Genomic DNA, 57,148 nt, shown 5'->3' with positions numbered 1-57,148 from the left:
CCAGCGCGGGCAGGATGGACAGCGAGCTGATGCCGCCCAGGTCCAGGTCCAGCACGATCACATCGGGTTGCAACGCCTTTGCCTGCTCCAGCGCCTCGGTGCCGTCGGAGGCCGTGGCGACCACGCGCATGCCCGAGTGCTCACCGCCGATCAGCCGCTCCAGGCCCCACAGCATGGTCTTGTGATCGTCCACCAGCATGACGCTGATGACATGGCTGGCCGGTGGCATGTGGCGTAAGTCATTCATATGGGGATCTCGATCTGCACGGAGGTGTTGCCCAGCATGCTATGCGTGACGCGGGCCGTGCCGCCGAGGGCGGCGGCGCGCTCGGCCAGCGAGTCGGGCAGGAAATCGGGGACGTGCGCGGCGGCGCATTCGTTGTCGATGCTGATGTGCAGGGCGCCCTGCACGCAGGTCAGCTTGACGGCGCCGTGGCGCGCCGACGTATGCTTGCGGATATTGCTCATGCCCTCGTTGACGATCTGGAACACCTCGGCCGCCAGGCGGTCGTTGATGTGCAGGTCGCCTTCGATCTGCAGGGCGATGTCGATGCCATAGAATTCGCGGATCTGCGTGGCTTGGCGGCGCAGCGCCACCAGCAGTTCCGGCTCGCTTTGCACTTGCCCGTTCTTGAACGTGCGCGCGTAGCTGCGCAGGTCGGCGATCACCTGGCCCGACATGATGATCAGTTTTTCCAGTTCCGGCAGCAGCGGATTGCCCGGCGTGGCTTCGTTGCGCAAGGCGGCCAGGCCGTGGCGCAAGCCGATATACGGCTGCACGGCCGTGTCATGCAGGTCGCGCGCGATCTTTTCGCGTTCGCGCGAGGCCGCCTGCGACGCCAGCCGGTCGAGCAGGTTGATGTTTTCGATGACGGGAAACGCCTGCGCGCCGATATGGCTGAGAAACAGGGCGTCCGTCTTGCTCATGCTGGTGGCGGAGACGATAAAGATGCGGCCTTTGCCATTGCGCAGGGGCAGTGGCGCGCTGATGAAGGCATGCGCTTCGAGCAGCTCGGCCAGGCGGGCGCCCGCCGCGTCGTCATGCCGCAGCCAGCGTCCGCTGTCGGGCTCGAGCATGCGCGCGCCGCCTATCCACGGCAGCCAGGGGCCGGCGGGCTGGTTGTACAGCGCGATTTTATCGTGCGGGAAAGCGAGCAGGGGACTGGCCGCGTCGTCGCTGAGGAGCGAGTTGGTGTGCACGACGCCCGTTGCCGTTTGCAGCACGCTGCGCAGCGACCAGACCCGCGTGCCCTTGTCCTGCATGATCAGCAGACAGCTGCGGCCGTTGAAATAACTGCGGGTTTTTTCCAGCACCGAGGTAATGGTCTGGTCGACGCCGAAGCGCGGATTGGACAGCTGGCTGACATCGCGCAGCAGCGCCAGGTGGCTGCGCTGCGTGATGGCCGAACCGCCCCAGTAGGCGATCATGTAGCCGAGCGCCAGCAGGAAGGTGGTGCGCAGCAGCAGGCGCGACAGTTCCGCATCCGTTTCGCCGAACAGGGCAGTCGCGGCGAACAGGCCGGCCGAAGCGAGGGTGACGCGCGCGCCTTCCTCGAAGCCACGCTGGAACGACGAGGTCAGGATGGCAAAGAAAAAAAACAGGAAGAATAAAGTGTTGTGGCTGCTGGTGGAAAACACGATCAGCGCATACCAGGCCACGTCGAGCCAGTACAGCAAGATATCCTGGGGCAGGCTGAGGCCCAGCACGGCCAGCACGTAGAGCAGCAGGCTGTGCATGGTGTAGGCGGAAAAGATCAGCCAGGTAATCTTGCTCAGCTTGCCGGCGCTTTCGGGATCGATGAACAGGGTCAGCAAGGTGGCGCTCGACAGCAGCAGGCGCATGCCGTTCACCATGGTCGTATCCATGCCAGCACCCGGCAAGCCGGATTTGAGGGGAGGATCGAGTTTCACAAGCGCTCCTGGCCGTGTCCCGCATGGTGAGCCATGCGCAGGGATAGATACCACAGATAAATTCTTGTTGTTGTTGCTGCAATCACTGACGAGTCTACGCACACGCCGTAAAGATGTCTACTGGAATCCTTTGTCCGGCGTTGCTTTTTTTATAGCGGCTGCACCATCACGCGGTTGCGCCCGGCGCCCTTGGCCAGGTACAGGGCGCGGTCGGCGGCGCCGATCAGGGCGGCGATGGTCGGCTGCTGCTGCGGGTGCTGGGTGGCGATGCCGATGCTGACCGTAATGTGCTTGACCTCATTGCCCGTCTTGGCATGCGGAATGCGCAGCCCGGCCGCCCGTTCGCGGATCGCCTCGGCCATGCGCAGCGCCTGCGCCGCGTCCGTGTCGGGCAGGATGGCGGCAAATTCCTCGCCACCATAGCGCGCCAGCAAGTCGGTGGGGCGCTGCAGCATGGCGGCCAGTTCGGCCGCCACTCGTATCAGGCAATCATCACCTTGCTGGTGACCGTAATGGTCGTTGTAATCCTTGAAATGGTCGATGTCGATCATCAGCAGCGACAGGGGGCTGCCCGTGCGCATGGCGCGCCGCATTTCCTTTTCGATCGCCACGTCGAAGTGGCGGCGGTTGGCGATGCCCGTCAAGCCGTCGGCAAAGGTTTGTGAACGCAACACCATGGTTTGTTCGCGCAGCAGCTTTTCGCGGCCCACGGCGATGGTCACATCATTGATCTGGATCAGGCAGTGGCGCGGCGAACCGGGCAAATTGATCGGCGTGACGGCAATCGCCTGCTGCATGCGCTCCCGGCCTTCGGCCGCGCCATGCGTGTACAGGGGGAATGGCGCCTTGTGCAGGGTTTGCGACAGCAGCGACTGGAAATTGTCGCGCAGGGCCTGGGTGATGGCCGAGGCTATGCGCTTGTGGCGCAGTTCAGGATAGACGGCAAAGAAATCCTGGCCCAGCACGGCGTCGGCCTGGCACGCCGAGTGGCGCGCCATCCAGTGGTTCCACAGCACGATGCGGTGCTGTTCGTCGAGCACGATGGCGCCCAGGTTGACGGCGCCGAGTATGCTCTCGAGCAGGGCGAGTCGGTGCAAGGCCTCCGGCATGATCGTCACGCCTGTCCCAGGACCTTGGCCAGATAGCGGCTGACCTGCTGCTTCAGGTCGTGCAAGGCGGACAGGTCGAGCACGAATGCCACATAACCGTGGATCTGGTGCTTGGACAGCACGAAGTCGATATGCAGCATCAGCACGACGGCGTCGTCATCGTCGCCGCCGAACGAGGACAGGATTTCCGCGCTGGTGCCCACGTGGTACAGGGGCAGCGAGCCATGCAGTTCACTGTCGAACAGGTTGGCCAAAGTTCCCACGCAGGAATTGAGGATGATGTTGCCGATTTCGCTCATCGCCTCCTGTTCCATTTCCGTCAGTTCCTGCAGCGGCATGGCGTCGCCCACCATCAGGCGCACGATTTCCAGGCTCTTGTCTTCGGGGAACATCAATATGGCTTCGGTGGCGAAGGCGCCATCGTAATGCTGGCTGACGCCGCAGATGCGTTCGCCATCCTTCTTGCTGCCCAGCAAGGCAGCCGCGTCGGCACGGTTCAGGAAGGTGATCGACGGCACCGACATGGTGACTTCTTCATTGACGATTTCGCTCATCGCGGCGGCCGCATGGCCCACCCCGATGTTGAATATCTCTACGAGGGCATCGTTCTCGAGTTCGGAGAGATTGACCATGCTCACAGTCCCAGTGACGCGATCAGCTGGTGGATGCGCGTTTCCGTGATCGGTTTTTCCATGAAGCCGACGCCGAGCTCAGTGGCGCGGTTGCGGATGGCATTTTGCACGTTGGCCGTGACGAGAATGATGTGCGTTTGCGGGCACAGCGCGCGCAATTGTTCCGCCGCCGCCACGCCGCCCATGCCGGGCATGTTGACATCCAGTAATATCAGCACAGGGCTGATGGTCTTGACTTTTTCCAGGGCTTCTTCACCGGTCGCCGCCTCAATCACTTGCCAGTCGGCATGTTTGCTGAGGATGAACTGATGCGACATCAAACGTGAAACCCGGCTGTCATCGACAACAAGTACCTGTTTACTGTGATTCATGTGCTATTCCTGGAACGTCATATCGGGCAATCGTGCCATTTTCGCATATTTTAGAGTGCATAGAGAGGAATTGGCTGGGAATTGCCCTGGGGCAAAGGTTTCCCGCTTGGCTGTTGTATTCCATCGCATGGCCCGTCATCATGGCCGGCTGGCCGGGCTGGCAATCCGTTAAAATAGCGGCATTCCCCACTTTAGCCTTTTTTTGCCATGACCCAAGACGAATTGAAGCAAGCCGTAGCCCGCGCCGCCATTAACTATGTGGTGGACGGTGAAATCATCGGTGTCGGCACCGGTTCCACCGCCAACTTTTTCATCGATGAACTGGCCAAGATCAAGGACCGTATCAAGGGGACGGTCGCGTCGTCCGAAGCGACGGCCGCGCGCCTGGCAGGCCATGGCATTCCCGTCTTCGACTTGAACGACGTCGAATCGATCGCCGTCTACATCGACGGCGCCGATGAAATCACGGCCAGCGGCGCCATGATCAAGGGCGGCGGCGCGGCATTGACGCGTGAAAAGATCGTCGCGTCCGTCGCGAAACAGTTCGTCTGCATCGCCGACGGCTCCAAGCTGGTGGAAACCCTGGGCGCCTTCCCGCTGCCGGTGGAAGTGGTGCCGATGGCGCGCGCCGCCGTCTCGCGTCAGCTGGCCGCGCTGGGCGGCACGCCCCGCTTGCGCCTGAAGGCTGGCAGCGATCAAGCGTTCATTACGGATAACGGCGGCGAGATCATCGACGTGCTGGGCTTGAAAATTGCCGACCCGGTGGCGCTGGAACAGCAGATCAACCAGATCGTCGGCGTCATCGCCGTCGGCCTGTTCGCCGTGCGCGGCGCGAATGTCTGCCTGCTGGGCATGCCGGAAGGCGTGCGTACTTTGGCCTACTGATACGCAGCAGAAATCCGGGGTCAGTCACTGCGTGATCGGAATGCGCCTCACTGGGGCGCATTCCCCCGCCGGGTCTGACCCCAGCCTTCACTTTGCACAGCCCGGTACACGGCCATGGTGCGCAGCAAGCCGCCGAGGAAGAGGCCGCTGAAGCAGCCATAGCCGAGGCAGACTGGTGCGATGAAGCCGGTCGCGTGGGCATAGGCTGGCGCGATGGCCAGGGTCACGGCCACCGCATATTTCATGCAGAAGATACTCATCATCAAGATCAACGGCACCCAGCTGCCGGGACGCCGCACGCTGCTCCGTTCGGGAATGGCGACGATCTTGCGCGCATCGGTCAGCGTCCACGCCAGCGCCGCACCGGCCAGGGCGCCGATTGCCCAGGCGAACGGCGCCACGCCATCGAAGCCGAAACTGCCATGCACGCCGCTCAGCGACAGCGCCAGCATCACCATGGGAATGATGCACAGCTTGCGCAAGGTCACTTCGCGCGCGCGGCTGGCCAGCACGCCCCGGTAGACGAGAAAGCCCAGGATGGCCCAGACGTAGAGGGGAGTGTGGCTGAAGATTTGCTGCAACATGGTGTCCGCCTTGGAATGAGGTTGTCGATGGACGTACTGTGCCAGCCGGCGGCATGGGCGGCGAGCGGTGTGCGACGAAACGGGGAGGCGGTGCCGTGAAACGGCGGAGGCGGGCGTGAAACGTAGGCGAAACTGCCCGTGACGTGGTCACGGGCAAGCGATAAAACTTATTCCGTTGGCGGCACGTAGCCCATGGCGGCATCGGCGCCATCGCCGAAGAAATGCTTTTCCATCTGCGTGGCCAGGTATTTGCGGGCGCGCGCGTCGGCCAGGTTCAGCCGGTTTTCATTGACCAGCATGGTCTGGTGCTTGAGCCAGGCAGCCCATGCTTCCTTCGACACGGATTCGTAAATCTTCTTGCCCAGTTCGCCCGGGTACGGCGGGAAATCCAATCCTTCGGCTTCCTTGTTGAGTTTGATGCAGTGGATCGTGCGGGCCATCTGTGCTCCTGAATCAGTGTAGAGATAAAGCGTGATTATAAGGCACTTTGCGCCTGCCCTCGCGGGGCCGTCGCGGCCTGGCGACACGCCGTTTGCCGCGCCCTTGCGCTGGATCAAATTTGATCTGCGCCGCCCCAGCTAGTAAGATGCCTTATCGCGCCAGCCGCTGGCTGCGCCTCTTCCAAGCAAGTAGTAACAATTAACCAATATGGAATCCCTATGACCTCAGTGAAAGTCCATGGCATCGACGTCAGCAATACCGGCAGCTTCGCGCTGTTTGGCGGCATCAACGTGCTCGAATCGCGCGATCTTGCCATGCGCGCCTGCGAAGAATATGTGCGCGTGACGCAAAAACTGGGCATTCCCTATGTGTTCAAGGCCAGCTTCGACAAGGCCAACCGTTCATCGATCCATTCCTACCGCGGCCCGGGCCTGGAAGAAGGCATGCGCATCTTCCAGGACGTCAAGGCGGCGTTCGGCGTGCCCGTGATTACCGACGTGCATGAACCATGGCAGGCGCAGCAGGTGGCCGAAGTGGTCGACGTGCTGCAACTGCCCGCTTTCCTCGCGCGCCAGACGGACCTCGTCGTGGCCCTGGCGAAAACAGGCAAAGTCATCAACATCAAGAAGCCGCAATTTTTGAGCCCTGGCCAGATGGCCAATATCGTCGAGAAATTCAAGGAAGCGGGCAACGATCAGCTGATCCTGTGCGACCGCGGCACCTGCCTCGGCTACGACAACCTGGTGGTCGACATGCTGGGCTTTGGCGTCATGAAGAAGACGTGCGACGACTTGCCCATCATCTTCGACGTCACGCACGCGCTGCAGCAGCGCGACCCCGGTGGCGCCGCTTCGGGCGGCCGCCGCCAGCAAGTGGCGGATCTGGCCCGCGCCGGCCTGGCCGTCGGCATCGCCGGCCTGTTCCTGGAAGCTCATCCTGACCCGGACAATGCCCGCTGCGACGGCCCCAGCGCCTTGCCGCTGGACCAGCTGGAACCATTCCTGGCGCAATTGAAGGCGCTCGACGACCTGGTCAAATCGTTTGCGCCGCTGAATATCAAGTAATGATCTCAATGTGAAAAAGCCCGGCATGCCGGGCTTTTTCTTTTTACAAGGTTTTGATGAGAACCTGCGATTTGCGCTGCCAGTTATACATGTGCTGGCGGTCCTTCGGCAAGTCGTCGACGGTGGCCGGCACGAAACCGCGCTTCTTGAACCAGTGCGAGGTGCGCGTGGTCAGCACGAACAGTTTGTTCAGGCCGGCGGCGCGCGCGCGGTTTTCCATGTGTTTCAGGATGCGTTCGCCGTCGCCCTGGGCTTGCACTTCCGGGTTGACCGTCAAGCATGCCATTTCCGCCATCTTTTGCGCGGGGAACGGGTACAGGGCGGCGCAGCCGAAGATCACGCCATCATGCTCGATGACGGAGAAATAATCGATTTCGCGTTCGATCAGCTCGCGGCCCCGTTTGACGAGGGTGCCGTCCGCTTCCAGCGGTTCGATCAGTTTGATGATGCCGCCCACGTCTTCGATGGTGGCCTGGCGCAGGCTTTCCAGGTTTTCATGGCTGATCATGGTGCCCACGCCATCATGGGTAAACAATTCCAGCAGGGCCGAGCCATCCATCGAGAACGGCACGATGTGCGAGCGCTCGACGCCGTTGTGGCAGGCCTTGACGCAATGTTTCAAATAAAACGCCGTGGCGTCGGGCAGGAAGCCGGCCATCAGCACGGCTTCGGCCTGGTGCGACGACAGTTCGCGGATTTCCACGCCCGTCGCGTCTTCCATCATTGGCGTTTCGGTAATGAAAATCAGTTTATCCGCGTGCAGGGCGATGGCGGCGCTGCAAGCCACGTCTTCCATCGTCAGGTTGAACGCCTCGCCCGTGGGCGAGAAGCCCAGCGGCGAGAGCAGCACCAGGCCGTCCGAACCGAGGATGGAATGGATGGTTTCGGCGTCGACCTTGCGCGTGATGCCCGTCAGTTCCAGGTCCACGCCATCGATCACGCCCAGCGGGCGCGCCGTGATGAAGTTGCCTGAAATGATACGGATGGCCGCATGCGACATGGGCGTGTTCGGCAAGCCCTGGCTGAACGCGGCCTCGATATCGAGGCGCAGCTCGCCGGCGGCTTCCTTCGCGCATTCCAGCGCGGCGATGTCCGTGATGCGCACGCCATTGTGGAAGCGGCCTTCGACGTTACGCAAGGCCAGCTGTTCCGCCACCTGCGGCCGCGAGCCGTAGACGACGGTGACATTGATGTCCAGCGCATGCAGCAGGGACAAATCATGGGCCAGCACCTGCAGCGCCCCGGCGCTGACGAGTTCACCGGGGAAGGCGACCACGAAGGTCTTGCCGCGAAAGGCGTGGATGTAGGGCGCGACGGAGCGCAGCCATTGGACGAATTGGGTAGGGTTTTCCATTAAGCGCATTATAATTCGCTGCGCGATGTGCGCGCTTAAAATACCTGTAAAAAACAATGTCTTCAGCCAGCAATAAGTCTTCCCCTCCTTCCAACGTTGCAAATGTGCCCGCCGGCGGGGATGTTTCCGCGCCTGCCGCCACGCCTGCGCAGGGCCGCCAGCGCCCGCCCGTGAGCCAGCAAAGGCAGCAGCCGCCGCGCGCGGAACAACAGAAACAGCAACAGCAGCAGCGTGCGCCGCGCCCGCCGCGTGAGGGGCAGCCGCCGCGCAATGACCAGGCTAGCCGCGAAGAGCGCGAAAGCCGTGACGCAGCCCGCGCCGCGCGCGAAGCGGAAAAGGCTTTCCGCAATCCGCTGCCACCGATCACGTATCCGGAAGACTTGCCCGTCTCGGGCCGGCGCGCGGAAATCGCCAAGGCCTTGCTGGAAAACCAGGTGATCATCGTCTCGGGCGAGACGGGTTCCGGCAAGACGACCCAATTGCCGAAGATTTGCCTGGAATTGGGACGCGGACAGAAGGGCATGATCGGCCACACGCAGCCGCGGCGTATCGCCGCCTCGTCGACGGCCAAGCGCATTGCGCAGGAGCTGGGCACGCCGCTGGGCGAAACCGTGGGCTTCAAGGTGCGCTTTACCGATACCCTGAGCCGTGGCGCGTCCGTCAAGCTGATGACGGACGGTATCTTGCTGGCCGAGACGCAGACCGACCCGTTGTTGAAAAATTACGACACCATCATCATCGACGAAGCGCACGAACGCAGCCTGAACATCGACTTCCTGCTCGGCTACCTGAAACAGCTGCTGCCGCGCCGGCCCGACCTGAAAATCATCATCACGTCGGCCACCATCGATGCGGAACGCTTCTCGCGCCATTTCGGCACGCCGGAAAAACCGGCCCCCGTGATCGAAGTGTCGGGCCGCCTGTACCAGGTGGAAGTGCGCTACCGTCCCGTCGAACGCGAACAGGTGGCCATGCCCGGCGCCGCCAACCCTGACAAACCTGGCCAGCGCACGGCTGCTGCGCGGGAAAAGCGCGACTTGATGGATGCCGTCGTCGATGGCGTGGAAGAGCTGTGCCGCATCGGTTCGGGCGACGTGCTGGTGTTCTTGCCGGGCGAGCGCGAAATCCGCGACTGTGCCGAAGCGTTGCGCAAGCACCATCCGCCGCATGTGGAAATTTTGCCCCTGTTCGCCCGCCTGTCGGCCGAGGAGCAGGAGCGCGTGTTTAAAACCAGCAATGCGCGCCGCATCGTGCTGGCCACCAACGTGGCGGAAACCTCGCTGACCGTGCCCGGTATCCGCTACGTGGTCGACGCGGGCCTGGCGCGGGTGAAACGCTATAGCTACCGCAACAAGGTCGAGCAGCTGCAGGTCGAGCCGATCGCCCAGTCGGCCGCCAACCAGCGTGCGGGCCGTTGCGGCCGCGTGGCCGACGGCGTCTGCATCCGCCTGTACGAAGAGCAGGATTATTTGCTGCGCCCGAAATTCACGGAACCGGAAATCCTGCGTTCCTCGCTGGCCGCCGTCATCCTGCGCATGAAGTCCTTGCACCTGACGGATGTGGAAACCTTCCCCTTCATCGAGCCGCCGCTGGCGCGCGCGATCGCCGACGGCTACCAGTTGCTGCAGGAACTGGGCGCCGTCGATGAAGTCAATAAACTTACGCCGCTGGGCAACAAGCTCGCCAAGCTGCCGCTCGACCCGCGCGTGGGCCGCATGATACTCGCCGCGCTCGATAACGCGTGCTTGAGCGAAGTGCTGATCGTCGCTTCCGCCCTGTCCGTGCAAGACCCGCGCGACCGCCCGATGGAACACCAGCAGGCGGCCGACGAAGCGCACAAGAAGTTCGCCGATGAAAAATCGGAATTCTTGAGCTACCTGAAGATCTGGCGCTGGTTCGAGTCCGCCATCGAGCACAAGAAAACCAACCGCCAGCTGCAAGACAATTGCCGCACGAATTTCCTGTCGCAGATGCGCCTGCGCGAATGGCGCGACGTGCATTCGCAGCTGCTGACCATCGTCAAGGAGCAGGGCTGGCGATTGAACGAAGCGCCGGCCACCTACGACAACCTGCACATGGCCTTGCTGACCGGCTTGCTGGGCAACATCGGCTTCAAGGGCGAGGACGAGCCGGGCGCCGGGTATCTGGGCGCGCGCGGCATCAAGTTCCATATCTGGCCCGGTTCCTCGCTGCTGAAAAAGCCGGGCAAATGGATCATGGCGGCCGAACTGGTCGACACGACGCGCCTGTACGCGCGCTGCGTGGCGCAGATCCAGCCCGAGTGGCTGGAAAAAGTGGGTGAGCACCTGCTGAAGAAATCGTGGGGCGAGCCGCGCTGGGAAAAACGCTCGGCGCAGGTGACGGCGTCCGAACGGGCGACCTTATATGGCCTGGTGGTGTACAGCCAGCGCCGCATCAACTACGGCAATTTCAATTTGCCGGAAGCGCGCGAAATCTTCATCCGCGACGCCTTGGTCGGCGGCGACTTCGATACGCGCGCACCGTTCTTTGCGCACAACCACAAGCTGATCAAGGACATCGAAAATCTCGAGCACAAGTCGCGCCGCCTGGACGTGCTGGTCGACGATGAACTGATCGCCGCTTTCTACGACAAGCTGCTGCCGGCGGACGTGTGCAATGGCGCCGGTTTCGAGAAGTGGCACAAGGAAGCCACGCGCGACAATCCGAAGCTGCTGTACCTGAACCGCGAAGAGCTGATGCGCCACGAGGCGGCCGGCGTGACGACGGACCTGTTCCCGAAAACCATGTCCGTGACGGGCCTGGAAATGGGCCTGACGTACCACTTCGAGCCGGGCAGCGTGCGCGATGGCGTGACCTTGAGCGTGCCCCTATATGCCTTGAACCAGTTGCCGCGCGAGCGCTGCGAATGGCTGGTGCCGGGCATGCTGAAGGAGAAAGTGCATCTGCTGCTCAAATCCTTGCCGCAAAAATTGCGCCGCCACTGCGTGCCGCTGCCCGACTATGCGGCGAAATTCTGCGAGCGTGTGCATGAAGCGGGCGTGTTTGGCCGTGGCGACCTGATCGACGCCATCATCGCAGATATCCGCACGCAGATCACGATCAATGTGCTGACGACGGACTTCAAGCCGGAAACCCTGCCTGCCCATCACTTCATGAATTTCAAAGTGATCGACGAGCATGGCCGCCAGCTGGACATGGGCCGCAACCTGGCCACCTTGCAGGCGGAATTTGGCGGCCAGGCGCGCCAGAGTTTCCAGAAGCTGGCCGAAGTGTCGGGCGTGTCCGGTACGGGTACGCCCGGTGCCAAGGTGGCGGGCGCGCAAGTGGCGTCGCGGCTGCAGGCGCAAGCGCAGGGCGCCGCCGCCAACGCGGCAGCAGGCAAGGGCGGTGCGCCAGCCAAAGGCGCAGCCGCTGCTGCCGCGCCAGCGTCCGGCAATGCCACCGTCTCGCAGCACATGGGCTTGACGGGCTGGACCTTTGGCGAATTGCCGGAGTTGCTGGAAATCGTGCAGGGCAAGCTGACCCTGATCGGCTTCCCCGCCCTGGTCGACAAGGGCACGCATTGCGATCTGGAAGTATTTGACGACCCGACCGTGGCCGCTCGTACGCACAAGATCGGTTTGCGCCGCCTGTTCGCGCTGCAAATGAAGGAGCAGATCAAATACGTCGAGAAAAGCATCCCCGGTTTGCAGCAGATGGGCATGCAATTCATGGCCCTGGGGTCGCAGGAAGAGCTGCGCGAGCAAATCATCAACAAGGCGCTCGACATCGCCTGCCTGCAAGATCCGCTGCCGCTGGACGCCGCCTCGTTCGCCAAGCGCCAGGCGGAGGGCAAGTCACGTTTGGTCTTGCTGGTCAATGAAATCGCCCGTTTGCTGTCGCAAGTGCTGACGGAATTTCACGGCTTGCCGAAGCGCCTGCAGAATATTCCCGCAGCGGCCGCTACCGATATCCAGTCGCAGCTGCAGGGCCTCGTGCATAAACGCTTCCTGACGGAAAACGAATACACGCAGCTCGCGCATTTCCCCCGCTATCTGAAGGCGATCAACGTGCGTCTGGAAAAGCTGCGCGCCGACCCCGCGCGCGACACCAAGTTGATGGCCGAATGGCAATCGGCCGCCGCGCCGTACTTGCGCCAGGCCAAGGACCGCCAGGCCGGCAAGAACACGGACCCGAAACTGGTCGACTTCCGCTGGATGCTGGAAGAGCTGCGCGTGTCGCTGTTTGCGCAGGAGTTGCGCACGCCAATGCCGGTGTCTGCCAAACGCCTGCAGAAGGTATGGGAGTCGATGCAGCGGTGATGGCGCCTCTATAAACCTACTGCGCAGCTCACTATCGCGTCGGCGTTGCTCACCGTACTAGAGTACGGTTGCGCTACTCAACGCGATATTGAACTTGCTCGCTACGGTTTCTAGAGGCGCCTTGACGCTAACGATGGGCAGCAACATGCTCCTCTAATCCATCCTACCCGACCTACCCGGCTCAAGTGCGCTTGTTGAGATCATCATCATCGCTGAGCGAGGAGCGCGAGCCCAGATCGCCGAGGTCGCCCTGGCCGCTGCCCGTGCCGGCGCGGCTGCCGCTCATGGAGCTGCCGGTCAGGCTGCCTTCGCTGCCCGATTGCAGGCTGGCGCCGCTGCGCAGGTCGCTGCCGGATGGCATATGGCCTGCCATGCTGCCGTAGCGCGTGCCGCTGCCATAGAATGCTTCCATCTGCTGGTTCCAGGCTTCGCTGCCCATGTCGGGCCAGTTGTCCTTGTCGAAGCCGGGAGCGTTTTTCAGCAAGTCTTTGTCGACGTTCAGCAGGAAGCGCTTGTTGACGGTGTCCAGGGTCAGACGTTCCCAAGGCACGGCAAACAGCTTGTCGCCCATGCCCAGGACGCCGCCGAAGGACAGCACGGCGTAGGCGATCTGGCCGGTGCGCATGTCGAGCATGATTTCCTTGATGTCGCCCAGCTCCTCGTCTTCGTGATTGTAGACATCGTCCCCGATCAGGGTATCGGCCCCCATCAGGGCCGGCCCCGGGCCGTCGTGGTTACGGTACATGCCCAGGATGTCGCGGTCCAGATAGCTCATGGTGTTCTCTCCTCGTGTGAAGTGCTGTTCGAACATCCAGATTAAGCATACGCACTATGTGGCGTTTGATCTGCCTCAATGGTGCTAAGTAACCCCCAATAAATTATTATGATTTCTGACTTCCATAACCGGCGCTCTGCGGCGTTGCCCGCTGCTAGCAGTGCTCGCACTGCGTCGCAGTGGGCGCCTTGCATAGCATCCGGTTCTGTTCGTCATAAATTCACAATAATTTCCTGAGGATTACTTAGCGGCACTTTATCGGTGTGCAAACGTACGGTGCTGTCAGCCAATTGCGGTACTCTATGCGTTCCAAGGAGGAGGCCGCACATGCTGATGACGCAACGATGCAATGGGATGAACTTGCGGTACGCTCCACAACGACACGCACGCCGCGTGCCATGGTAAAGCCCGCCACCAAATGGCTGCGCGGGCTATTGCGCGCCGGTAAGGCGCAGCAGCGCACGGCGACCAAGCTGGCCAAGGTGCTGTTCGGGCCCGTGCCAGCCAAGCCCAAGGCCAAACCCCGCAGCAAGCCCGTGGTCAAGACCATGGTCAAGGCCAAGGCGACGCCGCGCGCCAGGCCCGCCAGCGACGCCGTACCCTCGCTGGCGCCCTTTGCCACGCCCCTGTCGCCACCGCGCGTGCGCAAGCGAACGGCGCCCCCGCCGGGCAAGTGGCTGGCCGCCCACTATGCGCCGCTGCCGGAACTGGGGCAGATGCCGGGCCGGCGCCTGCCGTATTTCCTCTACCTTCCCGAGAAGGCGCCGAGCGTCGCCATGCGCAGCCGGGGCCGGCCGTTGCTGGTGATGCTGCACGGCTGCGAGCAGAGCGCCACGCAGTTTGCCGATGGCACGCGCATGAACCGCCTGGCCGAGCGCAAGGGCTACGCCGTGCTGTATCCGCAGCAATCGCTGCGCTCGCATGCGCGCCGCTGCTGGAAGTGGTACGACAAGCTGACGCAGGAGGGCGGCGGCGACGTGCGCCTGATCGTGGGCGCCATCGAGCAGGTGGCGGCCCGCTATGCGATCGACCGCGCGCGCATCTATATCTGCGGCATTTCCGCCGGCGCCGGCATGGCGCATATCGTGGCCCTGAACCATCCCCATCTGTTCGCGGCGCTGGGCCTGCATTCCGGACCCGTCTTTGGCGCCGGGCATAATCTGATCGGCGCGCTGGGCGTGATGCAGCATGGCGCTGCCGCCCGCGCCGACGTGGCCATCGATGAAGTACTGGCGCGTCAGCCCGCGTTTCCTCGCCTGCCCACCATCCTGCTGCAAGGGCTGGCCGACAAGGTGGTGCGGCCCATTAACCAGACGCAGCTGGTGCGCCAGAGCGTGCGCGTCAACCGCTTGCCGTTCGATACCGTGGTGACGGCGCAGCGCCTGCCTGGCGGCGCGGCGGGCGGGCGCAATCCAGCCCATGCGTATGCGCTGCACGATTATCAGGTGGGCAAGGATGTGCTGCTGCGCGTGGCGCAGGTCGAGCACCTCGAGCATGCGTGGAGCGGCGGCGACGCCAGCCTGCCGTTCAACGACAAGGCCAAGCCCGACGCCAGCAAGATGCTGCTCGATTTCTTCGCCAGCCACCGCCGCCGCTAAACCAGCGTGCCGCGCGCCGCAACGGTGCGCTGGCACTGGTACGCATCGTTCTCCCTTTCCCCGCAGGGCCGCGGCCAGCGCGCCGGCACGCTGGCCGTGCCCTTTTCAGCCTGAATTCTAAATACCGCAGTACCATGTATTTCACTCAAGTGGTATTGCTGCGGTATTTAAAAATCACAAAAACAGGCGTTAAAAATACTAACTGGTATACAATTGGTACACGTTTTCAGTGTGAAGCCGTGTCCGCCGTCCCATGCCCCGACGGCTGATACGCACTGACGGCAGCCACCCACGTTACGGAACGCGCCATGTCCATCAAGTCGAAGCAGTTGCTGTGGTTTTTTGCGTTTTTTCTCGTCTTTGAGCTCAACATCTATCTGTCGAACGACATGATCATGCCGGCGATGCTGGGCATCGTCGAGGAGTTCCAGGCGGGAAAAAAGTTCGTCCCCCTGTCCCTGAGCCTGTATCTGCTGGGCGGCAGCTCGCTGCAGATTTTCCTGGGGCCCCTGGCTGACTGCATCGGCAAGCGCAAGCTGGTGTTGGCCGGCAATACCTTGTTCTTGCTGGCCACCTTGGCCGTGCCATTGACCGCCTCGATCGAGCAATTTCTCGCCGTGCGTTTCATCCAGGGCATGGGCTGCTGCTTCATCTTCGTCGGCTATGCCATGATCCATGAACTGTTCGATGACATGGCGGCCGTCAAGCTGAGTAGCATTTTGTCGAGCACCACCATCCTCGCACCCCTGGCCGGCCCCATCCTCGGCAGCGCCATCATCAGCCGGCTGGACTGGCGCTACGTCTTTTTCCTGTCGGCTCTGCTGGCGCTGCTGTCCTTGCTGGGCCTGTTCAAGACCATGCCGCGCGCGGTCCCCAAGACCACGCGCCCGGACCTGGCCGCCATCATGCGCAGCTACGCGGCCATTTTCAGCAATGGCCGCTTCATGTTCGGCATGTTCACGGCCGGGCTGGCCACCGTGCCTCTGACGGCCTGGATCGGCTTTTCGCCCATCTTCGTGCTGCAGGAAATGGGCGCGTCCTACGCCACGTATATCGCCCTGCAATGCGTAATCTTGTCGGGCTTTGTCCTCAGCAGCATCGCCATCCAGCGCCTGCGCCAGGATTTCCCCCTCGTCTCCCTGCTGCGCCTGGGCGGGCTGATCGCGGCCGCCGGCATGCTGGGTGCCGGCGCGGGCCGCCATCACGTCGACGTGTTTGCCGCCTGCATGTTTGTCTATTCCATCGGTTTCGGCCTGTTCAACGGCGCGCTGATACGCAGCGCGATCACGGCCAGCAAGGAGGCGATGACCTTGACGACGGCCGCCATGAGCTTGCTGTACTGCATTTATCTGTCCGCCTGGCTGCAGCTGTACAACGTGCTGTGCCAGCGCTTCGGCTATGCGCTGGAAACGTATGCGCTGCTCAATATTCCCGTCATCGTGGCCATCACGGCCTGCCTGCTGCTGTTTACGCGGGGCATGGCGGGGCGCCGGGAAAGCGGGGTGCGGCTGGCCCGGCACTGATGGCGCAACGATGCGCTTGTTCTCGACCTTGCTTTACCTCCTGCGAAGTTTATTGACACTCTCCTGCGGAAAATGGTGCGCCCATGAAAATAGATGACCTGGCCTCGAAACACGATCAAGCAAAGATTTTCAACCTCGAATACGAGTTCCGCATCAACCGGCTGAAACTCGATTACATCACCCTGGCCGATGTCCGGCCGGCCGGCAGCGACCTGGAGCAACTGGCCGTCGAGCACCAGGCGGGCATCGCGGCCCTGCGCAGCTTCGTCGCCCTGAACTTCAACCATTTCAACGCGGCAAGCTGCTCTTCGCTCAGCTGCATCCCCACGCGCGCGCTTGGCGACGACGAGCGCTACCTGCACCGCATCTGGATGGGCGGACCGCTGCCGGCCATTGCGGCCGAAGCGATCGGGCAGTGGGGCGCGGCGCTGGAAGAGGTGCGGCGCAACGGCGGCGCGCCATATGTCTCCATCCTGTGGGTATGGGATGCGCAGCAGCTGTGCAATGACGAGCGCTTCAGCCCCACGGGCGGCGCCGGGCGCTACACGATAGGCCGCTACGCGATCGGCGGCACGACCCTGCACATCAACTCGCTGCGCGCGCTGGCGCTCGATTTCGCGCCCGCCCGCTTCGACACCCTCGATACCTTGCATACGCAGCGCTACTTCGCCACCTTGTCCGATTATTTCCGCATCCTCATCATGTGCGAATACGGGGGCCTGTATATGGATGTCGATACGATCCCGCATAATCCGGCGACGATTTTCCTGATGAAGCCGGAAGTGCCCGATTATTTCCAGCGCAAGGAGGATGGCAGCGAAGAGCGCCGGCATGTCAGCTGGATGAATCTGTTTCTCGATGAAACGGGCATGCTGATCGCCAAGAAGAACGATGCCGCGCTGCGCGTGATCCAGCGCAATGTGAACCTCGCCTATGCGGGCATCGACGCGCAGATTCCCCGTTCCTGCCCGCAATTCGAGGCGCGGCTGTTTGGCCAGTTCTATGCGGAATGGAAGAAGAACCTGGGCGTGACCGTGCTCAGCCATGCCGAGTTCTATCAGCGCTATTGCGTGCTGTATGACGGCGCGCGGGAAGCAGTGGCGGGCGGCATCCGCGGCATGCGCCTGCTGGACGATATCATTACCGACATGCACATTCCCTTGAGCGACGAGGAACGGCGCGCGTATGCGCGTTGCGTGGCGCGGCTCGACGAGATCGGCTGGCAGCTTGACGATCCTTTGATCCTGCCCGACATCGTCGATGTGTTCGATATCGAGGAAGTGCCGCGTATGGCCTATGCGGCTCAGCTGCGGGCCGACATCGACCATTTTCACTATTACTCGGTGCTGTCGGACGACCCGCAGCTCGACCGCGTGAATACCGTCTTTTGCCGCTACCTGCTGGCCCACCGTTCGCAGCATATTGCCGCCGGTGCTTTCTGGCGCCCGACCGTCGGCCGCCACGGCAGCCGCATGCCGGCCGCCAGCGATGCCGCCCCGCCAGGTGACGAGGCGCAGGCGGACCTGCTGTCGCATGCGCCGCTCACGCTGGTGCCGGGCGAACTGCTGGATGACGAGACGAAGAACCGCATGGCGAAGCTGCTGTTTGCCACCAGCTATCTCGAATACTGCTCGTTCGGTAATAAATTGAATCTGCAATTCGTCGAATTGCAGCGGCGGCAAAACATCGACCCGTATCTGGCGCACATCCACGGCCTGCATGACGAGGACGGGCGTTTCATCGGCTTTTTCACGGCCGCGACGATGGACGAGTTCCAGGCCTGCGGCGCCGTCTCCTATTACCGCGACGACATGAAGGCGCTCGACGATGCGTATGACGCCTTCGTGCTCGCGCATGCGCGTGCCGACGACTGTTTCGTCAGCAGCCTGGCCATCGACGAGAAATACCGGGGCCAGGGTTTATTCAGGCAGATGTTCCATGAAATCCGCGACCTGGCCAGCCGCAAGGGCTGCGCGCGCATCACCTTGACGGTGTGGGAAAAGAGCGAAGCGCTGCAAGTGTATCTGCACAAGGGTTTTCGCAGCGTGGGCACGTTCGACTATGCCTACAGCCTGTTCTATGACCGGCTGCATTTCCTCGTGTATGAGGGTAACTGAGGCGGGAAACTGAGGGAAGCGGGGGCGGCCGGCAGCCGCCCCGTGAGTAGCGTTACAAAGCGAGGAAGGCCAAGGCCGCCACGGCCGTCGGCAGCAGGGCGCCGGCCAGCAGGCCGACGGCGCCGATCGATTCATCCTTGAAGCCGCGGCGCAGCAGGGCCACGCCGGCCGGGTTCGGCGCATTGGCGATGACGGTCAGGCCTCCACCGGCCACGGCGCCGGCCATCAGCATGTATTTCGCTTCATCCGTCATGCCGACGATCAGCGAACCGAGGTAAGTGAGGGCCGCATTGTCGGTAATGGCCGTCAAGCCCAGGGCGCCGAAGAACAGGGCCAGCGGCTTCAGGCTTGAAACGATGGGTTGCAGCCACCATTGCTGCATGCCGCCCAGTACCACCAGGCCGCCCAGGAAGAAGCCGACCAGCAAGCCTTCCTTGAGGATCAGCGGGCTTTGATAGCGTTCGTACGCCTGCACGAAGCCGAGGAAGAACAGGAACAGGCCGATGAACAGCACGGGATGGTGCGCCAGGGTCACCACGCCGGCCAGCACGATCATGTGCACGAGGCTGACGGCCAGCGGCACTTTTGGCGCTTCCACCTCGCCGGCCTTCGGCTTGATGTCGGAAGTGTTGCTGTGCAGGTATTTGCGCAGCAGAATGCTCACGCCCGTGGCGTTGACGAGCACGGCGATGGCGGCCTTCCAGCCGAAATGGCTGGCCATGTAGGCGCTATCCCAGTTCCACGTGGTGGCCACCATCAGCACGGGCGGCGCCGCGTACGAGGTCAGGGTACCACCGATGGAAACGTTGACGAAGAGCACGCCCAGCGCGCCGTATTTCAGCCATTCAGGGATGCCCGGGCGGAAGATTTGCGGCGCCAGCATCAGCGCGGCCAGGGTCATGGCGGCCGGTTCCGTGATCAATGAGCCCGTCAGGGGCACGAGCGCGAGGCCCAGCCAGACGAGGCCCAGTTCCGTGCGCAGCGGCATCACGCGCGCCACGCTTTTCAACAGGCGCTGCACGGCGTCGAGCACAGGGCGCGAGGCGGCCACGACCATGACGACAAAGACGAACAGGGGCTCCGTGTAATGGCGCGACTCGGCATACTCGATGGCCGCATCGCTGCCCGAGACAAAGGCCATGATGAGGATCAGGATAAAGGCCCAGAAGCCGAACACGACTTCCACTTCGCCCAGCAAGTGCAGCAAGCCCGCATGGCGGGGATGGCGCCGCGACAAGGTTTCAAACGACTTGGCGGCAAAGGTGTGGATGAGCGCAAGGCCGAAGACGATGGCGCTGATGATTTGGATGGTGGTCAAATGCGTTTCCTTATGGACGGAGGAAGCCGGCTGGTACGTTGCCAACCGGTAAGGAGAGTGCTTATGGTACAGCAATCGATGCCGAAAACGGGGTTTTTCGGACATGGCGGAGCGGCCCCGGCGGTAGCGGCAGTCAGATAAACCTTGCCAAAAGTGGAGCTGGATAGTACTGTATATGCATACAGTATTCATCTATCTATCCAATGATGCAACATTCTCAATTGATGGCCTCGCCGGAAGCCTTGCACCCGTCCTTGTGGCGTGCATCGCAGCTGGGGCAGGGCGCCACGCGCTGCCTGGACACGGGCTTTGCCGCCCTGTCCGCGCAGCTGCCCGGCGGCGGCTGGCCCAGCGGCAGCCTGATCGATCTGCTGGTGCAGCAGCCGGGCAGCGGCGAATTGCGGCTGCTGGCCCCCGCGCTGGCGCAACTGCCGGGCTTGCCCATCGTGCTGTTGCAGCCGCCCCATCCGCCGCAGGCACTGGCCCTGGCCGCGCAGGGACTGGCGCCGTCGCAACTGCTGTGGCTCAAAAGCGCCGGCAGCAAGGATGCCTTGTGGGCGGCGGAAAACATCTTGCGCAGCGGTACCTGCGGCGCCTTGCTGTTCTGGCAGCCGCACGTGCGCGCCGACAGCCTGCGCCGCCTGCACCTGGCCGCGCAAAGCGGCAACACCCTGTTCTGCATGCTGCGCCCGCTGCACGGCGCGCAGGATGCGTCGCCGGCGCCGCTGCGCCTGTCCGTGCGCCCGGCTGCCGGCGGCATCGAGATCGGCTTCATCAAGCGCCGGGGACCGCAGCGCGACGCGCCCCTGTTCCTGCCCCTGCAACCTCCTTCATTATTGCGACGCCATGCGACTCTGGATCGGCCTGTGCCTGCCCCGGCTCCCGCTCGAAGTGTTTTGCCCGCGCTGGTCGGCTGACAGCCTGGGCGTAGTGCTGGAGCAGGAGCAAGTGATGGCCGTGTCGCCGCTGGCGCGGGCGGCCGGCATCAAGCCGGGCATGCGCCGCGCCGGTGCGCTGATGCTGGCGCCGCAGGTGCGCCTGCACGAGCGCTCGCCTGAACTGGAAGCGCAAGCCCTGCAAGCGGTGGCGCTGGCGCTGCTGCAATATTCGCCGCTGGTGGCGCAAGGCGAGGAAGCGACCCTGCTCGTCGATGCGGGCGCCAGCCTGCGCCTGTTCGGCGGCGTGCGTGCCCTGTGCCGGCACATCGAGGCCAGCTTGCGCGCGCTCGGCTACACGGCCCAGTTGTCGTGCGCACCCACGGCGCGCGGCGCCTGGCTGCTGGCGCGCGCCGCTATGCGCCGGCGCCGCGTGCTGGGCATGGAGAGCCTCACCCGCCGCCTCGACGGCCTGCCGTGCGCCTTGCTGCCGCCCGCGCGCCCCTACCTCGAGTGGTTCGAGGGCATCGGCTGCCGCACTCTGGGGCAACTGCGCCACTTGCCCCGGCCCGGCTTGCAGCGCCGTTGCGGCGCAGCCTTGCTGGATATGCTCGACGATGCGCATGGCCACAGCACGGAATTGTTCGTGTGGCTCGAAGCGCCGCCCACGTTCCGCGCCAGCCTGGAATTGTTCGACCGCGTGGAGCACGCGGACGCGCTGCTGTTTGGCGCGCGCCGCCTGCTGCAGCAAATGACGGGCTGGCTGTGCGCGCGGCAATTTGCCGTCGAGCGCATTCAATTGCTGCTGGCGCACGAACGGGGCAGGGTGGCGCGCCCGCCCACCGTCATCGACCTGGCGCTGGGCGAGGCCGTGTGGCGCGACGAGCACCTGGTGCGCCTGCTCAAGGAGCGCCTGGCGCAGCTGGCGCTGGACGCGCCCGTGATCGGCCTCACCCTGGAAGCGCTGCAGGTGCAGCCGATGGCGCCGCCCAGCGACAGCCTGTTTCCCGAGCCGGGCGGCACGCCGCAGGAACGCCAGCGCCTGCTGGAATTGCTGGTGGCGCGCCTGGGCACGGACAATGTCTTGCAGGCCGCGCCGCGCGCCGATTACCGCCCCGAAGCGGCCAACCAGTGGCTGCCGCTGCCGGCCAAGGCCGGCGCAAAAAACGCGCAGCCTGACTTGCCGCCAGGCTTGCCCGGCATGCCCCGCCCCGGCTGGCTGCTGGCCCAGCCCATCGCCCTGCTGATGCGCGAGCACCGGCCGTTTTATGGCTCGCCCTTGAAAATGGTGTCCGTTGCCGAACGCATCGAAGCGGGCTGGTGGGGCCAGTCGCAGGCGCGCGATTATTTCATTGCCGAAGGCCTCGACCACGCCCATTACTGGGTCTACCGCGAACGCATCGCCGGCTGCGGAGAAGACGCCGCGCCGCGCTGGTTTTTGCATGGCTTGTTTGGCTGAATGGGCTATCCTGCTGAAACTGCCATGCTTGGCTATACTGGCTCTCCGGCGCCGCATCTTTCATTGAAACAAAGGATATCCATGACACAGCTTTCCGACTTCCCCATCACCCAAAAATGGCCCGCCCGCCATCCCGAGCGCCTGCAGCTGTATTCGCTGCCGACGCCGAACGGCATCAAGGTTTCGATCCTGCTGGAAGAGCTGGGCCTGGCGTACGAGCCGCACCTGGTCAGCTTCGAGACAAACGACCAGACATCGCCCGCCTTCCTGTCCCTCAATCCCAACAACAAGATTCCCGCCATCCTCGATCCGAACGGTCCCGATGGCAAGCCGCTGGCGCTGTTCGAGTCGGGCGCCATCCTGCTGTACCTGGCCGAAAAGACGGGCAAGTTCATCCCCCAGGACGCGGGCCTGCGCTATGAAACGATACAGTGGCTGATGTTCCAGATGGGCGGTATCGGCCCCATGTTCGGCCAGGTGGGCTTCTTCCACAAATTCGCCGGCAAGGATTACGAGGACAAGCGTCCGCTCGAACGCTACCTCGGCGAAGCCAAGCGTTTGCTGGGCGTGCTCGAGCAGCGCCTGCAGGGCCGCGACTGGATCATGGGCAGCCAATACACGATTGCCGACATCGCCATCTTCCCGTGGGTGCGCTGCCTGGTGGGTTTTTACGGTGCGGGCGATCTCGTCGGTTTTAACAACTTCCCGAACGTGCAGCGCGTGCTGGATGCTTTCCTGGCCCGGCCTGCCGTCATCAAGGGGCTCGACATACCATCGCGTGGCTAAAACAGCCGTGGCCGGACGGCGCTACAATGCGCCATCGGCCGCGCTGCGCGGCAGCTTTGATCTGAGACAATGAAATCCACCCGGCAAGATTTTCCCGGCGCGCACGGCCATGTGCTGGCGGCGCGCCTCGATGCGCCCGACGGCGCCATCCGCGCCTACGCACTGTTCGCCCACTGCTTTACCTGCGGCAAGGACGTGCTGGCCGCGCGGCGCATCGCGCAAGGCTTGACGGAACACGGCATCGCCGTGTTGCGCTTCGACTTCACGGGACTGGGTGCCAGCGAAGGCGAGTTCGCCGCCACGAATTTCTCGTCGAACGTGGACGACCTGGTCGCCGCCGCCGACTTTTTGCGGGCCAGACACGCCGCGCCGCAATTGCTGATCGGCCATAGCCTGGGCGGCGCCGCCGTGCTGGCCGCCGCGTCGCAAGTGCCGGAAGCGACCGCCATCGCCACCCTGGCCGCGCCGAGCACGCCCGCCTACGTGACGCGCATGTTCAGCGACCACCTGGAAAAAATCGCCGCCGAAGGCGAAGCGCTGGTGCAGCTGGAAGGGCGGCCCTTCCGCATCCGCCAGCAATTCGTCGACGACGCTGGCAGCCACAGCTTAAAAGAGCACATCGCCGGCCTGCGCCGCGCCCTGCTGGTGATGCACGCGCCGAACGACACGACGGTCAGCCTGTCGAATGCGATGGATATCTTTACGGCGGCCAAGCACCCCAAAAGCTTCGTTTCGCTCGACGACGCCGACCATCTGTTGACGGGGCGCGATGACGCTGCCTACGTCGCCAACGTGATTGCCGCGTGGAGTGCGCGCTATATCAGCTAAGTAACTAAGCGGCCGCCCATGAAAAACGCCGCGGCAGCAGAAGCTGGCGCGGCGCAGATGGGGGAGAAAACGGATCAGTCTTCGTCAAACTCGGCCGAAAGATCCTTCCAGCCCTTGCTCACGGCAAAGGCCGAGAATTCCTCGGGCGCTTCCAGAACAATCAGTTTCTTGTCTTGCAGGCCCAGGTCGCCATGGCCGAAGTCGGGGCCCACGTAGCCGAGGCTGCGCAGGCGGGCCAGGATGTGGCCGACCAGGGTCTTGTCCTTGTAGGCGCCCGCTTCGAGCGGGGCGGCGAAATCGACGTAGACGTCGATGATGCCGTAGCCTTCGTCGAAGATGCGGATGGCCTTGATGTCGTGGGCACGGCCGGAGCCGTCGGTGGCCTTGAAGGGGCCGCTGAGCTGGATGTCGGTGTCATTGTTCATGCCGTCAGCATACACCAAAAGCCGGCCCCGCATGGGGGGCGCCATGCAAAATCCCCGGGATGGGTCATGTAAAATTTTCTTACAAATTTCGCGGCGTCTGGGGCGCTTTTTGCCAATTTCAAGGCCTTGAAAGGGACTGGAGAGGCCGTATATCGGTAACAAGCGGATGCTCATCGTGAGGTCCGCCCCTCTTATCGCTTCATTTGAAAAGGATATTTATCATGCGTACTTTTGACCTTGCTCCCCTCTACCGTTCCGCCATTGGCTTTGACCGCCTGGCACAGCTGCTCAACGAACAACGCGCCGATGCGCAACCGAGCTATCCACCGTACAACATCGAACTGGTGTCGGAAGACAAGTACCGCATCGTGATGGCATTGGCTGGCTTCTCGCGCGAAGAGATCGACATCATCACCGAACGCGACTCCCTGCACGTCACGGGCCGCAAGCAGAAAGATGGCGTCGAGCGCACGTTCTTGCACCGCGGCATCGCTGCCCGCGATTTCGAACAGCGTTTCCAGCTGGCCAACCATGTGAAGGTCACGGGCGCCACGTTTGAAAACGGCATGCTGACCATCGACCTGGTGCGTGAAGTGCCGGAAGCCCTGAAACCGCGCAAGATCGAGATCGGCGCCGGCAGCGGCACCGCCGCTAACGTCAATGCGCTGGAACAGCGTCAAGCGGCCTGATCTGATCGTGGCGCCCCTTCGGGCGCCCTGGCAGCCGGGAGGGTTCCCTTCCTCCCCATGCAGTAAAATACTGGCCGGTTGATCCGGCCAGTGTCACGTCTGGAGCCTGTTCGGGCCCTTCATTGAGCGCCATGCAAGGTGCATGCTGCAGGCCAGATTAAGCCATGCTTAAAGGCGCAAATACCTGTTTCCAAATAGAAAAATGTTAAGCACCGCCTAAGACTCGTGGCCCACTATTGCAGACATCAAAATCTCATTAAATGAGGAGCAATTCATGGAACAGCAAACGAATACCGCATCCCTGAAAATCAAACGCACCGTAGCCGCGCTGGCCGCGATCGGTGTGCTGGGCGCCGGTGGCGCCATGGTGGTGCATCAGAACAATGCCGGCGCGAATGCCGCTGCCGCTGCCCCAGGCGCCCCCGTGGCCGCCGCCGTGGCGCCCACCGCCAGCGCGCCGCTGGTGGCCTTGCCCGACTTTAGCCAGATCGCCGCGCGCAACAGCCCGGCCGTCGTCAATATCAGCGTGACGGGCAGCACCAAGGTGGCTTACGACCCCTCGGCCCAGGCCGGCAATGACGACTTCGGCAACGATCCGTTTTTCGAATTCTTCCGCCGCTTCCAGGGGCCGCAAGGCGGGCAGCGCGGTGGCCGCGACGTGCCCACGCACGGCCTCGGTTCCGGTTTCATCGTCAGCCCCGACGGCATCATCATGACGAACGCCCACGTGGTGCGCGATGCGCGCGAAGTGACCGTCAAGCTCAACGACCGCCGCGAATTCCGCGCCAAGGTGCTCGGTACGGATCCGAAGACCGATATCGCCGTGCTGAAAATCGACGCCAACAACCTGCCCGTCGTGCCGCTCGGTCATTCGAGCGACCTGAAAGTGGGCGAGTGGGTGCTGGCCATCGGTTCTCCTTATGGCTTCGACAGCACGGTGACGGCCGGCGTCGTCAGCGCCAAGGGCCGCTCCCTGCCCGACGACAGCAATGTGCCGTTCATCCAGACGGACGTGGCCGTCAACCCCGGAAACTCGGGCGGCCCGCTGTTCAACACGCGCGGCGAAGTGGTCGGCATCAATTCGCAGATCTACAGCCAGACGGGCGGCTTCCAGGGCCTGTCGTTCGCCATCCCGATCGACTTGGCCGGCCGCATCAAGGACCAGATCGTCGCCACGGGCAAGGCCAGCCACGCCAAGCTGGGCGTGACGGTGCAGGAAGTGAACCAGGGCTTTGCCGACTCGTTCAAGCTGGCCACGCCGGAAGGCGCCTTGGTCGCCAACGTGGAGCGGGGCAGCCCGGCCGACAAGGCGGGCCTGAAATCGGGCGACGTGGTGCGCAAGGTGAATGGCCAGCGCATCATCGGCTCGGCCGACTTGCCGGCGCTGGTGGGCACGTCCTTGCCAGGCGACAAGATCACGATGGATGTCTGGCGTGACGGCAAGATCGTGAGCCTGACGGCAACCCTGGGCAATGCGGCCGACAAGGTGGCCGACGTGGCGAAGAGCGACAGCGCCGCTGGCAAGGTAAAGCTGGGCCTGGCCCTGCGTCCGTTACAATCGGATGAAAAACGCGAGGCGGGCATCAGCGCCGGCCTCTTGGTGGAAGACGCGGGCGGTGCTGCGGCCAACGCCGGAGTGCAGCCGGGCGACGTGCTATTGTCGGTCAATGGCCGTCCCGTCAACACGGTCGAGCAGGTGCGCGACGTGGTGGAAAAATCCGCCAAGTCGGTCGCCTTGCTGATACAGCGCGGACCCGACAAGATTTTTATTCCCGTGCGTTTAGGCTGAAAACAAGAGTAACGAGATAGAGAGGCAAGCCATGCGCTTATTGCTGGTAGAAGACGATACGATGATCGGCGAGGTGGTGCTCGATTTGCTGCGCGCCGAGCATTACGCGGTGGACTGGGTCAAGGATGGCGACATGGCCGATACGGCCCTGCAGACGCAGACCTATGACCTGGTATTGCTGGACCTGGGCTTGCCGCGCAAGGATGGCCTCGACGTGCTGCGCTCGATGCGCTTGCGCAAGCTCGACACGCCGGTTCTCGTGGCCACGGCGCGCGACGCCATCGAGCAGCGCATCGCCGGCCTCGACGCGGGCGCCGACGATTACGTCTTGAAGCCGTATGACCTTGACGAACTGCTGGCGCGCATCCGTGCCCTGTTGCGGCGCGCCTCGGGGCGGCCGGAACCGGTCTTCGAACACCAGGGCGTTTCCATCAATCCGCTGACGCGCGAAGTGATCGCCGAAGGGCATCCCGTCAACCTGTCGGCGCGCGAATGGGCCGTGCTGGAAGCCTTGATCGCGCGCCCCGGCATCGTGCTGTCGCGCGCGCAGCTGGAAGAAAAGCTGTACAGCTGGAAGGATGAAGTCAACAGCAATGCCGTGGAAGTGTATATCCATGGCTTGCGCAAGAAGCTGGGCAGCGACTTGATCCAGAACGTGCGCGGCCTCGGCTACATGGTGCCCAAGGCATGAGGATGAAGGTCACGGTGACGCATTCACTGCGCGGCCGCCTGCTGTGGTTTTTGCTGGCGGCCATCATCATGGCGGCCCTGGCGCAAGCGTCGATCGCCTACCGCAGCGCCCTGTACGACGCCGACCAGATTTTCGATTACCACATGCAGCAGATGGCTTTGTCGCTGCGCTCCGGCGCGCCGCTGGCCAACCACGCGCAAGCCTTGCCGGCCGATCCCGTCAACAACGACATGGTGGTGCAGGTATGGACGCCGGACGGCGTGCAGGTGTTCCGTTCGATCACGCGCGCGGAATTGCCGCAGCGCGCCGTGCTGGGCTTTTCGAACGTGAAGGCGAACGGCACGACCTACCGCATCTTCTCCGTGCAAACCAGTTCCCAGACCGTGCAGATCGCCCAGGACATGGCCGTGCGCAAGCGCATGGCCGGCAGCCTGGCGCTGCGCACGGTGGGGCCCATCGCGCTGATGGCGCCGATTTTGATGCTCGTCGTCTGGTGGGTCGTCAGTGGTTCGCTGGCGCCCGTCTCGCGCGTGCGCAAGCAGGTGGCGGCGCGCCAGGCGGACGATCTGTCGCCCGTTTCGGAAGCGGGCTTGCCCGACGAGGTGCGTCCCCTGGTGCATGAGCTGAACCTGTTGTTCGGCCGCGTCAAAACGGCATTCGACGCGCAGCAGCATTTCGTCGCCGACGCCGCGCATGAATTGCGCACGCCGCTGGCGGCCCTGAAACTGCAGGTATTGAGCCTGGAGCGGGCCGAATCGCAGGAAAAGCGCAGTCTGGCGATCTCCCGCGTCAGCGCCGGCATCGAGCGGGCCACGCGCCTGGTCGAGCAGTTGCTGGTGCTGGCGCGCCAGGAAGCGAGTGCCGCCAGCGGCGACCAGCTGCAGGCGGTGGATTTGAACGACGTCGTCAAGCGCGCGCTGGGCGACATGGCCGGCATCGCGCAGGCGCGCAAGATCGATCTGGGCCTGCATCACATGGATGCGGCCAAGGTGGCGGGGCAGGCCGATGCGCTCAACATCATGCTGCGCAACCTGGTCGACAACGCCATCAAGTACACGCCGCAGGGCGGCACGGTCGACATCGACCTGCGCGCCAGCCCCGTCGGCGTGACGTTATCGGTGGAAGACAGCGGCCCCGGCATTCCGCCCGAGGAGCGCGAGCGCGTCTTCAGCCGCTTCTACCGCGTGCCCGGCACGGACGCCAACGGCAGCGGCCTGGGGCTGGCCATCATCAAGGCCATCGCCGAGCGCCACGGTGCGCGCCTGGTGCTCGATAAATCCGAGCGCCTGGGCGGCCTGTGCGTGCGCGTGGAGTTTCCGCAAGCCGTGAAAAAATAGCGTTTTGATCATGATCTTTGGCATGTTGCATTGACGCGCGCGCCGCTGGCATATATTGTCTGCGCAATAAGCAATCAAGCAAACGGAGCGCAGCATGCAGAAGATCGGCTTTTCAGGAACCCTCGACCCCATCACCAATGGCCATATGTGGGTGATCGGCGAAGCGCGTTCGCTCGCCGACGAGGTGATCGTGTTCCTGTCGCAAAACCCCGCCAAGCGTCCCCAATTTCCCGCTGAAGACCGCAAGCGCATCATCGAGCAGAGCGCGCGCGAGTGCGGCTGGGACAATGTGCAGGTGGTCATCGTCAAGGGCGACTACACGGCCCGCGCGGCGAAAAAGCATGGCTGCGACTACTTGATCCGAGGCATTCGCACAACGGCCGATTTCGACTATGAAAACCTGATCCAGCAAACGAACGTGGACGTGCTGCAGGGCGCCAAGACGATCTTCGTGATGCCGCCGCGCGACCTCGGCTCCGTCAGCTCCAGCTTCGTCAAGGCGCTGGAAGGACCTGTGGGCTGGAACTGGACCATGAAGAAATTCGTCCCCGGTCCCGCCTACCAGGCGTGGATACTCGACTGCCTGCGCAAGGAGTGGGAAGCGCTGTGGAACTATGCGACTACCTCGCAAGATGACATCGCGCTGGCGGACCACTGGTTCGCCCACCTGACGGGACCGCAGGCGTATGGTGGCGCGGACCGCCACTATCACAACCTCGACCATCTGGTGCATGGCCTGTCCGAGATCCGCGTGTGGGCCGACAATACCTTTGCGCCCAAGCGCGATAGCGCGCTGGTCAAGAAGGCGTTCTGGTTCCACGACGCCGTCTACAGCCACGACGACGATGCCCTGTATTCGAGCGAAGAGGCGAGCGCCCAGCTGTGGCTGGCCAGCGGCCTTGATGCGGGCGACAACCAGGATGTGGCGCAATTGATACGCGCCACCGATCACTTCCAGGGACCCGGCATCAGCCATGCGCTGAAGGACGCCATGCTCAGTGCCGACCTGGCCATCCTGGGGCAGGATGAAGAAGTGTATCAAGCGTATACGCAAGCCATCGGAAGAGAATACGCGCACGTGGACCCCGTACGCTTCAACGAACAGCGGGGCCTGGCCCTGCAGCACCTGAGCGCCAAGGCGCAGGCGGGCCAGCTGTTTGGCGATGCGTATTTCGCCGACCAGTACAACGAGCGGGCGATAGACAATATGCGCAAAGAGATCGCGGCGCTGGCGGGGAATTGAGTTTAACGGCGGCTGGCTGCTGCATGCAGCAGTGCATCCTCGAGCCGGTCATTGCCCCAGAATAATTCTCCAGCGTTGATGAAGCTGGGGGCGCCGAACAGGTTCAGCGCTTGTGCCTGCTCGGTCTGGCGGCGCAGCCGCAGCTTGTTATCTTGTGTCAAAGCCAGCGCCAGGACGGCGCGTGCATCGAGACCCAGTTCCTCCAAGGCTTCGCTGACGGCCTCGATGTTGTCGATATCACGGTCCGCGGCAAAATTCATCGTCATCATGCGGCGCGCGAATGGCGCAATCCAGCCCTGGTCCGCGCCGATCAAGGCCACACGCATGGGCAAGAGGGCCGTGCGGGGAAAGGAACTCGGCTGCTGCCATGGCAACGCGTACTTTTCGCACTGGCGCGCCATGTCGCGCCACGTGTAGTCGCCCTTGAGTTTTTGCAAGATGAAGGGCGATGTCTGCCAGCCCAGCGCCTTGAAGACGACGCCCAGCAGGAAGGGTTTCCAGATCACATGCACCTTCTTTTCACGCGCCAGCGCTTCGATGCGCATGGCGCTCAGGTAGCTGTAGTTGCTGCCGAAATCGAACCAGAATTCCAGTGTGGCCATGGCATCGCTTCCAGGTGGTGATGCTAAGTAGGGCGTAATAAATTATTGTCATTTCTGACTTCCATAACCGGCGCTCTGCGGTGTTGCCCGCTGCTAGCAGTGCTTGCACTGCGTCGCAGCGGGCGCCTTGCAGAGCCTCCGGTTCTGTTCGTCATAACTTCACAATAATTTCCCACGACCTACTTAGCGAGCCGCCGCCTTGGCGCGCGCCGCATGCAGCTTCTTGAAGCTGTCGATCAGGCGCTGGTGCCTGTCGAGGCCTTCCAGCTGCATGCTGGTCGGGGTCAGGCCGAAGAAGCGCACGCTGCCTTCCACCGAGCCCAGCACTGCATCCATCCGTTCGTTGCCAAACATGCGGCGGAAATTGACGACGTAGTCGTCCAGTTCCAGTTCGTCATCGAGCTCCACTTCCAGCACCACGTTCAAGGCTTGATAGAACAGTTTGCGCTCGAGCGTGTTGTCGTTGTACTGCAGGAAGGTTTCCACCAGCTCCTTCGCCTCCTCGAACTGCTGCAGGGCGAGATGGATCAGCAGCTTCAATTCCAGGGTCGTCAGCTGGCCCCAGACCGTGTTTTCGTCAAATTCGATGCCGATCAGGGTGGCGATGTCGCCGTACTCGTCGAGCTCGCTGTTTTCCAGGCGGTCGAGCAAGTCTTCCAGGCCGGCATCGTCCAGCTTATGCAGGTTCAGGATATCGGCGCGGAACAGCAGCGCCTTGTTGGTGTTGTCCCAGATCAGATCTTCGACCGGATACACCTCGGAATAACCGGGCACGAGGATGCGGCAGGCCGTGGCGCCCAGCTGGTCGTATTCGGCCGTGTACACTTCCTTGCCCATGCCGGCGAGGATGCCGAACAGCGTCGCCGCTTCCTCGGCATTCGAATTTTCGCCGTGGCCGGAAAAATCCCACTCGACGAAATCGTAATCGGCCTTGGCGCTGAAGAAGCGCCACGAGACGATGCCGCTCGAATCGATGAAGTGTTCGACGAAGTTGTTCGGCTCGGTGACGGCTTCGCTGGCAAACGTCGGCTGCGGCAAGTCGTTGAGGCCTTCAAAGCTGCGGCCCTGCAGCAATTCCGTCAGGCTGCGCTCGAGCGCCACTTCCAGGCTCGGGTGCGCGCCGAACGAGGCGAACACGCCGCCCGTGCGCGGGTTCATCAGGGTGACGCACATCACCGGGTACACGCCGCCCAGCGACGCATCCTTGACCAGCACGGGGAAACCTTGCTCTTCCAGGCCGGCGATGCCGGCCACGATGCCCGGGTATTTCGCCAGCACTTCCTGCGGCACGTCGGGCAGGGCGATTTCGCCTTCGAGGATTTCGCGCTTGACGGCACGTTCAAAAATTTCCGACAGACATTGCACCTGCGCTTCGACCAGCGTATTGCCGGCGCTCATGCCATTGCTGACGTACAGGTTTTCGATCAGGTTCGAGGGGAAATACACGACTTCGCCATCCGAGTGACGCACATACGGCAGCGAGCAGATGCCGCGCTCGGCATTGCCGGAGTTGGTGTCGATCAGGTGCGAGCCGCGCAGCTCGCCATCGGGGTTGTAGATATCCAGGCAATATTCGTCGAGAATTTCCTTCGGCAACGCATCCTTGCGGCCCGGCTTGAACCAGCGCTCGTTCGGGTAGTGGACGAATGGCGCGTTGGCGATGTCCTCGCCCCAGAACGAGCCGGCGTAGAAATGGTTGTTGCTGAGTCGCTCGATATATTCGCCCAGGGCCGACGCCAGCGCGCTTTCCTTGGTCGCGCCCTTGCCGTTGGTGAAACACATGGGCGAATGCGCATCGCGGATATGCAGCGACCAGACATTCGGGATGATGTTGCGCCACGAGGCGATTTCAATCTTGATGCCCAGGCCCGCCAGCAGGCCCGACATATTGGCGATGGTCTGTTCCAGCGGTAAATCCTTGCCGACGATATAGGTGCTCGCGCCAGGGGCCGGATTCAGGGCCAGCAAGGCCTGGGCGTCGGCGTCCAGGTTCTCCACTTCTTCAATCACGAACTCGGGGCCTGTTTGCACCACTTTTTTCACGGTGCAACGGTCGATCGAGCGCAAGATGCCCTGGCGGTCCTTGGCCGAGATATCGGCCGGCAGCTCGACCTGGATCTTGAAAATCTGCTGGTAACGGTTTTCCGGATCAACAATATTGTTTTGCGACAGGCGGATGTTTTCGGTGGAAATATTGCGCGTATCGCAATACAACTTCACGAAGTAGGCCGCGCACAGTGCCGATGATGCCAAAAAGTAATCGAACGGGCCAGGCGCCGAGCCATCGCCCTTGTAGCGGATGGGCTGGTCGGCGATGACCGTAAAATCGTCGAACTTGGCTTCGAGACGCAGCTTGTCGAGAAAGTTGACTTTAATTTCCATGAGGTAATCCAATACAGTGCTTATGAGTTAGGCGCTATTATCCGTGCTTTCTGCCGCAGGGCAAACATTGTTCACTGCGGCTGTGCTGGCCGGGCACCGTCGGGGCAATGAGGCAGGCTGATAAATATGCGAGGCGACCGAACTGAACATGCGAATAACACTGATGCGTCACGGCGAGCCGCAACTCGCCAAGGGCGGCTGGATAGCGCCCATGCAAATGGGACAGTGGATTGATCTCTACAATCAATCGCTGATCAAGGAGGGCGACATTCCTCTGGAGTGCCCCGTGGCCGCGCTTTCCGCGTCGACCATCGTGGCCAGCACGGCGCCTAGGGCGTGCTCATCGGCCAGGGCACTGGGCGACTTGCCATTCACGCAAGAGGCGATTTTCACTGAAGCGGAGCTTCCCTTTGCGCTCTGGAAAGCGCCCTGGCTGCCGCCTCAAGCCTGGGCAGTGATTTTCCGCCTGCTGTGGCTTTGCGGTTATGCGCGCGGCTCGGACTCGCTGACGCTCACCCGGCAGCGTGCCAGGGCCGCCGCCGAGCGGCTTGTTGCGCTTGCCGCCAAGGGGCCTGTGCTGCTGGTCGGACATGGCATCATGAATCGTTTGATCGGCAAGGAACTGCAGGCATTGGGTTGGCTTGCCCGCAACAGGCAAGGCAGCCGCTACTGGAGCATGGGCGTCTACGAGTTGTGAAACTGGCGGGGCGTGGATCGATACAATAGATGGTGATGTGATCGAAACGCTTGGACCTTCCCATTGCGAAGGTCAGCGTCATCCATAAAGAAGGCCGTGCCGATGCAAATTTCCATGAATGATGTGATCACCGAGCAAGAAGTGATAGCCCTCTACAAGGCTAACCACTGGTCGTCCGCGGAAAAGCCCAAAGAGCTGATGGCCGCGCTGCGTAATTCCCACAGCCTGGTGACGGCCCGTGCCGATGGCAAACTGATTGGCATCGGCAATGCCATTTCCGATGGCCATCTGGTTGTTTACTTTCCGCATATGCTCGTCGATCCGATGGCGCAGGGCCAGGGCGTCGGCAGAAAGATGATGGCGGCCATGCTGGAAAAATATGCGGGATTTCACCAGCAAATACTGACGGCGGACGGCAAGGCCATCGCGTTCTACGAATCCGTGGGATTTGTTCGTGCCGGGAAAACAGAGCCCATGTGGATCTATGCGGGCGATGAGCATTGAATGGTGATGCCGACATAAAAACAGCGGCTGCCCATGCTGGCGCAGCCGCTATTTTTTTAGGCGGACACGGTGGTCAGAACTTCACCCACAGCCGACCGAAATACGAAGCGCCGTTCAGGCCGAATTGCACGCTGTCGTATTTGAAGCCGTTATCCGTCTCGTCCGCGTTTTGCGTGGTGGGCTTGACGTTGAAGATGTTGTTGCCGCCGAAAGTCAGCTTGGTGTTCTTGCTGATGCTGTAGGTAAAGCTCAGGTCGGCCGAGGTCTTGGCCTTGTAGCGGGCGTTCGGTACGCCTTCGGCCGTGCCGCTGAAGGTGCCCAGGGTTTGCGGGCCAAAATAGATGATGCGCAGATCCGATTCCAGCTTGCCCGTGATGTAGTCGAAGCCCAGCGTGGCTTTCGCGCGCGGGCCGCCCTGTTCGATGAACAGGCGTTCGCGCTCGGACAGCAAGACATCTTCGAAGCCCGTCAGCGAGGCGGGCGTCTTGACTTTCGTCACTTCCGTCTTGCTCAAGTTCAAGGCCACGAAGGTGTTCAGGCGGTTGCCGGCCAGTTCGCCCTTGTGCGAGGCCGTCAGGTCCAGGCCGCGCGTGCGCGTGTCGATGGAGTTGACGAAGAATTGCGCCTCGCCCACGCCCAACAGGGCCAGGCGCGCGGCCAGGTCAGGGTAGTTGTCGGCATTGAAGCGGCCCGACAGCACGATGCGGTCCTTGATCTTGATGTTGTACAGGTCGGCCGTGACGGAGATGGCTTGCGTCGGCGTCCAGGTGGTGCCCAAGGTAAAGCTGGTGGATTTTTCCTCTTTCAACTTGGGAATGCCGGCCGCGTTGGCGACGGTGCCGCCGTTCGGCGCCAGCACCACGTCGGTGGGCACGCCGCCGATGAAGTCGGTGAAGGTGGACGAGAAATACACTTGCTGCAACGATGGCGCGCGGAAACCCGTGCTGGCGGAACCGCGCAGCAGCACGTTCGGCGCCAGCTTGTAGCTGCCGGCCAGCTTGCCCGTCACGGTGGAGCCGAAGTCGCTGAATTTTTCATAGCGCAAGGCTGCCTGGGTTTTCAGGCGTTCCGTCCATTCCAGTTCCACGTCGCCATACGCGGCGATGCTGTGGCGCTTGGCCTTCGTGGCGTCGCCGGGCTGGAAGCCGGGGAAGCCCTGGCTGCCCGCATTGCCGCCCACACCCACGCCGTCGGCGTCGTTGTAGGAGCCTGGTTCGCCGGCCATGATCTTGTATTCCTCGCTGCGGTACTCGGCGCCGAAGGCCACGTTCATGCCGCGCATCACCGTGTCATAGTAACGGCTGAAATCGGCGTTGCTGGTCAGCTGCTGGAACGAGAAGCCGCCCGCGTCGTAGTGGCTGGCGCTGATGCCCTTGCCGCCGTTCATCAAGTCGAGGTTGGCGATCGAGGCATTCAGCGTATTGCTGATGTCGTAGCGCATCTTGTTGTAGCCATAGGTTTGCGAAAAGTCCGCATGCCATTCGCCGATCTGGCTGCGGTGGCCGATGGTGGCGTACTGGTCGTCGATCTTGCCGTTAATGAAAGGCACGAAACCGTCCGGGTACATGGCGGCCGAATTGCGCGACGGGATGTCGTCGCTGCCGATGCCGCCCCGGCCAAACGCGGCGCTCGAGGCGTCGCGCGTCTGTGCGCCGGCCGTGAAGTACAGCTTGCCCGTGCCGCTGGTGGCGTAGTCGCCATTCACATACAGGGTTTTGTTCTTGGATTTGGTGTCGCCGATGATGCGCATGCTGTCGGAATCGGCGCGGTTCGAGCGGCCCCGGTCCAGGTATTCGCCCGTGATGGCCAGGGTGCCCTTGTCGCCCAGCGCGATGCCGCAGTAGGCAGAGGTCATGTAATTCTTGCCGTCGCCTTCCGAATACTGGCTGTAGCCGGCCACCGCTTCGCAGCCCAGGCTTTTCTTCAATTCGATGTCGATCACGCCGGCAATGGCGTCCGAGCCGTACTGGGCGGCGGCGCCGTCGCGCAGCACTTGCACGTTCTTGATCGCCAACAAGGGAATCGCATTCATGTCCGTGCCCGTGTTGCCGCGGTTGCGCGCGCCAAACAGGTTGACGAGGGCCGTCGTGTGGCGCCGCTTGCCGTTGACCAGCACCAAGGTCTGGTCGGAACCGAGGCCGCGCAGGGCGGCTGAATCGATCAGGTCGGCCCCGTCGGCGCCCGTCTGGCGCGTGGAATTGAACGAGGGCGAGATGTATTGCAGCGATTGCGCCAGGTCGAATTGGCCGCCTTGCTCGGCCACCTTGGAAATCGGAATGATATCGACCGGCACCATCGTATCGGTGGAAGAGCTGGCGACCCTGCGCGAGCCGACCACGCTGACCGTTTGTACGGGGCCTTCTGTGGCCGCAGGGTCGTTGCTCTGCGCCATGGCGGCGGGACTGAAGGCGGCCAGGGCGGCGCTGCCGTACAGGCTGATGAGGACTGCTTTACGCAAAGTGGTGAGGGTCGGCACGCAGTATCTCCAAGTGGTATTGTGACTTGATTCTAGTGCCATCATTTCATCATTCACCAGCGATACTTTGTTTTGTTATTACAAATTTGTAGTAACTGTTGTTTCCTGGTTGATTATCTTTTCGCCGCTGTCCGGCTTGCCTCGTACTGGTGCGGCATGCCCCGTTCAGGTGCTGCGTTGCACCATGCCGCCCACCCAGATTGCCTGCGCGCTGTATTGCACCTCGATCAAACATGGCTGCTGCGTCACGTGGCCCTGATGCAGGCGCAGCGACTGCTGCAAATGGGCTGACAGCGCGCCTGCCGCCACGCCCGTGGCGCTGTCTTCCAGCGCCGGGTCGAGGTGGTTGAAGTTGCGCCCTTCGTACTCGTGCTCGCCCGTGCGGCAATACGCATAGCAGCCGTTGACCTGATGCAAGGCGCTCCAGTCGGCGATCAGTTCCAGGTTCGGCCGCAGCGCGCGCAGGGTGGTAAGGTCGGCCACTTCCAGCAGCAATTTCGGGCTGCCGACGGAGGCGATCACGGGCGGCGACAGCAAGTGCATGTGCTGGCCCATCAGTTCCGACGGCACATATTTCTCCACCATGACGGCAGGCGCCGGTTGCGGTGTCAGGCCGATGAATATACCTTCCGCGCGGCGCACCAGCTGCAAAGCTTGCCCGCGCATGGCCGTGGTCACCGTCAAGGCTGCCGGTGCGCCAGGCGCCGTCAGCAGCACATGCGCGGCCGCGAGGGTGGCATGCAGGCACAGGGGACTGCGCGTGTGCGGATAAAAATAGTCGAGCACGACGCCTCCGTCCGCTTGCCGGTCGAGGAAGACGCAGGCGCTGACCTGGCGTTCGCGGGCGAATTGCTGGCGTGCCGTTTCGCTGTTGTCGTCATTTTCCACGACCAGCGCCGCATTGCCGCCACCGGGTGCGGCGCCGAAACATTTTAAGAAGTGGACGATCATGGTGGGCGAGGCATAAGGTAAAACACGAGCATAAACGAAAATATGCGCAACGCCTCTTGCAATCCTGCCAGCCTGTAGCGACAAGGCTCTGCTTATTGACGCCTTCGTGGAAGTTGCATATCAACTGATGATATACTTTGCCGCATGTGGATCGATCCTGCCATTTATACATTGCTGGACCTTGATGGTTCCATACTCGACCAGGATGGCGGTTATTGGATCAAGATAGAAGCCAGACGGACAAAGGTATCGGATGAGATCCCCCACGGCATACGCTACTCGCTGACGTTGCACGAACCGTATGGCAAACGCATCCTCGGTTACGACAATGCCCATATGGTGAAGCCGCCAAAGAAATTCAAATATGCGGGACGTATCGTGACTTTTGACCATAAACATCGGCATCCGTCAGATCAGGGAGTGCCATACGAATTCAAGGACGCACAGCATCTGATCAATGACTTCTTTGCTGACGTGGACCGCATTTTGCTGGAGGTAAAAAAGCAATGAAACCGATTTTTATTGGCATCATGCCGCAAGAGAAAATCCGCGAACGCGTGCTCGCCATCGCTCGCGGTACCTATAAACCGAAGCCGAACGAACCCAAAGTCTGGTTCACTTCCATCAAATCGCTGGCGGAAGTCCTGAGCGACGAAAACCGGGCGTTGCTGCACGTGATTCTGGAAACGCAACCGGAATCCATCTCGGCCTTGGCTGAGACAACGGGCCGTAAACCGAGCAATCTGTCGCGGACACTGAAAACCATGTCCAACTACGGCATCGTGGAATTGAAACGGGAGCGCAATCAAGTTCGTCCCATCGCCACCGCAACGGAGTTTCGTATTGTCGCGCATTGACTTTTCAGGCTCTCAGCTTTTGACTTTCTAAATCAACAGCTGTTGCGCTTCCCTGCCACCTCTCCCTTCCGTTCGCTATGGCTTCTTCATGCAGTGCTGGCCCCTGCTTAAACCGGCCCCTTGCTTCCAGATGAGTATAGTATACTGTGTTTATATACAGTATTGAGGTAGATCATGTGGGGCGCCGTCTTACCCGAGTATGCTGAGCTGTACTGCTTGAGCAATTTCAGCTTCCTGCATGGAGCCTCGCATGCGGAAGAGCTGGTGGCGCGCGCCGTCCAGCTCGGGTACAAGGGGCTGGCCATCACCGACGAGTGCTCGCTGGCGGGTGTCGTGCGTGCCCATGCGACGGCCAAGCGGGCCGGTTTTCCGCTGATTATCGGCGCGCATTTTCATTTGACGCAGGCCGACGGCAGTCCGGCCCTGTCCTTGCTGGCGCTGGTGCGGGACATCGACGGTTATGGCAATTTGTCGGAACTGATTACCATGGCGCGCACGCGGGCGGCCAAGGGGCGCTATTTGCTGACGCCCGACGATTTTGCGGCGCCTTCGGCCGAGTTTGCGCATTTGCAGGGGCTGCCCGGCTGTCTGATGATCTTGCTGCCCAGCTATCCGGCCCAGCCGGAAACCGTGCGCGCACAGGGGGCGTGGATGGCGGCCACCTTTGGCGGCGAGCGCAGCTGGATCGGCCTGAACCTGCTGCAGCGGGCGCAGGATGACGCGCACCGCAGCGCCGTGCAAGAGGCGGCGCAGGCGCAGGGTTTGCCCGTGGTGGCCGTCGGCCACGTGTGCATGCACGTGCGTTCGCGCAAGCCCCTGCTCGACACTTTGTGCGCGATTCGCGTGGGCAAGCCCGTGGGCGAATGCGGCTATGCGCTGGCGCAAAACGCGGAGCAGCATTTGCGCGCGCGCCTGCGGCTGGCCAATGTGTATCCGCCGCAAGCGCTGGCGGAAACCTTGCGCATCGCCAAGATGTGCGAATTTTCCCTCGACAGCCTGCACTATGACTATCCCGACGAACTGGTGCCGGGCGGCCACACGCCGGCGACCTATCTGCGCGAGGAAACATATGCGGGCGCGCGTCTCCGCTTTCCGTTGGGCATTCCGGCCAACGTGCAGGAACAGATCGAGCAGGAGCTGGATCTGATCGCCGAGCTGTCGTATGAAGCGTACTTTTTGACCGTGTACGATATCGTGCGCTTTGCCCGCTCGCAAAACATCCTGTGCCAGGGCAGGGGCTCGGCCGCCAATTCGGCCGTCTGCTATTGCCTGCACATCACGGAAGTGGACCCGGCACGCGGCAATTCGCTGGTCGGGCGCTTCATGTCGCGCGAGCGCAACGAGCCGCCCGACATCGACGTCGACTTCGAGCACCAGCGGCGCGAAGAGGTGATTCAATATATCTACGGAAAATATGGGCGCGAGCGGGCCGCGCTGGCCGCCGTGGTGATCAGCTACCGTCCGAAAAGCGCCTTGCGCGACAGCGGCCGGGCGCTGGGGATCGACCTGGCCATCGTGGAAAAAGTGGCCAAGGCGCACCGCTGGTTCGACGGCAAGCGCGATCTGTTGGAGCGCCTGGCCGAATGCGGGCTCGACCCGGAAGCGGCATTGTCGCAGCAGTGGGCCGGCCTGGCGCAGCAGCTGCTGGGCTTTCCCCGCCATCTGTCGCAGCATCCGGGCGGCTTCGTCATTGCGCATGGAAAATTGTCGCGCCTGGTGCCGATTGAAAACGCCACCATGGCCGAGCGCAGCGTCATCGAGTGGGACAAGAACGACCTCGAGGAGCTGGGCTTGATGAAGGTCGACGTGCTGGCGCTGGGCATGCTGTCGGCCCTGCGCCGCGCTTTGGAACTGGTCGGTGCGCGGCGCGGCGAGGAATTCCGCCTGCAGGATATTCCCCGCGAAGACCCGGCCACCTACGACATGATGTGCGAGGCCGACACCATCGGTGTGTTCCAGATCGAGTCGCGCGCGCAGATGAGCATGCTGCCCCGGCTGCGGCCCCGTGAATTCTACGACCTCGTCATCGAAGTGGCGCTCGTGCGCCCCGGCCCCATCCAGGGTGGCATGGTGCATCCGTATCTGCAGCGCCGCCAGCAGAAGGAACTGGTCGAGTATCCGAAAGGCCTGGAAAAGGCGCTGGGACGCACTCTGGGCATTCCCATTTTCCAGGAACAGGTGATGCAGGTGGCCATCATCGCCGCCGATTTCACGCCCGGCGAAGCGGACCAGTTGCGGCGCGCCATGGCGGCCTGGAAACGCAAGGGTGGCATGAACAATTACCATGACCGCATCGTCAATGCCATGGTGGACAATGGCTATGAGAAAAAGTTTGCCGAGGCCATCTTCAGCCAGATCGAGGGCTTTGGCGAATACGGCTTTCCCGAGTCGCACGCGGCCAGTTTCGCCCTGTTGACGTACGCCAGTTCCTGGCTGAAATGCCACGAACCGGCCGCCTTCCTGTGCGCCTTGCTCAACAGCCAGCCCATGGGCTTTTACAGTCCCTCGCAACTGGTGCAGGATGGTCGCCGGCATGGCGTGCAGGTGCTGCCCGTCGACGTGGCCATCAGCGCCTGGGAAGCGACGTTGGAAGAGACTGTGGAAGGGGCCGCGCCCGCCGTGCGCCTGGGCTTGAACAGCCTGTTCGGCATGCGTGCCGAGGCCGCCCGGCATATCGAGGATGCGCGCGCCATTGCCGCTTTTGTCGACGTGGCCGACCTGGCCCTGCGTGGCGGCCTGGACCGTCATGATTTGCAGGTGCTGGCCGCCGGCAACGCCCTGCACGCGCTGGCCGGGCACCGGCGCGAAGCGCTGTGGCAGGCGGCCGGCGCCGTGCCCGACAGGGATTTGCTGCGCGCCACGACGCAAGAGGAAGGCTTGCCCATGCTGGCCGCGCCGACGGAAGGCGAGAGCATCGTCAGCGACTACCGCGCGCAAGGCCTGACCCTGGGCCGTCACCCGCTGGCGCTGCTGCGCAGGCAATTGCTGGAACAGCGTTTCATGCCGGCGTCCACGCTGATGACGTACACGAGCGGGCAAGTGGCGCGCGCCTGCGGCATCGTCACCGTGCGCCAGCGGCCGGGCACGGCCAAGGGCGTGATCTTCATGACCCTGGAAGACGAGACGGGCACCGTCAACGTCATCGTCTGGCCCGACCTGGTGGAAAGCCAGCGGCGCGAAGTGCTGAGTGCGCCACTGCTGGGCGTGTACGGCGTGTGGCAGCGCGAGGGCATCGTGCGCAACCTGGTGGCCAAGCGCCTGGTCGACATGTCGCATCTGCTGGGACGCTTGCGCACCAGCAGCCGGGATTTCTGTTGAGAGTTGCAGGCGGGGAGGAGGGCATGGCATTATTTAAGAATGACAACATTACCCGAACCGACACTGCGTCCCGCCCTCGTCGCCGACGCGCCCGCCATCGTTGCCCTGATCGACGACCTGATGCCCTTTTTGACCCTGCATCCGGATGGCGCGGGGGCGGAAAAATTCATCGAACACTGCCGCCAGCCAGCCATTGAAGGCTATCTGTCACAGTCGCGCTACGCGTATCAGCTCGCGCATATCGGCGGCGAGCTGGCCGGCGTCGTGGCCATGCGCGACAACACGCATCTGTTCCACATGTTCGTGCCGCGCGCCCTGCACCGGCGCGGCATGGCGCGCCGCCTGTGGCAGGCAGCCCGCGATGCGTCGCTGGCCAGGGGCGATGTGACGGCCTTTACCGTCAACTCCTCGCTGTATGCCTTGCCCCTGTACACGAGCCTGGGCTTTGTCGCCACGGGGCCGAAGGTGGAAGAGGGCGGCATCGCCTTCGTGCCGATGCGCATGGAATTGTAAAAATCACCCCAACGACAAGGACTGGGGGCGTACCCTCAGGGTACGACCCCGGCATTTGCTTTTTGGGTTGGTATTGATTACCAGCGCACGATCTTCCCCGGGTTCATGATGTTCTTCGGATCGAGCGCATGTTTCAAGGCGCGCATGGTGTCGATGGCGCCTACACCATGTTCTTCCACGAGGAACGCCATCTTGTGCATGCCCACGCCGTGCTCGCCCGTGCACGTGCCATCCATGCCGATGGCGCGCGTGACCATGTCGCTGTTGACCTTTTCCGCGCGCGCGATGTCGGCCGGATCGTCCGGGTCGACCAGCATCTGCACGTGGAAATTGCCGTCGCCCACGTGGCCGATGATGGCGTAGACGAGGCCCTGTGCTTCGCAATCGGCCTTGGTGGCGAGGATGCATTCGGCCAGGCGCGAAATCGGCACGCAGCAATCGGTGGAAATGGCGCGGCTGCCGGGGCGCATCTGCAGCAGGGCGAAATACGCGTTGTGGCGCGCGGCCCATAGGCGCGAGCGGTCTTCGGGGCGGCTGGCCCATTCGAAATCGCTGGCGCCGTGTTCGGCCGTGATGGCTTGCACCAGCTGCGCCTGCTCGGCCACGCTGGCCGGCGTGCCGTGGAATTCAAACAGCAGCAGCGGCTTTTGCGGCAGCGCCATCTTGTCGTAGGCATTGATGGCTTTCACGCCATTTTCATCGAGAAACTCGACCCGCGCCACAGGAATACCCATCTGGATGGTCTGGATCACGGCGCTGACGGCTTCGCCCGTGCCGGGGAACGAACACACGGCCGCCGAGATCGCTTCCGGCAGCGGATACAGTTTCACGGTCACTTCCGTGATGATGCCCAACGTCCCTTCGCTGCCGACGAACAAGCGCGTCAGGTCGTAGCCGGCCGACGATTTTTTCGCCCTCGTTCCCGTCTTGATGATGCGGCCATCGGCCGTCACCACGGTCAGGGCCAGCACGTTTTCGCGCATGGTGCCGTAGCGTACGGCGTTCGTGCCCGAGGCGCGCGTGGCCGCCATGCCGCCCAGCGACGCATTGGCGCCCGGGTCGATGGGGAAGAACAGGCCCGTGTCGCGGATTTCTTCATTGAGCTGCTTGCGCGTCACGCCCGCCTGTACGGTGGCCGTCAAGTCTTCACCATGCACGGCGACCATCTGGTTCATTTGCGACAGATCAATCGTCACGCCGCCATGCAGGGCCAGCACGTGGCCTTCGAGCGAGGTGCCGCTGCCGTAGGCGATGATGGGCACGTCGTGCGCGCTGCACAGCTTGACGGCGGCCGCCACTTCCTCGGTGGAATGGGCGAAGATGACGGCGTCCGGCAGCATGGGGGGATAGCTCGACTCGTCGCGGCCATGGTGTTCGCGCACGGCTTGCGTCATGGAAAAGCGGTCGGCAAAGATCAGGGAAAGTACGGCAGCAAGAGAGTCTGGCAGCGGTTTTTTCAGTACCGCCAACTGGTCAGTTTGATTCACGCAAGTCCTCCGTTTTTTTTATTCTACCCCGCACCTGGAGATTTCACCGAAGCACCATTTTTGCCAGTTGTAAAAAATTCCGCATGATGCGCCGCGCAGTGGTTGTAAATGAGAATCATTTCTATTAAAATGCCCGCCAGTAGTTATTTTGCAATGCGTGCTTCAACCCGAAAGGCCATGCCCATGAGATTTCCCCTGTCCTTCGCCGCCGTCCTGCCCGCCTGCGTGCTGGCCCTGAGCGCCTGCGGCAGCGTCGCACCCGTCACCGGTGCCGGCGCCACCGCCGTTGCGCCTGCCGTTGCGCAAGACGTGCGCCAGCTGGGCGAGATCGTCGACCTGCGCAGCGGCAAGCGCGTGACTGCCGAGCAATTGCTGGCCCAGCTGGCCGCCGCGCCGCGTGTCATCGTGGGTGAGCAGCATGACCAGCTCAGCCATCACCAGATCGAGCAATGGCTGTTGCAGCAGTTGCAGGGCCAGCGTCCGCAAGGCAGCGTGCTGCTGGAAATGCTGAACCCGGATCAGCAAGCCAAGGTGGACAAGGTCAAGCCGTGGCTGCAGACGGACCCCGTCGTGCGCCCCGAACACGTGGCCGAACTGCTGGCCTGGCAGCCGAACTGGAAGTGGGCGCAATATGGCGACCTGGTGATGACCGTGATGCGCGCGCCGTATCCCGTCTGGTCGGCCAACCTGGACCGCAGCGAGATCAAGCAAATGTTTATCGACAAGCCAACTGTTCAAGGCAAGCATTCGAACCTGGCCAACGATGGCAAGGTGCATGCCAAGCTGAAAGACATCATCCGCGTCATGCACGACAACCAGATCGACGAACCGCGCCTGGCCGCCATGCTGTCGGTGCAGCAGCAGCGCGACCGCCGCATGGCCGAGCGCCTGCTGGCCGCGCCCGCACCGGCCGTGCTGATCGCCGGCGCCTATCATGCGCACAAGGACCTGGGCGTGCCGCTGCACGTGCAGGACTTGACGGGCGGCCCCGCGCCGCTGGTGCTGGTCCTGGCGCAGCAGGGCGCGGCAGTCCAGGCGCCGCAGGCCGATTTCGTCTGGTTCACGCCGGTTGTGGCGCCCGCCGTCGCCAGCGCCAAGTAAGCCGTAGCACCTCCGCCGGGCGTTCAGCCCGGCATTCTCCCCCAGCAAGCTTCTTCGCAGCAGCCAGGTAGTTCGTCCGATTTTTTTGCATGCGCGTGCGCGCCGTTGGCGCAGCCATGCCTGTTACCTGTTGAAGCTTCCATGCGTATCTCCTGTCTCAAAGCCGCTACCTGCGGCGTATTGCTGTCCCTGTTGCATGCCACCGCGCAAGCGTCCACCTTGCCGCACGATATGTCGCCGCTGGGCATGTTTTTCGCTGCCGACCAGGTCGTCAAAAGCGTGCTCATCGGCTTGCTCGTCGCCGCGCTGGCCACCTGGGTGGTCTTGCTGGTGAAGGGCGCCAGCTTGCTGCAGGCGCGGCGCACGGCAGCGCAAGCCGTCGCCGTGCTGAAGACGGCGACTTCTTTGCCGGACGCGGCGGCAAAGAGCCGGGCGTCCGTGCTGGTGCAACAGCTGCTCGACGACGTGCAGCAGGAATTGAATTTATCGCACGCCAGCGCGCCGGCGACGGCCCTGAAGGAGCGGGCTGGCTTTCGCCAGGAACAGTGGATTGCGCACAATATACGCAGCATGACGCAAGGCATCGGCCTGCTCGCCAGCATCGGTGCCGTGGCGCCGTTCGTCGGCCTGTTCGGCACCGTGTGGGGCATCATGAACAGTTTCATCGACATCGCCGTCAGCCAGAGCACGAATTTGGCCACTGTCGCACCCGGCATTGCGGAAGCCTTGCTGGCCACCGCCCTGGGCCTGGTGGCGGCGATTCCCGCCGTCGTCATCTATAACGTCTTGAGCCGGGGCATCAACCAGTACAAGGCGCAGCTGCGCGCCGCTTCCGCACAAGTGCTGCTGATGCTGAGCCGCGACCTCGACGCGCGCCAGCAGGCCTGAGCCATGGCTTCCCTGTTCCCTACGCCGGACGACGATACGGCCGACATGCCGGAATTGAGCGAGATCAATGTCACCCCCTTCATCGACGTGATGCTGGTGCTGTTGATCATTTTCATGGTGGTCTCGCCGCTGGCCACCGTCGACCTGAAAATCGACTTGCCGGCCGCCACGGCCAAGCCGGCACCGCGTCCCGACAAGCCCCTGTTCGTTTCCCTGAAAGCCGACCGCAGCCTGTACCTGGGCGAGGCACCCGTGGCGCGCGAGCAATTGGGCAGCCTGCTCGACGCGCAGACGGGCGGTGACCGCCAGCGCACCCTGTTTTTCCAGGCCGACAAACAAGCGGCGTATGAAGACGTGCTGGGCGTGATGGATGCCTTGCGCCAGGCCGGCTATCTGAAAGTGGGCCTGGTCGGCCGGGAGGGCGGGTGAATCCGCGTCCGATATTGAGCTGGGGCATCGCCACGTCGCTGGTGGTGGCCGCCGTGCTGGCGCTGCTGCTGTGGGCCGGGTGGCGGCCCGTCAGCGTCGCTCCCACGCAGCCGCCCGCCAGCGTGATGGTGGTATTTGCCGCGCAAGCGATGTCGCCGGAAACACGGCAAGCGGCAGCGGCAGGGGCGCGCCAGTCGGCGGCGTCCAGTGCCGCCCAACCCAAAAGGAGCACGGCCAGGCAAGAGGCGCTGCCCGTACTGGCGCGCGCCGCCGCGCCGGAGATTGTCGCTGCGGAAAAAGAGGCGAAGGCGGAAACCAGTCCGTCGACGGAGCCGGGCAAGGATGCCGCGAAGGAAGCGTCCGTGCCCGCGCAAGCCAGCAGCAGCGCCACGCCGGCGCCGGCCGCCGTGCGCGGTCCGCAGGCGGCGCCATTCGATAGCGATACGCCGTCGACCAATGCCGCGCCCGCCAGCTGGCAAAGCCGCGTGCTCGGCCATCTGGCCCATTTCAAGCGCTATCCGGGCGACGCGCGCCAGCGCAAGCGGGCCGGCGCCGCCTGGGTGCGTTTCCAGGTGGACCGCGACGGCAAGCTGCTGGCCAGCGAACTGGTCACCTCATCGGGCACGGTGCTGCTCGACCGCGAAGCGCTGCAAGTGCTGCAGCGCGCGCAACCGCTGCCGGCGCCGCCCGACAACGTCCTGCACCAGGGCACGGTGACAGTGACCTTGCCCGTGTCGTTCAAGCTCGACGCCGAGAGCGGCCACGGCACCAGCTGAATTTTCAATCACATAAGAAATCGAGGGTGTATGCATATCAAGACAATGACGCAGGCCGTGGGCATCTGCATGGCTTTGCTCGCGCAGCAGGGATGGGCGCAACAGGCACAAGAGAGTGGCAAGGTCGTGTTTTCACCGCTGAACGTATCGGGCGAGGCTGTGTCGGCGGAACAGCAGGCGCTGGAAAAACCGGGCGCCGTCAGTGCGCGCGGCGCCGATACGCGCTTGCAGCCGGTCGACCAGATACTGCGCGGCATGCCGGGCACGTTTACCCAGATCGATCCCGCGCAGGGCGCCGTCAGCGTCAATATCCGCGGTCTGTCCGGCTTTGGCCGGGTCAACACCATGGTCGATGGCGTGACGCAGAATTACTATGGCAGCGCACCGTCGGAAGTGGCGCATGGTAGCGTGCCCAGCAGCCAATTCGGCGCCCTGATCGACCCGAATTTCATCATCGGCGTGGACGTGTCGCGCGGTAATGTCGTCGGTGGCGACGGCGTCAATGCGCTGGGCGGCAGCGCCAACTTCCGCACCATCGGCGTCGATGACGTGGTGTTTACGGGCGAGAAGGTGGGCGCGCGCACGAAGATGTCCGCCGGTAACAATGGCGTGGGGCGCAGCGCCATGCTGGCCGTGGCCATGAAAAATCCCGCCTTCGATGGCGGCAGCGTCGGCTTCATGGCGGCCACGAGCGCGAGCGTGATCGGCAACAACTACAAGAATGGCAAGGGCACGGATAGCGAGGAATTCGGCTTCGGCTACAACCGTTTCTATCAACAAAAGCCGAAGTCGCAATTGCTCAAGCTGGACCTCAAACTGAGCGATTTCCATGCGCTGGAACTGTCGGCGCGCGATTACCGCAATACGTTCACGCGCCGCGATATCCGGAGCGATGACTACTATGTGAAATATCACTACACGCCGTTTTCGGAATTGATCGACCTGAATGTGACGGCCAGCAGCAGCCGCGGCAAGCAGAAGTACATGCCGGAAGCCTTGATCAATTTCGTCAACACGAGCACGGCCAACCGCGCCGATGCCTTTGACATCAACAACACGAGCAGTTTCAAGCTGGCGGGCGGCGATGCGCTGGTGACCGTGGGCGGCAAGCTGATGCGCAATCAATACAGCAAGCACGTGGAAAGCCTTGTCGACGATCCCGACAATCCGGATGCCAACCGGCAGTCGATTGAAAACAATACCTTTGGCCCGGCCGGCAAGCAAAAGATCGACAGCCTGTATGCGGGCCTGCAATACAACCGCGGCATCTATCAGGTCAATGCCGGGCTCAATTACACGCGTTTCGAATTGACGGGCTACAAGCCGGCCTGCGACGAGCGCGTGAAATGTTTCCCGCAAGGGGCGGCGCATATCGCGCTGAAGGAACACGGGATCAATCCTTCGCTGCTCGTTTCCGCGCAGGTCACGCCATGGTTCCAGCCGTTTGCCAGCGCCGAGCGCACCATGCGCGGGCCGAATCCGCAGGAAGTGTTTTTCTCGAATGACGGCGGGGCCTCGATGAACCCGTTTTTGAAGGGAGAAAAGGCGACGACCTATCAGCTGGGTTTCAACTCCAGCCTGCACGGTTTGCTGAGCGCCAACGATGCGCTGAACTTCAAGGCCTTGTATTTCAAGAGCAAGATCGACGGCTATATCACCAGCCAATCCTTCCTCGTCTGTGACAACGGGCGCAAGTGTAATATGTCGGAAGTGATCGCCACGGACTGGGAGACGGTCGACGAATACGTGACCAATATGTATATCTACATCAACTCGGCCACGCCCGTGCGTACGCGCGGCTGGGAACTGGAAGCGCAATACCAGCTGGGTCCGGCTTTTGCGCGGCTGTCGTACACGCGTGAAAAGACCAGCCAGCCCACCTCGATCGCCAGCGCGTGGTTTGGCGCTTCCGACATCAGCGAGCTGCCCAGCACCTACTACAACCTCGACGTGGGTACGCGCTTGCTGGACAATAAAATGGAAATCGGCGCCATCATCAAGCACACGGGATCGAACCGCCGCCTGTCGCCGGAGAACGAAGCCGATGAGGTGACGGGGGAAGTGACAAAGGTGGACAATCCGAAGATCCCGGCCGTGATCGATTTGTATGCGAGCTGGCAAGTGACGAAAAACCTGTTCCTGCGCCTGTCCGTGCAGAACGCCATGGACAAGAATTACTCGGAAGCGCTGAATCGGCTGAACTCGATGCCGTCGCAGTCGCAGGACAACACGCCGATGAGTACGGCGCGGGGCAGGACGTATGTGGCGGGGCTGGAGTACCGGTTCTAGTTTAAAGCTGGGGTCAGTTCCTTTGGAATCGGCATGCGGTCCATTGGGCCGCATGCCCCCGGCGGGTCTGACCCCAAATGAGGCCAGCTCTTAATACTCGCGCGGCGTCGTTCCATAATAACTGTGGATCGACGTCGCCCAGGCTTGGTCCGCCATGTTCGGCCAGTTATCGGTGTCGAAGCCGGGCGCGTTTTCGATGCGTTCCTTGTCGACGTTGAGGGTGAAGCGCTTGTTGACGGTGTCGAGCAGCAGCGCTTCCCACGGCACGGCGAACAGCTTTTCGCCGATGGTGAACACACCGCCGTGCGACATGACGGCGTAGGCGATTTTGCCGCTGCGCATGTCGATCATGATTTCCTTGATTTCGCCCAGATGTTCATCCTTGGCGTTGTGCACATGGTCGCCGATCAGGGTGTCTGCACCCATCAGTTCAGGGCCGGGACCTTTGTGGCCGCGGTTGACATACATGCCGTAGGCGTCGCGTTCTTCGTAGCTCATGATGGACCTCCTGTTGAAAATGCCAGTGTGCCGCCAGGGTGCGGCAGGGTCTGTTCGCTCTCCCACACAAAGTATGCAATTGGAAATATTTCAATTATTGCCAGCTTGCAATTTTGTTGTGCGTAGACAGCAGGAGGGGGAGGGATAGTCGGTATTTGGCGCAAATTTCCGCGCGCGGGAGGCGACGCAGGCGGGCTTTAGTGTATAATTTCAATTTCCCGCACGTGCCGTTCGGCACCATCTGCAATGACCAAATTTGTCTTCGTCACTGGTGGCGTTGTGTCTTCCCTTGGAAAAGGGATTGCCGCCGCCTCCCTCGCCGCGATCCTCGAATCGCGCGGCCTTAAAGTCACCATGCTCAAGCTCGACCCGTATATCAACGTCGATCCTGGCACGATGAGCCCTATGCAACACGGTGAAGTATTCGTCACCGATGACGGGGCCGAAACCGACCTCGACCTCGGTCACTACGAGCGCTTCATTTCCACCCGCATGAAAAAGGTGAATAACTTCACCACTGGCCAGATCTATGAATCGGTGATCCGCAAGGAACGCCGGGGCGAATATCTGGGCAAGACCGTGCAGGTGATTCCGCATATCACCAATGAAATCCAGGATTACATCCGCCGTGGCGCCGAAGGCTACGACGTGGCCCTGTGCGAAATCGGCGGCACCGTCGGCGATATCGAATCGTTGCCATTCCTGGAAGCGGCGCGTCAGCTGAGCCTGCGCGCCGGCCGCAAGAACACGGCCTTCGTCCACCTGACCCTGGTGCCTTACATCGCCTCGGCCGGTGAACTGAAGACCAAGCCGACCCAGCACTCGGTGCAAAAGCTGCGCGAAATCGGCATCTTGCCAAACGCGCTGCTGTGCCGCGCCGACCGCGCCATCCCGGAAGACGAGCGCGCGAAAATCTCGCTGTTCTCGAACATCGAGGAAGACGCCGTCATTTCCGTGTGGGACGTCGACACCATCTACAAAGTGCCGCAAATGCTGCACGACCAGGGCCTCGACAAGATCATCTGCGACGCGCTGGACCTCGATCCCGCACCGGCCGACCTGTCGATCTGGAGCAAGCTGATCTACACGATGGAACACCCGAAGGCGGAAGTGACCGTCGGCATGGTCGGTAAGTATGTCGAGCTGACCGAGTCGTACAAGTCGCTGATCGAAGCGCTGCGCCACGCCGGCATCCACACGGAAAGCCGCGTCAACATCGAGTACATCGATTCGGAAGAAATCGAAACGACCGGTTGCGACAACCTGGGCAAATACGATGCCATCCTGGTACCGGGCGGCTTCGGCAAGCGCGGCGTGGAAGGCAAGATCAAGGCGGCCCAGTTCGCCCGTGAAAACAAGATCCCTTACCTGGGCATCTGCCTGGGCATGCAAGTGGCCCTGATCGAATACGCGCGCAACAAGGCAGACATGCCGAACGCGAATTCGACCGAGTTCGACCTTGATACGGATCAACCTGTCGTTGCACTGATCAATGAGTGGCAAAACCACGATGGTAAAGTCGAGTTGCGCGATGAAAACTCGGACCTGGGTGGTACCATGCGCCTGGGCGCGCAGACCTGCGCCGTCAATCCGGGCACCCTCGCCGCCGAGATCTACGGCAGCGTGGTGACCGAGCGTCACCGTCATCGCTATGAAGCCAATAATCACTACCTGGCCCGTGTCGAAGCGGCTGGCCTGATCGTTTCGGCCCGTACGCCGAGCGAAGATTTGTGCGAAATCATGGAATTGCCACGCACGGGTGAAAATGCCCACCCATGGTATATGGGCGTGCAATACCATCCCGAGTTCAAGTCGACGCCACGCACCGGCCATCCGTTGTTTACCTCGTTCATCAAGGCAGCGCTGGCGCACAAAGAAGCCAACGCCGCTGCGGAATAACGCGGTCGATCACGACAGTATTACCCGTAAGACAGCTCCCGGCCTGATAGTCTCCGCCGGGAGTTTCTTTGCCCCCTTTGTGCAATTGCGCATCAGAACGCAGTGTGCAGCCCCCTGTTACGCTTAACTTTGGAGAATGACATGAGTGCTATTGTTGATATTATCGGTCGCGAAATCCTGGACTCGCGCGGTAACCCGACCGTCGAATGCGATGTGTTGCTGGAATCGGGCGTGATGGGCCGTGCGGCCGTACCGTCGGGTGCCTCGACCGGTTCGCGCGAAGCCGTGGAATTGCGCGATGGCGACGCCAAGCGCTACTTCGGCAAGGGCGTGTTGCAAGCATGCGAAAACATCAATACCGAAATCTCCGAAGCCATCATGGGCCTGGACGCCAATGAACAGGCTTTCCTCGACCGTACCCTGATCGACCTGGACGGCACGGAAAACAAATCGCGCCTGGGCGCCAACGCCATCCTGGCCGTCTCCATGGCTGTCGCCAAGGCTGCCGCCGAAGAAGCGGGCTTGCCGCTGTACCGCTATTTCGGCGGCTCGGGCGCCATGCAGATGCCAGTGCCGATGATGAACGTCATCAACGGCGGCGCACACGCCGACAACAACCTGGACATCCAGGAATTCATGATCATTCCCGTGGGCGCCCCGTCGTTCAAGGAAGCCGTCCGCTACGGCGCGGAAGTGTTCCACACGCTGAAAAAGATCCTGCACAAGAAGGGCCTGAACACCAACGTGGGCGACGAAGGCGGTTTCGCGCCATCCTTGGCCAACCATGAAGAAGCCATCAAGCTGATCATCCAGGCCATCGAAGAAGCAGGCTACGAGCCAGGCACGCAGATCGCCATCGGCCTCGATTGCGCCGCGTCCGAGTTCTACAAGAACGGCAAGTACGAAATGGAGGGCGAAGGCCTGAGCCTGACGGCCACCGAGTTCACCAACCTGCTGGCGACCTGGTGCGACAAGTACCCGATCATCTCGATCGAAGACGCGATGCACGAAGGCGACTGGGATGGCTGGGCGATCCTGACGGCGGAACTGGGCAAGAAAGTGCAACTGGTCGGCGACGACCTGTATGTCACCAACACCAAGATCCTGAAAGAAGGCATCTCGAAAGGCATCGCCAACTCGATCCTGATCAAGATCAACCAGATCGGCACCCTGACGGAAACCTTCGCCGCCATCGAAATGGCCAAGCGCGCCGGCTACACGGCCGTCATTTCGCACCGCTCGGGCGAAACGGAAGACTCGACCATCGCCGATATCGCCGTTGCCACGAACGCCCTGCAGATCAAGACCGGCTCGATGTCGCGTTCGGACCGCATGGCCAAGTACAACCAGCTGCTGCGTATCGAGGAAGACCTGGGCGACATCGCCAGCTACCCTGGCCGCGATGCGTTCTATAATCTGAAGTAAGCTGATGTAAAACCCACTGGCCGGCCGGAGATATCCGGCCGGTTTGTTAACCGACTACCCCATGCGCCTGATTACGCTCGCCCTGGCAGCCCTGCTGCTGCTGATCCAATTTCCCCTCTGGCTGGGTAAAGGCGGCTGGCTGCGCGTTGCCGACATGGAAGCCCAAGTGGCGGTGGCGAATAAAAAGAATGTGGAATTGAAGGCGCGAAACGCCAAGCTCGAATCCGAAGTGCGCGACCTGAAAGATGGTACGGGCGCCGTCGAGGAGCGTGCCCGCTATGAACTGGGCATGGTCAAACAGAATGAGATTTTCGTGCAGATCGTGCGCAAGGGACAAACCCCGCCACTGCAGGAAACGCCGGTGGACGCTGCCGCGCCGCACTGAGTACTTCCCACTTGCCAGCCTGGACCGATTGCCAGGCTGACATATCACAGCTTTATTGCTACCTGGTACTTCTTACTTTCTACTGCTATACACGACTGTCTTGCTGTTTGCTGATCAGAAACGGGCCTTGCCGGTCGAGATCAGGTAGAAATGGATGCCGGTAACAACGACGGCGACGGCGATCAGTGCGGTTTCGAGAATCATCATATAAAAATCCTTTCAGTATTGAGTTAGCCGCGCGAAGCGAGGAAGCGCAACTCAGAAGCCAGATTCGGCATCAGGTTTTCGTAACGTGCCGCTTCCGAGTTCAGCAGGGCGATGTCGCGCTTGCTTGGGCGCACATAGCGCTCTTCATTGGCGACGCTGCTGGCGATGACTTCCTTCTGTGCCAAGTCGCTGTACGGCTTGGAAGCGAGCAGGGCGCCCAGGAAGGCGCGCGTTGCACGGCCCAGGTTGCTGAAATAGTTGTCGTTGTCGTTGCTGTAGGTGTTGGTAAAAGTGGACATATGCCCTCCATGAATGGTCTGTTGTTGCATTGCACAATAATGGAGTTCGCGATATATGTCTAATTCCAAATTCCAATTTCAGAAATTCAAGAAACGAATAATAAGGGCGTAGCCGCCGGCCACGCCCTGAAAAAGAATTTGTTACGAAATGTTTATCCGGCGGCGATGCGCCCCAAACCCGGATCGTCGCTGAAAAAGCCGTCCAGCCCCGTCTCGATATAGCGCCGCATTTCCGCCACGGATCCCGCTTCGTTACGCGCATTCTCGCCATTGCCATCGCGGAAATCGGCCGCCAGGAAACGGTTTTCCGGACGGAAGGTCCACGTGTGCAGCAGCAAGCCCGCCTGGTGCGCATCGTCGACGATGGACGTAGGCTTGGCCAGGCGCTGGTCGGCGCCCAGTGGGATGATTGCTCGTGTGGGCGGCGCCACCACGTCCGCGTAGGCGGCGATGTCGCGCAGTCCGGCCGGCGTCGTCATCTGTCCGAACGTCAGCTTGCCGCCCGCCTTGGCCACGTCCGTCGGGCGGATATCGCCGCCCACCACCAGTTGCATCAGGCGCACGTTGGCGCGCCGTCCCAGCTTCTCGCGCAAGTATTTCAAATTTGCCACTTCGAAGGACTGGATTTCGATCGGTGCGCGCCGCGTGTACTCGTGCGCCAGCAGGGTTGAGAGGAAACGGTCTTCCAGCGCCAGGCCCGCATCGCGGAAGTAGGTCGAGCTTTTCAGCTCGGGCACGAGGCCGATGATGCGTCCGCTGGCGGCCGATTGCGCTGCAACAAAATCGATGATTTCTTCCCACGTGGGGATCTGGAATTGTCCATCGTACAAGGTGTTGCCGGTACGTACTTTCGGCAGCCGTTCGATGGCGCGCAGGGTTTTCAGTTCGGCCAGCGTAAAGTCGTCGACGAACCAGCCTTCATGCCATTCGCCGTCGACCATCTTCTTGCCGCGCCGGCTGGCGAACTCGGGACGGCGCGCCACGTCGGTGGTGTCGATCAGGTTGCTTTCGTGGCGCGCCACGAGGATGCCGTCGCGCGTGGCGACCAGGTCCGGCTCCACGTAGTCGGCGCCGTCGAGGATGGCCTTGGCGTACGACGCCAAGGTGTGCTCGGGACGCAGGGCGCTGGCGCCCCGGTGGGCGAACACGAGCGGACGGGCAGGTGGCGTGGCCAGCAGGCCGGCCGCAAAGCCGGGCGCGGCGGCCAGCGCCAGGCCGCCGGCGGCCACCCGGACGAAGCTGCGGCGCGAAAAATGCCGTTGCGGCAAGATTGGCGTAGGCATCAGAAGTCCGCCGTCAAGGTGAGGAAGCCCTGACGCGGGGCGATCGGGAAAGTGTTGTACGTCTTGTCGGCCGCGCCGACCACCACGTTCAGCGAGCCTTCGCGGTTGGCCAGGTTGCTGACGTTCAGGCGCCAGCGCGGGTTTTTCAGCCAGCTGGCCATGGCCGGCAGCTGGCCCGACACGCCCAGGCCCATCAGGAAATAGCTGGGCACGGACAAATCGTTGGTGTATGTCGCGTAGCGCTTGCCCACATAGTCTCCCGTCAGCTGTACTTCGATATCGCCAAACGTCGCGGAAGCCACGAACTTGTTCAGCCATTCCGGCGAGCCGGGTACGTTCTTGCCAGCAGTCAAGACCAGCGCGGCGCCATTGTTGTAATTATCCGCGTACTGCGAACGGTTGTACGACAGGGCATTGTAGAACGAAAAATTGTTGCCGAAGTGAACAGTGCCGGCGATATCGATGCCGTCCGTGCGCACGCTGCCCACGTTGGCCAGCACGGGGTTGCCGCCGATGATGGAGGAAATCACGGGGGTCGGGCTGATCTGCAGCAAGCGGTTGCTGAAGTCGACGTGGTAGACGTTGATTTGCCCATCGATGGAAGTGATGGCGCCCAGGTTCAATGGATGGCTGCCGCGCACGCCCACTTCATAGGTGAGGGCCGTTTCCGGTTTGGCGTCGCGCTTGAACAAATCAAAAGCGGCCTGGCTCGACAAGCTCCATGGCGAGGCGCCGCCACCGCCATAGGTGACGAACTGGCGCATGTTTTTCTGGATGTTGAAATACAGCTGGTCTTGCGGCGTGAAGTCCCAGCGCGCGCCCACTTGTGGCAGGAACCATTTTTTCGTGTTGATGGTGCCGACCGGCAAGGCCGTCGAACCGCCGGCGATGGCGCCCTTGGCCGGCTGCACGGGGAATTGGCCGTCGGCAAACTGCAGGCTGGACTTGAAGCCGGCTTGCAGGGCGATGTTGGGGCGGATGCGCCATTCATCCTGCAAGTGCAGCTGCACCACCTTGTTGTCGATCTCGCTGCCGTATTGCGTGATCAAGGGATTGCTCGGGCGGTCGTACGGCGACGTCGGGTTGTTGACGTCCAGCGCATACCAGCGGCGGTAGGCGGACGAGCGGTTCTGCTCCAGCCACAGGCCCGCTTCGAGCTGGTGATTGCCGATTTCCTTGCGAAGTGTGGAAAGGAAGCCGCCGCGCTTGATGTCGTATTCCGTCGTGCGCACGGCGTAGCCCGAGTTGCCGAAGACTTCTTTCAGGTTCTGCTTCGGATAGTACACGCTGAACAGGCCCGGCAAGCCGGCCACGCCGATGGGGCCGGCCACCACGCCCACGCCGTCATCCTTGTGGTAATACACCTGGTTCGACCACGTCATGCCTTCGGACAAGTTGGCGTCGAACTTGGCATACGCCAGGTAATCGGTGCGCTGCGCATCGCTGTAGTAATTGCGGTAATTGTTGCCGTCGGCGGCGGGCGTGGCGCCCGTTGGCGACAGGTAATTGAGGGCCGCCTTGAAGTCCGGATACAGGAAGGGGCGCGTGTACGGCGCGCTCGTCTCGCCGGCCACGTGCACGGTGCTGTCTTCGTTCGGCTCGATCTTGTCCGAGTAATTGAAGAACAGGGTCAGCTTGCCCGCATCGCTGCGGTTGACGTACTTGGCATTGAACTGGTCGCCGCCCTGGCGCGCATCGAAGTCCCAGGCGCGCGCCTCGTGGTGCAGGATGGAAAAGTAGGCGCTGCTGCCGTCGCCGAAGGCGCCCGTGTCGTAGCGGGCAAACGTGCGCGAGG

49 protein-coding genes (2 of these 49 running past the window's edge) are annotated in these 57,148 nt (G+C 62.3%); 29 read left to right on the top strand and 20 right to left on the bottom strand.

Going from position 1 to position 57,148, the window contains the following annotated elements; all coding sequences use genetic code 11:
- From OPV09_RS23150 to OPV09_RS23130, 5 genes are all read right to left on the bottom strand, one after another.
- Positions 1–247 carry the beginning of a response regulator gene (locus OPV09_RS23150; RefSeq protein WP_254671641.1) on the bottom strand. The gene continues 455 nt to the left of window position 1, outside the view, so 247 of the gene's 702 nt are visible here — the first part of the coding sequence; its start codon is at positions 245–247; its stop codon lies off the left edge, out of view.
- The gene (locus OPV09_RS23145) at positions 244–1,911 is read right to left on the bottom strand and encodes a sensor histidine kinase (protein WP_338679479.1); all 1,668 of its coding nucleotides are present in this window, start codon (positions 1,909–1,911) and stop codon (positions 244–246) included. Before OPV09_RS23145 ends, OPV09_RS23150 begins: the two co-directional genes overlap by 4 nt.
- 149 nt (positions 1,912–2,060) lie before the next feature.
- Entirely contained in the window at positions 2,061–3,020 is a 960-nt protein-coding gene (locus tag OPV09_RS23140) for a sensor domain-containing diguanylate cyclase (RefSeq protein WP_034750954.1), read from the bottom strand.
- 5 nt (positions 3,021–3,025) lie between these two features.
- The gene (locus OPV09_RS23135; protein WP_034750807.1) at positions 3,026–3,652 is read right to left on the bottom strand and encodes a chemotaxis protein CheC; all 627 of its coding nucleotides are present in this window, start codon (positions 3,650–3,652) and stop codon (positions 3,026–3,028) included.
- 2 nt (positions 3,653–3,654) lie between these two features.
- On the bottom strand, positions 3,655–4,023 hold the full coding sequence (locus tag OPV09_RS23130; RefSeq protein ID WP_070303475.1) for a response regulator: 369 nt from the start codon (positions 4,021–4,023) through the stop codon (positions 3,655–3,657).
- Positions 4,024–4,230: 207 nt separating this feature from the next.
- On the opposite strand from OPV09_RS23130, the gene rpiA reads away from it, so the two are divergent.
- Entirely contained in the window at positions 4,231–4,908 is a 678-nt protein-coding gene (gene rpiA / locus OPV09_RS23125) for a ribose-5-phosphate isomerase RpiA (protein ID WP_034750801.1), read from the top strand.
- Between the two features lie 47 nt (positions 4,909–4,955).
- On the opposite strand, the gene OPV09_RS23120 is transcribed toward rpiA, so the two are convergent.
- Together OPV09_RS23120 and OPV09_RS23115 are read right to left on the bottom strand one after the other, a co-directional pair.
- Positions 4,956–5,492 carry a DUF6622 family protein gene (locus OPV09_RS23120; RefSeq protein ID WP_338679478.1) on the bottom strand — a complete coding sequence of 179 codons (537 nt, stop codon included), beginning with the start codon at positions 5,490–5,492 and terminating at the stop codon, positions 4,956–4,958.
- A 167-nt stretch (positions 5,493–5,659) separates the two neighbouring features.
- A complete protein-coding gene (locus tag OPV09_RS23115; protein ID WP_034750797.1) occupies positions 5,660–5,932 on the bottom strand; it encodes an oxidative damage protection protein in 273 nt (90 codons plus the stop codon).
- Between the two features lie 219 nt (positions 5,933–6,151).
- Between OPV09_RS23115 and kdsA the strand changes: the two genes are divergently transcribed.
- Entirely contained in the window at positions 6,152–6,997 is an 846-nt protein-coding gene (gene kdsA, locus OPV09_RS23110) for a 3-deoxy-8-phosphooctulonate synthase (RefSeq protein ID WP_034750794.1), read from the top strand.
- Between the two features lie 43 nt (positions 6,998–7,040).
- Here the strand turns inward: kdsA and argA are convergent, their stop codons facing one another.
- Positions 7,041–8,351 (bottom strand): amino-acid N-acetyltransferase, encoded by a 1,311-nt coding sequence (argA, locus tag OPV09_RS23105; RefSeq protein WP_046685875.1) that lies wholly within the window; start codon positions 8,349–8,351, stop codon positions 7,041–7,043.
- Positions 8,352–8,407: 56 nt separating this feature from the next.
- On the opposite strand from argA, the gene hrpA reads away from it, so the two are divergent.
- On the top strand, positions 8,408–12,634 hold the full coding sequence (hrpA, locus tag OPV09_RS23100; RefSeq protein WP_338679477.1) for an ATP-dependent RNA helicase HrpA: 4,227 nt from the start codon (positions 8,408–8,410) through the stop codon (positions 12,632–12,634).
- A gap of 181 nt (positions 12,635–12,815) precedes the next feature.
- Here the strand turns inward: hrpA and OPV09_RS23095 are convergent, their stop codons facing one another.
- Positions 12,816–13,409 (bottom strand): PRC-barrel domain-containing protein, encoded by a 594-nt coding sequence (locus tag OPV09_RS23095; protein ID WP_072455297.1) that lies wholly within the window; start codon positions 13,407–13,409, stop codon positions 12,816–12,818.
- 398 nt (positions 13,410–13,807) lie between these two features.
- Here OPV09_RS23095 and OPV09_RS23090 point away from each other — a divergent pair, with 398 nt between their 5' ends.
- From OPV09_RS23090 to OPV09_RS23080, 3 genes are all read left to right on the top strand, one after another.
- Positions 13,808–15,007 carry an extracellular catalytic domain type 1 short-chain-length polyhydroxyalkanoate depolymerase gene (locus tag OPV09_RS23090; RefSeq protein ID WP_338679476.1) on the top strand — a complete coding sequence of 400 codons (1,200 nt, stop codon included), beginning with the start codon at positions 13,808–13,810 and terminating at the stop codon, positions 15,005–15,007.
- Between the two features lie 308 nt (positions 15,008–15,315).
- Positions 15,316–16,530: an MFS transporter gene (locus OPV09_RS23085; RefSeq protein ID WP_338679475.1), complete on the top strand. Its 1,215-nt coding sequence runs from the start codon at positions 15,316–15,318 to the stop codon at positions 16,528–16,530.
- A gap of 83 nt (positions 16,531–16,613) precedes the next feature.
- Positions 16,614–18,647, top strand: coding sequence for a GNAT family N-acetyltransferase (locus OPV09_RS23080; protein ID WP_338679474.1), 2,034 nt, complete (start codon positions 16,614–16,616; stop codon positions 18,645–18,647).
- 52 nt (positions 18,648–18,699) lie between these two features.
- Here the strand turns inward: OPV09_RS23080 and OPV09_RS23075 are convergent, their stop codons facing one another.
- On the bottom strand, positions 18,700–19,965 hold the full coding sequence (locus OPV09_RS23075) for a putative Na+/H+ antiporter (RefSeq protein ID WP_319990975.1): 1,266 nt from the start codon (positions 19,963–19,965) through the stop codon (positions 18,700–18,702).
- Positions 19,966–20,171: 206 nt separating this feature from the next.
- On the opposite strand from OPV09_RS23075, the gene imuA reads away from it, so the two are divergent.
- From imuA to OPV09_RS23055, 4 genes are all read left to right on the top strand, one after another.
- Positions 20,172–20,882 carry a translesion DNA synthesis-associated protein ImuA gene (gene imuA, locus OPV09_RS23070; RefSeq protein WP_319991091.1) on the top strand — a complete coding sequence of 237 codons (711 nt, stop codon included), beginning with the start codon at positions 20,172–20,174 and terminating at the stop codon, positions 20,880–20,882.
- The gene (locus OPV09_RS23065) at positions 20,812–22,299 is read left to right on the top strand and encodes a DNA polymerase Y family protein (RefSeq protein WP_338679473.1); all 1,488 of its coding nucleotides are present in this window, start codon (positions 20,812–20,814) and stop codon (positions 22,297–22,299) included. Before imuA ends, OPV09_RS23065 begins: the two co-directional genes overlap by 71 nt.
- Before the next feature lie 81 nt (positions 22,300–22,380).
- On the top strand, positions 22,381–23,085 hold the full coding sequence (locus OPV09_RS23060; protein ID WP_034750766.1) for a glutathione binding-like protein: 705 nt from the start codon (positions 22,381–22,383) through the stop codon (positions 23,083–23,085).
- Between the two features lie 69 nt (positions 23,086–23,154).
- Positions 23,155–23,913, top strand: a complete 759-nt coding sequence (locus tag OPV09_RS23055) for an alpha/beta hydrolase family protein (RefSeq protein ID WP_070303486.1) — start codon at positions 23,155–23,157, stop codon at positions 23,911–23,913.
- A gap of 74 nt (positions 23,914–23,987) precedes the next feature.
- Here the strand turns inward: OPV09_RS23055 and OPV09_RS23050 are convergent, their stop codons facing one another.
- Positions 23,988–24,338, bottom strand: a complete 351-nt coding sequence (locus OPV09_RS23050; RefSeq protein WP_034783462.1) for a hypothetical protein — start codon at positions 24,336–24,338, stop codon at positions 23,988–23,990.
- A gap of 221 nt (positions 24,339–24,559) precedes the next feature.
- Here OPV09_RS23050 and OPV09_RS23045 point away from each other — a divergent pair, with 221 nt between their 5' ends.
- The 5 genes from OPV09_RS23045 to coaD all read left to right on the top strand — a co-directional run bounded on the left by OPV09_RS23045 (position 24,560) and on the right by coaD (position 30,087).
- Positions 24,560–25,027: an Hsp20 family protein gene (locus OPV09_RS23045; RefSeq protein WP_070303487.1), complete on the top strand. Its 468-nt coding sequence runs from the start codon at positions 24,560–24,562 to the stop codon at positions 25,025–25,027.
- Positions 25,028–25,301: 274 nt separating this feature from the next.
- Positions 25,302–26,816 (top strand): Do family serine endopeptidase, encoded by a 1,515-nt coding sequence (locus tag OPV09_RS23040; protein ID WP_338679472.1) that lies wholly within the window; start codon positions 25,302–25,304, stop codon positions 26,814–26,816.
- A gap of 31 nt (positions 26,817–26,847) precedes the next feature.
- Positions 26,848–27,507 (top strand): response regulator, encoded by a 660-nt coding sequence (locus tag OPV09_RS23035; RefSeq protein ID WP_034750756.1) that lies wholly within the window; start codon positions 26,848–26,850, stop codon positions 27,505–27,507.
- 2 nt (positions 27,508–27,509) lie between these two features.
- On the top strand, positions 27,510–28,844 hold the full coding sequence (locus OPV09_RS23030) for an ATP-binding protein (protein WP_034750754.1): 1,335 nt from the start codon (positions 27,510–27,512) through the stop codon (positions 28,842–28,844).
- Positions 28,845–28,938: 94 nt separating this feature from the next.
- Positions 28,939–30,087: a pantetheine-phosphate adenylyltransferase gene (gene coaD / locus OPV09_RS23025; protein WP_338679471.1), complete on the top strand. Its 1,149-nt coding sequence runs from the start codon at positions 28,939–28,941 to the stop codon at positions 30,085–30,087.
- A 2-nt stretch (positions 30,088–30,089) separates the two neighbouring features.
- Here the strand turns inward: coaD and OPV09_RS23020 are convergent, their stop codons facing one another.
- Positions 30,090–30,689: a 2-hydroxychromene-2-carboxylate isomerase gene (locus OPV09_RS23020; protein WP_338679470.1), complete on the bottom strand. Its 600-nt coding sequence runs from the start codon at positions 30,687–30,689 to the stop codon at positions 30,090–30,092.
- A gap of 183 nt (positions 30,690–30,872) precedes the next feature.
- Positions 30,873–33,071 carry an OsmC domain/YcaO domain-containing protein gene (locus tag OPV09_RS23015; protein ID WP_338679469.1) on the bottom strand — a complete coding sequence of 733 codons (2,199 nt, stop codon included), beginning with the start codon at positions 33,069–33,071 and terminating at the stop codon, positions 30,873–30,875.
- Positions 33,072–33,234: 163 nt separating this feature from the next.
- On the opposite strand from OPV09_RS23015, the gene OPV09_RS23010 reads away from it, so the two are divergent.
- Together OPV09_RS23010 and OPV09_RS23005 are read left to right on the top strand one after the other, a co-directional pair.
- Entirely contained in the window at positions 33,235–33,768 is a 534-nt protein-coding gene (locus OPV09_RS23010; RefSeq protein ID WP_338679468.1) for a hypothetical protein, read from the top strand.
- 114 nt (positions 33,769–33,882) lie between these two features.
- Positions 33,883–34,272, top strand: coding sequence for a GNAT family N-acetyltransferase (locus OPV09_RS23005; protein ID WP_338679467.1), 390 nt, complete (start codon positions 33,883–33,885; stop codon positions 34,270–34,272).
- A 73-nt stretch (positions 34,273–34,345) separates the two neighbouring features.
- On the opposite strand, the gene OPV09_RS23000 is transcribed toward OPV09_RS23005, so the two are convergent.
- Both OPV09_RS23000 and OPV09_RS22995 read right to left on the bottom strand, forming a co-directional pair.
- Positions 34,346–36,748, bottom strand: coding sequence for a TonB-dependent receptor plug domain-containing protein (locus OPV09_RS23000; RefSeq protein ID WP_034750737.1), 2,403 nt, complete (start codon positions 36,746–36,748; stop codon positions 34,346–34,348).
- 165 nt (positions 36,749–36,913) lie between these two features.
- Complete coding sequence (locus OPV09_RS22995; protein WP_338679466.1) at positions 36,914–37,699, bottom strand: PhzF family phenazine biosynthesis protein; 786 nt, start codon at positions 37,697–37,699, stop codon at positions 36,914–36,916.
- 144 nt (positions 37,700–37,843) lie between these two features.
- On the opposite strand from OPV09_RS22995, the gene OPV09_RS22990 reads away from it, so the two are divergent.
- The 4 genes from OPV09_RS22990 to OPV09_RS22975 all read left to right on the top strand — a co-directional run bounded on the left by OPV09_RS22990 (position 37,844) and on the right by OPV09_RS22975 (position 42,387).
- A complete protein-coding gene (locus OPV09_RS22990) occupies positions 37,844–38,209 on the top strand; it encodes a toxin-antitoxin system TumE family protein (protein WP_338679465.1) in 366 nt (121 codons plus the stop codon).
- Complete coding sequence (locus OPV09_RS22985; protein ID WP_034750728.1) at positions 38,206–38,556, top strand: transcriptional regulator; 351 nt, start codon at positions 38,206–38,208, stop codon at positions 38,554–38,556. Before OPV09_RS22990 ends, OPV09_RS22985 begins: the two co-directional genes overlap by 4 nt.
- 174 nt (positions 38,557–38,730) lie before the next feature.
- Positions 38,731–41,874: an error-prone DNA polymerase gene (locus OPV09_RS22980; protein WP_338679464.1), complete on the top strand. Its 3,144-nt coding sequence runs from the start codon at positions 38,731–38,733 to the stop codon at positions 41,872–41,874.
- 39 nt (positions 41,875–41,913) lie between these two features.
- Positions 41,914–42,387, top strand: a complete 474-nt coding sequence (locus OPV09_RS22975) for a GNAT family N-acetyltransferase (RefSeq protein ID WP_235194203.1) — start codon at positions 41,914–41,916, stop codon at positions 42,385–42,387.
- A 77-nt stretch (positions 42,388–42,464) separates the two neighbouring features.
- Here OPV09_RS22975 and OPV09_RS22970 read toward each other — a convergent pair whose 3' ends face one another.
- Complete coding sequence (locus OPV09_RS22970; protein ID WP_425324008.1) at positions 42,465–43,874, bottom strand: FAD-binding oxidoreductase; 1,410 nt, start codon at positions 43,872–43,874, stop codon at positions 42,465–42,467.
- A 183-nt stretch (positions 43,875–44,057) separates the two neighbouring features.
- Here OPV09_RS22970 and OPV09_RS22965 point away from each other — a divergent pair, with 183 nt between their 5' ends.
- The 5 genes from OPV09_RS22965 to OPV09_RS22945 all read left to right on the top strand — a co-directional run bounded on the left by OPV09_RS22965 (position 44,058) and on the right by OPV09_RS22945 (position 49,357).
- Positions 44,058–44,975, top strand: a complete 918-nt coding sequence (locus OPV09_RS22965) for a ChaN family lipoprotein (protein WP_338679463.1) — start codon at positions 44,058–44,060, stop codon at positions 44,973–44,975.
- Positions 44,976–45,116: 141 nt separating this feature from the next.
- Positions 45,117–45,863, top strand: coding sequence for a tonB-system energizer ExbB (exbB, locus tag OPV09_RS22960; protein ID WP_338679462.1), 747 nt, complete (start codon positions 45,117–45,119; stop codon positions 45,861–45,863).
- 3 nt (positions 45,864–45,866) lie between these two features.
- Positions 45,867–46,292: a TonB system transport protein ExbD gene (gene exbD / locus OPV09_RS22955; RefSeq protein ID WP_338679461.1), complete on the top strand. Its 426-nt coding sequence runs from the start codon at positions 45,867–45,869 to the stop codon at positions 46,290–46,292.
- Positions 46,289–47,068, top strand: coding sequence for a TonB family protein (locus OPV09_RS22950; protein WP_338679460.1), 780 nt, complete (start codon positions 46,289–46,291; stop codon positions 47,066–47,068). Before exbD ends, OPV09_RS22950 begins: the two co-directional genes overlap by 4 nt.
- Before the next feature lie 30 nt (positions 47,069–47,098).
- Entirely contained in the window at positions 47,099–49,357 is a 2,259-nt protein-coding gene (locus OPV09_RS22945; RefSeq protein WP_338679459.1) for a TonB-dependent receptor domain-containing protein, read from the top strand.
- Between the two features lie 90 nt (positions 49,358–49,447).
- Here OPV09_RS22945 and OPV09_RS22940 read toward each other — a convergent pair whose 3' ends face one another.
- Complete coding sequence (locus OPV09_RS22940; RefSeq protein ID WP_034750714.1) at positions 49,448–49,855, bottom strand: PRC-barrel domain-containing protein; 408 nt, start codon at positions 49,853–49,855, stop codon at positions 49,448–49,450.
- Positions 49,856–50,101: 246 nt separating this feature from the next.
- On the opposite strand from OPV09_RS22940, the gene OPV09_RS22935 reads away from it, so the two are divergent.
- From OPV09_RS22935 to ftsB, 3 genes are all read left to right on the top strand, one after another.
- On the top strand, positions 50,102–51,754 hold the full coding sequence (locus OPV09_RS22935) for a CTP synthase (RefSeq protein ID WP_034750711.1): 1,653 nt from the start codon (positions 50,102–50,104) through the stop codon (positions 51,752–51,754).
- A gap of 141 nt (positions 51,755–51,895) precedes the next feature.
- On the top strand, positions 51,896–53,179 hold the full coding sequence (gene eno / locus OPV09_RS22930; protein WP_034750709.1) for a phosphopyruvate hydratase: 1,284 nt from the start codon (positions 51,896–51,898) through the stop codon (positions 53,177–53,179).
- 61 nt (positions 53,180–53,240) lie between these two features.
- Positions 53,241–53,564, top strand: a complete 324-nt coding sequence (ftsB, locus tag OPV09_RS22925; protein ID WP_034750706.1) for a cell division protein FtsB — start codon at positions 53,241–53,243, stop codon at positions 53,562–53,564.
- 230 nt (positions 53,565–53,794) lie between these two features.
- Here the strand turns inward: ftsB and OPV09_RS22920 are convergent, their stop codons facing one another.
- The 3 genes from OPV09_RS22920 to OPV09_RS22910 form a co-directional block, all read right to left on the bottom strand.
- Positions 53,795–54,070 (bottom strand): hypothetical protein, encoded by a 276-nt coding sequence (locus OPV09_RS22920; protein WP_072455257.1) that lies wholly within the window; start codon positions 54,068–54,070, stop codon positions 53,795–53,797.
- 152 nt (positions 54,071–54,222) lie between these two features.
- Complete coding sequence (locus tag OPV09_RS22915; RefSeq protein ID WP_338679458.1) at positions 54,223–55,353, bottom strand: glycerophosphodiester phosphodiesterase; 1,131 nt, start codon at positions 55,351–55,353, stop codon at positions 54,223–54,225.
- Positions 55,353–57,148: the 3' portion of a TonB-dependent receptor gene (locus OPV09_RS22910; RefSeq protein WP_338679457.1), read on the bottom strand. Its footprint extends 616 nt past the window's final position; the window shows 1,796 of its 2,412 coding nt (coding positions 617–2,412); the start codon falls outside the window, past its right edge — the gene reads right to left on this strand; its stop codon occupies positions 55,353–55,355. Before OPV09_RS22910 ends, OPV09_RS22915 begins: the two co-directional genes overlap by 1 nt.

This window comes from Janthinobacterium sp. TB1-E2, assembly GCF_036885605.1.
Lineage (GTDB): Bacteria > Pseudomonadota > Gammaproteobacteria > Burkholderiales > Burkholderiaceae_D > Janthinobacterium > Janthinobacterium aestuarii.
This window is presented reverse-complemented; position numbering and strand designations above follow the sequence as displayed.

What these genes read in the sequence shown, in the direction of transcription:
- OPV09_RS22935 (WP_034750711.1), top strand. Translation starts at nt 50,102, where the DNA reads ATGACCAAATTTGTCTTCGTCACTGGTGGCGTTGTGTCTTCCCTTGGA.
- OPV09_RS23115 (WP_034750797.1), bottom strand. Translation starts at nt 5,932, where the DNA reads ATGGCCCGCACGATCCACTGCATCAAACTCAACAAGGAAGCCGAAGGA.
- ftsB (WP_034750706.1), top strand. Translation starts at nt 53,241, where the DNA reads ATGCGCCTGATTACGCTCGCCCTGGCAGCCCTGCTGCTGCTGATCCAA.
- OPV09_RS23060 (WP_034750766.1), top strand. Translation starts at nt 22,381, where the DNA reads ATGACACAGCTTTCCGACTTCCCCATCACCCAAAAATGGCCCGCCCGC.
- coaD (WP_338679471.1), top strand. Translation starts at nt 28,939, where the DNA reads ATGCAGAAGATCGGCTTTTCAGGAACCCTCGACCCCATCACCAATGGC.
- OPV09_RS23120 (WP_338679478.1), bottom strand. Translation starts at nt 5,492, where the DNA reads ATGTTGCAGCAAATCTTCAGCCACACTCCCCTCTACGTCTGGGCCATC.
- OPV09_RS23010 (WP_338679468.1), top strand. Translation starts at nt 33,235, where the DNA reads ATGCGTCACGGCGAGCCGCAACTCGCCAAGGGCGGCTGGATAGCGCCC.
- OPV09_RS23040 (WP_338679472.1), top strand. Translation starts at nt 25,302, where the DNA reads ATGGAACAGCAAACGAATACCGCATCCCTGAAAATCAAACGCACCGTA.
- OPV09_RS22995 (WP_338679466.1), bottom strand. Translation starts at nt 37,699, where the DNA reads ATGATCGTCCACTTCTTAAAATGTTTCGGCGCCGCACCCGGTGGCGGC.
- OPV09_RS23055 (WP_070303486.1), top strand. Translation starts at nt 23,155, where the DNA reads ATGAAATCCACCCGGCAAGATTTTCCCGGCGCGCACGGCCATGTGCTG.
- OPV09_RS23015 (WP_338679469.1), bottom strand. Translation starts at nt 33,071, where the DNA reads ATGGAAATTAAAGTCAACTTTCTCGACAAGCTGCGTCTCGAAGCCAAG.
- OPV09_RS23140 (WP_034750954.1), bottom strand. Translation starts at nt 3,020, where the DNA reads ATGCCGGAGGCCTTGCACCGACTCGCCCTGCTCGAGAGCATACTCGGC.
- OPV09_RS23135 (WP_034750807.1), bottom strand. Translation starts at nt 3,652, where the DNA reads ATGGTCAATCTCTCCGAACTCGAGAACGATGCCCTCGTAGAGATATTC.
- OPV09_RS22920 (WP_072455257.1), bottom strand. Translation starts at nt 54,070, where the DNA reads ATGTCCACTTTTACCAACACCTACAGCAACGACAACGACAACTATTTC.
- OPV09_RS22975 (WP_235194203.1), top strand. Translation starts at nt 41,914, where the DNA reads ATGACAACATTACCCGAACCGACACTGCGTCCCGCCCTCGTCGCCGAC.
- OPV09_RS23095 (WP_072455297.1), bottom strand. Translation starts at nt 13,409, where the DNA reads ATGAGCTATCTGGACCGCGACATCCTGGGCATGTACCGTAACCACGAC.
- kdsA (WP_034750794.1), top strand. Translation starts at nt 6,152, where the DNA reads ATGACCTCAGTGAAAGTCCATGGCATCGACGTCAGCAATACCGGCAGC.
- OPV09_RS22940 (WP_034750714.1), bottom strand. Translation starts at nt 49,855, where the DNA reads ATGAGCTACGAAGAACGCGACGCCTACGGCATGTATGTCAACCGCGGC.
- OPV09_RS23090 (WP_338679476.1), top strand. Translation starts at nt 13,808, where the DNA reads ATGGTAAAGCCCGCCACCAAATGGCTGCGCGGGCTATTGCGCGCCGGT.
- argA (WP_046685875.1), bottom strand. Translation starts at nt 8,351, where the DNA reads ATGGAAAACCCTACCCAATTCGTCCAATGGCTGCGCTCCGTCGCGCCC.
- OPV09_RS22985 (WP_034750728.1), top strand. Translation starts at nt 38,206, where the DNA reads ATGAAACCGATTTTTATTGGCATCATGCCGCAAGAGAAAATCCGCGAA.
- imuA (WP_319991091.1), top strand. Translation starts at nt 20,172, where the DNA reads ATGCAACATTCTCAATTGATGGCCTCGCCGGAAGCCTTGCACCCGTCC.
- OPV09_RS23030 (WP_034750754.1), top strand. Translation starts at nt 27,510, where the DNA reads ATGAAGGTCACGGTGACGCATTCACTGCGCGGCCGCCTGCTGTGGTTT.
- OPV09_RS22965 (WP_338679463.1), top strand. Translation starts at nt 44,058, where the DNA reads ATGAGATTTCCCCTGTCCTTCGCCGCCGTCCTGCCCGCCTGCGTGCTG.
- OPV09_RS23045 (WP_070303487.1), top strand. Translation starts at nt 24,560, where the DNA reads ATGCGTACTTTTGACCTTGCTCCCCTCTACCGTTCCGCCATTGGCTTT.
- OPV09_RS23035 (WP_034750756.1), top strand. Translation starts at nt 26,848, where the DNA reads ATGCGCTTATTGCTGGTAGAAGACGATACGATGATCGGCGAGGTGGTG.
- OPV09_RS23080 (WP_338679474.1), top strand. Translation starts at nt 16,614, where the DNA reads ATGAAAATAGATGACCTGGCCTCGAAACACGATCAAGCAAAGATTTTC.
- exbB (WP_338679462.1), top strand. Translation starts at nt 45,117, where the DNA reads ATGCGTATCTCCTGTCTCAAAGCCGCTACCTGCGGCGTATTGCTGTCC.
- exbD (WP_338679461.1), top strand. Translation starts at nt 45,867, where the DNA reads ATGGCTTCCCTGTTCCCTACGCCGGACGACGATACGGCCGACATGCCG.
- OPV09_RS22915 (WP_338679458.1), bottom strand. Translation starts at nt 55,353, where the DNA reads ATGCCTACGCCAATCTTGCCGCAACGGCATTTTTCGCGCCGCAGCTTC.
- OPV09_RS22980 (WP_338679464.1), top strand. Translation starts at nt 38,731, where the DNA reads ATGTGGGGCGCCGTCTTACCCGAGTATGCTGAGCTGTACTGCTTGAGC.
- eno (WP_034750709.1), top strand. Translation starts at nt 51,896, where the DNA reads ATGAGTGCTATTGTTGATATTATCGGTCGCGAAATCCTGGACTCGCGC.
- rpiA (WP_034750801.1), top strand. Translation starts at nt 4,231, where the DNA reads ATGACCCAAGACGAATTGAAGCAAGCCGTAGCCCGCGCCGCCATTAAC.
- OPV09_RS23085 (WP_338679475.1), top strand. Translation starts at nt 15,316, where the DNA reads ATGTCCATCAAGTCGAAGCAGTTGCTGTGGTTTTTTGCGTTTTTTCTC.
- OPV09_RS23130 (WP_070303475.1), bottom strand. Translation starts at nt 4,023, where the DNA reads ATGAATCACAGTAAACAGGTACTTGTTGTCGATGACAGCCGGGTTTCA.
- OPV09_RS22945 (WP_338679459.1), top strand. Translation starts at nt 47,099, where the DNA reads ATGCATATCAAGACAATGACGCAGGCCGTGGGCATCTGCATGGCTTTG.
- hrpA (WP_338679477.1), top strand. Translation starts at nt 8,408, where the DNA reads ATGTCTTCAGCCAGCAATAAGTCTTCCCCTCCTTCCAACGTTGCAAAT.
- OPV09_RS22990 (WP_338679465.1), top strand. Translation starts at nt 37,844, where the DNA reads ATGTGGATCGATCCTGCCATTTATACATTGCTGGACCTTGATGGTTCC.
- OPV09_RS23020 (WP_338679470.1), bottom strand. Translation starts at nt 30,689, where the DNA reads ATGGCCACACTGGAATTCTGGTTCGATTTCGGCAGCAACTACAGCTAC.
- OPV09_RS23005 (WP_338679467.1), top strand. Translation starts at nt 33,883, where the DNA reads ATGAATGATGTGATCACCGAGCAAGAAGTGATAGCCCTCTACAAGGCT.
- OPV09_RS23065 (WP_338679473.1), top strand. Translation starts at nt 20,812, where the DNA reads ATGCGACTCTGGATCGGCCTGTGCCTGCCCCGGCTCCCGCTCGAAGTG.
- OPV09_RS23050 (WP_034783462.1), bottom strand. Translation starts at nt 24,338, where the DNA reads ATGAACAATGACACCGACATCCAGCTCAGCGGCCCCTTCAAGGCCACC.